Here is a 40,618-nt window from a genome sequence, read left to right as displayed (position 1 = left end):
CCAGGAACTTCTTGAGTTTTCTCTATCTCGTCAGTGCTCTCTTTTGGCTCAAATGAAAGATCAACACAACCTAGGACACCGCACCCACACCTAAAACGCTGGTCGCGTCAGTGTTGCGGAGCAATGTAACCCAGGCGCTCACCCTAACCTGAAACAACTAATATCCTGGCATCCGAATCCGAAGGAGAGCCGGAAAACCGAGTAGGACACGGATCCCTACCACTTGCCCTCAAAGCCCTAAAGGTGGCGAGAACCGGGCCTGCGCTATTGAGGTTATTGAGGATCTCGCCAAGCGCTGCGAAGCCTTGCCCAACACCTGAATTAGAGTCATCCCAATTTCAGTCAGACTTCTTTAGGGTTTCATTTCCAAATTTCTTCTATCCAATAGATTTTGCAACCACACCTGAATATCGCGCAGACTCTCCGGGGAAACTTCATGGCCCATCTCGTACTCGCGATAGGTGAAGTTCAGTGGCAGCGGGGCAAAATAATCCCTGATCTGGCGGCCAAAAGCAATCGGCAAAACAGCATCAGCAGTGCCATGAACCACCAGGATGGCCAGGTGTTTCATCCGCTCCGGCTCCACCGCCTCGGCCAGGATCTCTGGAGATAGGCGCCCACTCATTGCCACCACCCCCGCCAGCTTCTCCGGCTGGGTCAGAGCCAAGTACAGGCTCATGATCGCCCCCTGGCTAAACCCCAGCAAATACACCTGCCTGGGATCCAAGGCAATATCCGGGATCCCATTGGGCAGCGCCTGTTCCAGAAAGCGGCTCAGGAGCTTGAGGCTATTGCGCGCTTGCTGGGGATCCCCCACCAGCCCTTCTGGCGTCCAGGCCATTTCAAACCAGGCAAACCCGCCCACACTCCCGCCCACACTCCAAGGAATAGGGGCTCTCAAGCTAATCACCGCCAACCGGGGATCCAGATAGGGGGCCAACTGGAACAAATCCCCCTCGTGGCTGCCGATCCCGTGCAGCATCACCAACACAGGTGCGGATCCCAAGCCGACCTGTCGAGGCGGCTGAAAGCGGTAGGTGAGGGGCAAAGAAGAAGGCACGCAGCGGATCCTCAAAGGCGGAGACAAGGTATGGCCGGCCTACGCCCAATCCTGGGGCTGGCGAAGCACCTGATGGAGCTTGGCTTCCCACGTGTCCGGTTGCGGCTCGTAGCCATATTCCCAGCGCACCAAGGGGGGCAAAGACATCAAGATCGATTCGGTGCGGCCTTGGGTCTGTAGCCCGAAGATCGTGCCCCGGTCGTAGACCAGGTTAAACTCCACGTAACGCCCGCGACGATAGAGCTGGAATTGCCGTTCTCGCTCTCCCCATTCCATCCCCTGCCGCCGCTCCACAATCGGCACATAGGCCGGCAAGAAGGCTTCGCCACAGGCTTGCACCAACTGGAAAAGATATTCCCAACTGCGGGATCCCACCCGCACCTGTAACGATGGTGGCTCAGAAGCCAGTTGTTCGGGATCCCCTTCCGCCTGGCCTTCAGGCCGATAGAGCAGCCCAGGGCGTTCATCCTGATAGTCGAAGAAAATGCCGCCAACGCCGCGCGCCTCGCCGCGATGAGGTAGGAAAAAGTAGCGATCGCACCAGATCTTGAAAACTGGGTAGTAGACGGGATCCAAGCGGTCACAGGCTGCCTTGAGGGTGCGGTGAAAATGGGCCGCATCCTCCTCAAACAGGTAATAGGGGGTGAGATCCATCCCGCCCCCAAACCACCAAACCGGCCCCGCCTCAAAATAGCGATAGTTCAGGTGTACCGTCGGCACATAGGGGTTGCGAGGATGCAACACCATAGAGGTGCCTGTGGCGTAGAAAGGATGCCCTGCCGCTTCTGGACGCTGTTTCAGAATCGAAGGGGGCAGATGGGATCCGAACACCTCGGAAAAATTGACTCCCCCCTGCTCAAACACGTCTCCCTGCTGAATGACCCGCGAGCGCCCGCCCCCTCCTCCAGGGCGTTCCCAACGGTCTTCCCGAAACTTGGCTTTTCCGTCCAGGGCCTCCAGACGGGCACAGATGTCATCTTGTAGGCGCTGCATGAATTGGCTCACCTGTTGACGGGCATCCACTGGCAGCGCTGTAGGGCTTGAGGCCAGCACCATAGTCTTCTAATCTCTCGAATCTAATCTCTCGAAACTCGCCAAAAACATCCCCCGCCCAGATAAACCCTCCCAGGCTGGGAGAACCGAACCAAAGAGTTCTAACCTGGCCGGGCAAGAAACTTTCTGTAAAATCCAGGCCGTTTTAGGATCTCACGTGGGAACCACCTCGTAGGGACGGAGCCGCGCCCACTTGTTCCGTTCCTCGCGAAAGCTCTGGCAGCCCACCACATCCCATTCCATCTCGGTGCCACCGTTGCGGATATTGACATTGATCTGGGGGCCTTGCGGCTCAAAATCCGGCGTCAACGTGAGATGAGGCTGCTGATGCTGCGCTTCCACGGCGTGGTAGGTGGTACAGCGGTCTACGTAGTAGCAGTGAATACAAATACACATGGCTGCTGCCTGCAAGAGACGGTTCCCAATCTCGAGGGTAGCATCCTGCCCCTTTCCAGACAGGGGATCCCCTCTTTCTCAGCCGATTCTTGAGATATTTCTTAGCAAAGAGAGGCATCTTCTCGTCTCTCGTCTAAAATCTCGACATATTTCTCAGGCTGAGGCTTGATCTGCCCTTAGGATCAAACCATCCAGGCTATCCAGAGGAACTGCCATGAACACTCACACCCGCTACCGCTTCACCTGTACCCTCTCCTTTGGAGATATCTACGGCCAGATCATCATTTGGCTGATTGTCATCTTTGCCAGCTTGGCCGCTGCCCTCTCCCTGATGAATAGCCCCCTCTACGCTTTTCTCACCATTGCCCTGATTTTGGTGATTTCTCTGCCTTTCCTGCTCTTCGCCTTCGTGACCACCCTGCTCAACCACATCGAGTTTGCCGTTGTCCCCCCTGAGGAAGAGGAAAATCGCGCTGCTGCTGCGGCTAAGTCGCCCGTGGCCGTCAGCTAGAAGCAACTGGCAGTCGGTTGGCGCTTGTCGGATGGATCCCTTGCCCCAAAGACACCCGTGCTGACTTGAAAAAAACCGCGGCTCTCTTGGTCTAGCGCTTGGGTTGGCTCCTGCAAGGCAAGCAGGTGGATGACTTTTTATTTGCAATTGTTTTACGATTGTTAATGTTAGGACTGTAAGGCACAGCTTTTTCCAGCCTTGTCCAGGTCTGCGGCTGAGCTACAGGCACCCTGTTGTGGGCAAAAGGGAGCTACGGCTCGGCTGTGGCGAGGCAGGGACTGGCTTCCTGCTCAGCAAGTTTTGGGAAAAGCGTTGAGTCGGCTTAGAAGAGGACTGGGTGTTTTGGGGCAGATGAAAAGTAGCTTGGTGCAGCTCGATTATCGAGTTTATAAGTTGGCGCGGCTGTTGAGCGAATATCTGGAGTTGGGGGAATGGGTTGCCCTGTCTGCTGGTTCGCTGGGTGAAGAGCCTTCCGGTAACGAACATCAGGCTTGGCTTGGCAGATTTTCAGCTTACCTGTCAGAGTCGGAGCAGGGTTCTTGCCCTGGCGTCGGTGAACGGGATCCCGTAGGCTAGGTAGGCCCTCCCCCACTGCACCCAACATGCGGATCCCTTCTTGGTGGCCGAAGCTCAGTTTTCAGGTTTGGCTAATCTTTGTCGGTCGGCTGCTTTCCCAAACCGGAACCGGCTTTACCCTGTTTTATGCCACCCTCTTTTTTGTCAATCAGGTAGGGCTGACCGCCACCCAAGTGGGCTTGGGGCTGGGCATTATGGCTTTTGCCGGGGTGTTTGGCCGCATCCTGGGCGGCTCGATGGCCGATGGAGCTTGGGGGCGCCGCTCCACTTTGATCCTCTCCCTGGCCATTTCCAGCTTGGGGTCGTTTGGGTTTGCGCTCTCCCATAACTTCTGGAGTTTTGCTCTGGCCAATGTGGCTGCAGGTTTGGGGCAGGGGTTGTACTGGCCGCCTGCAGAAGCGATTGTAGCGGATCTAACCACCCGCGAGCAGCGCAACGAAGCCTACGCCCTCAACCGTCTGGGGGACAACTTGGGCCTCAGCCTTGGGGTGGCTATGGCCAGCACGCTGGTGGCTCTGACGGGGGCCTATCGGCTCTTGTTTGTGATCGATGGTGTCACTTTTCTGATCTTTCTGGCGGTGCTTTGGTTTTTTATCCGGGAAACTCGGGCGACTTGTCCGGCAGCAGAGCCGGTGTTGGCAGGTTGGAAAACCGCTCTCAGGGATCGCTCCCTCTTGGTGTTTGGCCTGTCGAATATCCTGTTCACCACCTATGTCGCTCAGCTCAGCAGCAGCATGCCCCTCTACTTCCGCAATGGGGTAGGGATCCCAGAGGTGCAAATCGGCATTTTGTTTGCCTTACATGGGGCCTTGGTTGCTCTGCTGCAGATGCCGGTGGCCCGTTGGCTGAATCGCCGGACGCGCATTCAAGGGTTGCAGGGATCCGCCCTGATGTGGGGGGTAGGATTTCTCTTGGTTTGGCTTAGCGGTCTGGCGGCGGGATTGGGGTCGGTGGTGGCAGTCTTGGCGCTGGCGGTGCTCTCTTTGGCGTTGGTGAGCTACAACCCCTCTGCCTCTGCTTTGGTGGCGGATTTGGCACCGGATCACTTGCGGGGAGTGTATCTGTCGGTCAACTCTCTTTGTTGGTCGGCGGGGTTTGCCCTTGGCCCGATGATTGGGGGGATGGCCTTGGACTTGCCGCAACCGTGGGCAAGCGGGCTGTGGATCTTTTGGGTGATCACCGTCAGTTGGGTTTGGGGGATCCTCGGCTTTCTAAACCGCATTCTGCCCTGCAAGGTGAATAGAACCGCAGCGCCTCTGGTGATGGAGCCCGCTCCCCTCGGTGATGCGGAACGCTAGAGCCTAGAAAGGAGACAGATCTCGGGATCCCAATCTTGGCCAACAGTTTGCCAGGGTATGGATGATGACTTTTAGATGGAATAGATAGAACGCCAGGGATCCCTGGCTAGCGCTGAAATTGCAGGGCCTTTCCCCGCACCGAGGGATCCACACGGCCATTTTGAAAGGCGATCTGCCCGCCCACGAGGGTTAGCAGTGGCCAGCCTACCAGCTCCCACCCTTCAAAGGGGCTCCAGCGGCATTTGGTCAACAGTTCTTCTCGCCGCACCGGCTTGGGGGTATGGCGATCCACCAACACCAAGTCAGCATCGTAGCCCACTTGCAGTCGTCCTTTGTTAGGGATCCCGTAGAGGCGGGCCGGCGCCTCACACATCCACCGCACCACCTGCGCCAGCGTACAACGCCCCTGCTGGGCTGCCGTCAACATCAGAGGCAAAGCGGTTTCCACGCCGGGCATACCGGAAGGGGAGTGGGGATAGGGCTGAGCCTTTTCTTCCAAAGTATGAGGGGCATGGTCGGTGGCAATGCAATCCAGGATCCCGTCGTGCAGCCCCTGCCACAGTTGGGCCAGGTTAGCGGGATCCCGCAGGGGGGGGTTCATCTGGGCCAGGGATCCCAGACGAGCGTAATCGGCGGTGCTGAGCAGTAGGTGTTGGGGGGTCACCTCTGCCGTCACCCAAGCTGGCTTGTGCTGGCGCAGCAGCTCGACCTCTAGACCGGTGGAAAGGTGCAAAATGTGTAGGCGATGGCGGTAGCGGGTGGCCAAGTCCAAAGCCCGCCGTGAGGCGATCAGGGCCGATTCCTCGTCCTGAATTTGCGAGTGAACAGCTACGTCTGTGCGTCCGGCAAACAGGGCCTTACGAGCTGTGATGCGAGACAAATCTTCGGCATGGACGGCAATTAAAAAGTTGGGATCCGTTTCCCCGAAAATCCGTTCTAGCGCCGCCTGATCATCCACCAAGAGGGGGCCATGCATGGATCCCATGAAGATTTTGATGCCACAGGCTCCCTGCACCGTTTGCAGCTCTTTTAGGTTATCGGCAGTGGCCCCGATAAAAAAGCCGTAATTGACTACACACTTGCTGGCCGCACGGGCCAGCTTGTCATCCAGCGTCGCTTGGTCAATCGTCAGGGGGTCGGTGTTGGGCATCTCCAAAAAGCTGGTCACCCCGCCCCGGGCACAGGCCCAGGATCCCGTCTGCAGGTCTTCTTTGTGCTCGCGGCCAGGCTCGCGAAAGTGAACTTGGGGATCGATAACCCCCGGCATCAGGGTATGGCCCTCAGCGTCAATGATCCTTGCCACCCCTTCTGGCGAGAGGTTTGGGCCGATTTGGGCAATGCGCCCCTCCCGCACCAGCACATCTCCCCGCCAGGGATCCCCTTCCGGCACCAGCAGCTCAGCATTTCGGATCAGCAAATCGCCAGACAAAGCTCCGCCCTCCCTCAAAGGCGCTCTCAGAATAACACCAACCCCAGTCGGAGCGCGTTAAGAATTGGCTGAGCACCACTTCATCTGCAAAAGGGCTGTAATCTGGGATGGGGGCTAAGATCGGTAGGATGTCCGACAAGGGGCTGTAGCTCAGATGGATAGAGCAAGCGCCTCCTAAGCGCTAGGTCGGCGGTTCAAGTCCGCCCAGTCCCGTCTCCTCAAGCCACCAAATCTCGCCCAGGCAAGTCAATGATAAAGGTTGCAGGAGTTGTGCAGGTCGTAGCCAGAGACCAGAACCTCTTGCTGGCGATCCCCGAGGCCAATGTCACAGCGCAGGGGATCCCCACCAGCAGTTGTGTAGGTGTAAGACTCAGTCATCCAACGAATGCCGCTTGGGCCAGGTGTGGGAGGAACAACTTCGGGGAGACGATAGTTGGGGGCTTGCCAGGGATCTTGCAGATAACGATCCCCGTGGATCCCTCCGAATTGAATATCGGCGTAGCTGGAAGGATAAACCGTAAAATCCATGCGGAAGATTTCTGAAGCGCGGCCAATGGTCGCCAAAGCTGTTTGGGCTTCAGCAACTCTGGAGCGGCGAATGTGGTTGAGCAGGTTGGGAATGGCCACCGCGCAGAGAGTACCGACAATCACGATGACCACCAGCAACTCGATCAATGTCATGCCACGAGGAGCCGCAGTGGCCAGACGGAAAAGGATTCTCCTGAGATAGACTTCATGAAGGGAAAACCGATTCATGACAGCCTCAGCCCCACTTTGGGAGAAATCAGGCACCCGGCTAAACCCGAAGGATCTTGCCCTGGTATTCAAGCCTTTTCTTGGTCTCAGGTTACCCTTCGCAGACCCAAAACTTTCCCTGTCAAATCACGCGAACTCCTGAATCCAAAACCTCACTGGCTATCAACTGTGGGTAAGTTTTTTATAAACTGGCCTCAAGTTTTAAGCTCAGATAAAGCTGGGTTCACTGTGAACTATTTTCGCGGTTGTCTGTGGGGTGGCACTTGCTGCCGCCGCGGACTCTCATGGGTCATTCGTTTTTGGGAGCTCAGCAGATGAATTTATCCTCTCTCATTTGGTCAGGGAGGTCAGGCTTACTCTCGGAGCAAGATTGCCAGACAGCGGCGAATCAATACCTCGCTCATGCGTTGGCGGTAAAGGGCGCTGGCCCGAAAATCCGCGATCCAGCCGTGGGCTTGCTCTGCCAAAAGTTGGGGAAGATGTTCTGGATCGGGCCGGGATCCCATCTGGATCAGTTGTGGGGGCGAAAGGGCGGCATTGAGCCCGAAGCGATAGTTGCCTGAGTCGGGATCGCGCGATCCGGCAACGATCACCAGGGCGGGATCCGTTTGGGTGATGCCGAGCCGCTGAAAGGTGCTGGGGCCGCGCAGCCGTTGGGCCGGGATCCAGATGGATCGCAAGGCTTCGCCCGGCTGCAGCAGAGTTTGTTGGGGGCCGATTTGAAAGTCCTGAGCGGGGATGTGGCGCAGGGATCCCTGCAGATCGATCAGCGTGTAGGTGGCCTCAAGGGCGATCAACACGGGCGCTACGACACCGACACTCAGGGCCAGGCAGAGATTTCCCCCTATCGTTGCCAAGTGGGCCACCTTAAAAGAGGCCAAAGACGCCATTCCCTCGCACAGGGCGCGGATCCCTGGCCAATGGGGTGGCCAAGGGTATTGCAGCAGTTGCTGGAAGGTACAGGTTGCCCCCAGTTTTAGCCCTTCTGCGCTGATTTCCAGCTCGTTCCAGTCCAGAGGATGCAAATCGACCAGTCCCCGCAGGTGGGGTTGCGGCTGTGAGAAGAGCCAAGTCCCCCCGGCCAGCCAGTTCCAGCCGGGATCCCATGCGGTCAAGTCCTCAAGCTGTCGGGGACGAATGTAAGTGTGCAGATGGTGCAGATCCATGGGTTCTCTCAGGCAGGGATCCAGACTGCAGGCTTCAGGGGGCTAGAGAGCTTCCTGAAAGCATTGGGCGAGGGCCTGGCATAGCTCAGGGACAACATCAGCAGGCCAAAAACCTTCTCCGCGCCGGCCTTGATGCAATTGCACGTAGAGGCCCCAGGCAGTGGCGCTGCCGCTGGCTATCAGGGTCAAAGCAGGGAAAGTCTGCTCCAGCGTAATGCTCTCCTCCGCCATCAGTTGGGAGGCGATGGCCTCCATATCCTGCTGCAGGCGCTGCACCCCCTGCACAAACGCTTGCCACTCCTCCTGAGTGAGCTCCAGCGCCCAGGTTTCTCCCCCCACCAGCGCAACAAAAGGGGAACGGGTGGGATCCCAGCCCAGCCGCCAGCCGGATCCCTTGTGCAAAGAGGGGCGGCGTCCCGCCGTGGCGATTGGGAACCCGTCGTCGGGAACAGACATGCGAGGAAAAGCATCCATGGTGCTCCGCACCGCTAACGCGACCACTGCAGGTGGGCCAGAAAAGATGCGGGTAAAATCGACAGGGTGTGTTTTAGGATAAAGCGGCCATGGCCAGTTGTCAGCCTCCCACTGCCAAACCTCGCCGGTTTTCAAGGACTTCGTCCTGCAAGCAGAGCACCCTCATTTCCGGCTTGGGCCTGTTGCTGACGGCCTTGGCGCTCCATGCCGCCGACGCGACCGGCGTTGGCGAAGAGACCTTTGCCACGGCGGCCACCCCCGAAAACCCAATCCTGCACATAGGCATTGTGCAACGCTTTGGCCGTTCTGAGACGGATCAGGTGGAGCTGGCAGCGCCGACGGGATCCCTTCTCACCCTGGAATTTGCCCAAGCAGACGGCAGCACCCAAACGCAGCGAACGCCTCGGGTCAGCATTGGCATTGTCAATCGCGCCCTGACCTCCCCGGAAACCGTATATCGTCTAATTCTCAGCAGCCACAAAAGCTTTGAGAGTGCCGAGGCCAATGCCAACCATTGGCAGTCTCTGGGCATCAGCACCGAGATCGCCCAGCCGCAAGAATGGCAGGTGTGGGCCAGCCGCGCCTACACCCCGCAACAACTGGCCCAGATTCAGCAGTATGCCCAGAAAGAAGGGATCCCCCATGTGCGGCTCGAGGTGCAGGAGCGGCGAGAACGGGCGGAGCTGAGCTGGATCCATGAACACTTTCGCTACCACCGCACCCGCCTCAGGGTGACCTCTGATGCCGGCTATCTACGGGTGAACGACCACTACTATGCCGGATCCATCACCTTTCAGCCCAATGCCTACGGCAGCTACACTGTGGTCAATGCCGTGCCTCTGGAAACCTATTTGCGGGGGGTAGTTCCCCACGAGGTGGGGCCAGGGGCCCCTTTTGCCGCGATGGCCGCCCAGGCGATTTTGGCGCGCACCTACGCCCTCAAGAACCTCCACCGCTTTCAGGTTGACGATTATCAGCTCTGCGCCAATACCCATTGCCAGGTTTACAAGGGGTTGACCGGAACTCACCCACGGGCAGACGAAGCCATTCGCCAAACCAGTGGCCTGGTGCTCACCTACAATGGCGAGCTGGTGGATGCTGTCTATTCCTCTACCAATGGCGGCATCTCGGCGGCCTTTGAAGATGTTTGGGACGGGGATCCGCGCCCCTACCTGCGCCGGCAAGCGGATATTGCCCATCAACCGGGTAAGCCCTTGGATTTGCGGCAGGAGAGCAGCTTCCAGGCGTTTTTGGCCCAACGAGAGGGCTTCAACGAAGCAGGGGTATCCCGCCTATTCCGCTGGGAGTTCTCCCTATCTCTGGAGGAGCTGAACACCCAGTTGCGCGCCGGCCAAGACTACCTGGGGATCCCCATGCCCACTTGGAGCAGCATCGCGGGAATGCAGATCCTGGAGCGCTCCGCCAGTGGCCGGGTGCAGGCGATGCAATTGGACTTGCAGACGGCAGAAGGGATCCACTCCATTCTTTTGCGCAAAGATCAGGTGCGCTTGGCTTTTCCCCGCCTGTACAGCACCCTGTTTCGGATAGAGCCTCTCAAACAAGGGGAGCGATTGGCGGGCTATCGCTTTATCGGCGGCGGCTTCGGCCATGGGGTGGGCTTGAGCCAGTACGGCTCCTATACCCTGGCTCGGCAGGGGTTTAACGCGGCGCAAATCCTCGCTTTTTACTACCCCGGCACCACCTTGGCCCCGCTGGGATCCCTCTCCCTGCAGTTGCCTGCCGTCTCAGCAGCCTACTCCGTCCGCTAGAGATTCAGCTAGAAGCCACAGGAGCCCTGCCCTCTGCCCACAGGGCGAGGGTCGGGAGGAATGCAAGGTTGTGTTGATCTTTATATTTGAGCCAAAAGAGAGCACTGACGAGATAGAGAAAACTCAAGAAGTTTCTTGCCAATTTGTCAAAACGAGAAAATAGATGTCGGTACTGCTTTAAGATCAACACGACCTAGCTTAGGGCAACGCTGAAGAACTCCACCGCTTCTGCCAACACGTCCAAAAAGCGATCCACCTCCGCCAAGGTGTTGTACAGGTAAACACTGGCTCGGGCAGTGGACTGTACTCCCAAATAGCAATGGAGAGGCTGAGTGCAGTGGTGCCCTGCTCGAACGGCAATGCCCTGCTCATCCAGCAAGGTAGACAGGTCGTGAGGATGGACGGCCTCCACCGAAAAGCTGACCAGCCCTGCCCGTCGCGCCGGATCCTTGGGGCCATAAACCCTAATACCCGCTATGCGCTGGATCCCGTCCAACAGGTGGGCAATCAACCTTTGTTCGTGGGCATGAACCCGCTCCAGACCGATCTGGCTCAAGTAATCTACGGCTGCCCCTAACCCCACCGCCTGGGCAATCGCCGGCGTACCGGCTTCAAATTTGTGGGGGATATCCGCATAGGTGGCGTGATCCCAGTACACATCGGCGATCATCTCTCCCCCGCCCAAAAAGGGAGGCATCGCTCGCAGCAGCTCCCGCCTGCCGTAGAGGACGCCGATCCCCGTCGGGCCACACATCTTGTGCCCCGAAAAGGCCAGCCAATCGCAATTCAGCGCCTGGACATCCACAGGCATGTGGGGCACGCTCTGGCAAGCATCCAGCAGAACCTTGGCCCCGTAGCGATGGGCCAGCTCAGTCATCTCCTGGACGGGATTGATGGATCCCAGCATGTTGGAGACCTGGGTTACCGCCACCAAGCGGGTGCGGTCGCTGAGCAAAGACCGGTAGTGCTCCAGATCCAGCTCTCCCTCTGGCGTGATCTGGATGAACTTGAGGTGGGCTCCCGTCCTTTGGGCCACCCATTGCCACGGGATCAGGTTGCTGTGATGCTCCATCACCGAGAGGACGATCTCATCCCCCCGCTCCAGATGGCTCAAGCCCCAACTGTAGGCCACCAGATTGATGGCTTCGCTGGCATTGCGGGTGTAAATGATCTCCTGAGGAGAAGGCGCGTTCACAAAACGAGCGATCTTTTCCCGCGCCCCCTCATAGGCATCTGTGGCTTCGTTGCTCAGCGTATGCACCCCGCGATGCACGTTGGCATTGCAGTGTCGATAGTAATGATCCATCGCCTGCAGGACTGCCAGTGGCTTTTGAGAAGTGGCAGCGTTGTCAAAGTAGATCAGCGGGTGGCCGTTGATCTGGCGCTGCAAAATCGGAAAATCTGACCGCACCTGGGCAGCCAGGTCGAAAGAATGATCAAGCTTGAAAGAAGAAAGGGGGGATACCGCCATAGTCTGCGCAAAAGGCCTGCTTCCCTCAGTATGACATTGCTTCCGGCCAGCCCTCGGCCAACCCCTCTGCCCAAACCGTTGCAACGGCCAGGGATCCCTTCCGCCCTGACCTGAAAGCGAAACTTGTCACAAAATGTAACCTGATGTTAAGATTAGTTACAGCAATCGATATGAGGTATTGACAATGCAATCTTCTCCCAGGATCCCTTCTCGCTTGGACTCCGCTTCTGTTGCCCAGTACTACGACACCACCAACGACTGGATTCCGGGCTGGACGGAGCAAGCAGAGCGTTGGAATGGACGCTTGGCCATGTTGGGCTTGGTGATCAGCATCGCTACGGAAGCGGCGTTGGGCCACAGTGTTTTTGCCAGCACTCTCGCCCAGTGGCTAGGTCTGCAATAACCTGCAATAATCTGTCAAAGAACTTTTCGGTAGAGCCACATCGGGCATCTCACAGACTTTCTCTTCGGCTTTGAGATGTTACAGCTCTACCCTTTTTGGGAGCTTTTTCATCCTTCAATCCCTATCTTGACAATCCAATGATGCTTGACAATCCCTTCCTCCCCTACATTGCCGTAATGGTGGCCGGGTTGGTGGCTGCTGTTGTGATTGGTTCGATGGCTTTCTTCAACTCCAAGCGCCCTGCCGGTTGGGAGAGTGCCAGTCGCCCGCGGTATGTGCCGCAGTACGGTCAAGATGGCGATACCCCGCCGGAGTGGGAGATTGGCTGGACGGAGAAGGCGGAGCGATGGAACGGACGGCTGGCCATGCTGGGGTTTGCCATCAGTGTTGTGGTAGAGGCCATAGTGGGCCACAGCGTGTTTGCCTCTGCACTGGGGATCCGCTGATCCCAGTTGAAAGCTGTCTGATGGCTGGAAGAATTGGAAAATGGCAGCCGGAGAGCTCCGCCTCTCTTCTTCTGGCTTTGACTAAGCCTTTGCCAGTACCCCAAGCTGGAGCTGGCCGCAGATGCAAGTCACTGCTGGCCTTCAGCCTTTACCACTGGATAATCTTTTTCTGAACAGCTGTCATGCACATGGCAACGCGGGCGTTGATCTCATCCTCAGAGCCGAAAATATCTAGCTTTTCTTTGAGCCTTTGGATACAGTTTTGTACGGTCTTCTTGCTGGTGTGAATGCGATCGGCAATGGCTTGGTCGGTGAGGGCTTCTTTGCAGAGCAAATTCAAGACCTCAATTTCTCGTTCCGTCAGCTTCGTAAGACCGCGCAACTCCCGCGGCATGCGCAATTCTCCATTCAGGGCGCTTTTGGCCCCCTCCAGAAACACGGTGCGCCGTTCCATTTTGTTGACCGCGGCAAACCCACCCTGGTGTTTGCTGATCAGGCCCACCAATGGAGTTAGCAGCAGCGGCTCGCTGGAATAGGCCATCACATTTAGGGTGGGGTAGTTCTCAAAGATATGACGCAGGAACTCTAGGCCAGGCTCGGCAGACTGCTCCCCGCTGGTTTGACCGTAGAGCAGATCGGCTACAACCAAGTCCGGTTGTTCCCGCTGCAAGCGCAGGATGGCGTCCATAGGGTTGGTGACCGTAATGCACTGAGCATCGGCTGCAATCCGTTGCAGCCACTCACAGTTGTTCTGGGCCACCTCTGGATGATCTTCGACGATCAAAAACTTGAGCGGGGCAGTGGCGCTTTCAACCTCGGGCATCAATCCACTCCTCTAAATCCTTATCTTGTAGTCCATTCTCTGCCGAGCGAGCTTGGCCGAGATGCGTTCGTCGGTAAGGGATCCGTCTGCAAGCATAGCTCCCAGCCGACTACCCCAGTGTAGCCTCAGGTAGGGGCTTAGAGGTGAGCCTGGGGGGTGGGAAAGGACAGGTTAGGCTAGAGGGTGACGTCGACTGGATCTTAACTGTGGTACCCCTGCAAGATCGCAACCCAACCACCCGCACAGCCTATGTCACTTATGCCCTGGTGATCGTTAACATCTTAATTTTTCTGTACCAGCTAACCCTGTCGCCACAAGAGCTGGCAGCTTTTTTCCGGGAGTGGGCAGTGGTACCGATAGAGTTGACGGCCAGTTTTCGAGGGGAGATCACCTCTTCGTCGCGTCCAGAATGGGTAACCCTATTCACCTCACAATTTCTGCATGGGGGTTTTCTCCACATTGGCGGGAACATGCTTTTTTTGTGGGTTTTCGGCAACAACGTTGAGGATCGCTTGGGCCATGTGCGCTACCTCATCTTCTACCTGACTTGCGGAGCTTTGGCTGCATTAACGCAGTGGTTTTTCGATATGGGATCCCCCATTCCTTCACTGGGGGCAAGCGGCGCTATTGCTGGCGTATTGGGAGCCTATATTTTGCGTTTTCCACGGGCCGAGATTCTGACCCTGGTGCCCTTGGGTATTTTCATCACAACCCTCTACGTTCCGGCTTGGGTGTTCCTAGGCTTTTGGTTCATCCAGCAAGCTTTCTACGGCATTGCCAGCCTACAGACGCCTACCAATATCGGTATGCAGGGTGGGGGAATTGCTTACTGGGCCCATGCGGGCGGTTTTGTGTTTGGGGCCATTTTGGGGCCGCTGATGGGGTTGTTTTCCGGCAAAAGCCCTTATGACCGCCAAATGACTTGGCAACAACGTGACAGGGATCTGTTTTGATTTGATCAGCTTTGATACTTTCTCAGTCTATTGTTAATCGGATAGCAGCGTGATGGGAGAAAGCCATGGTCAGTCTATCTGCCAAGCCTCTAACTCTGGAAGACTTTCTCCAACAGCCGGAAACTCAGCCCGCCAGCGAGTTCATCAAAGGAGAAATTATCCAGAAGCCCATGCCACAGGGAAAACATAGCCGTCTCCAACTAAAACTGGGTAGCTTCATTAACGAGATGTTGGAGCCTTCTCAACTGGGAATGGCATTTCCAGAGCTGCGCTGCACCTTCGCCGGATATGCGATTGTACCGGATATTTCTGTAATCGCCTGGGATCGGATCCCTGTGGATGAAGATGGCACCATTCAAAATCTCATCCCCTTTTGCCCTGATTGGATGATCGAGATTCTCTCTCCCAATCAAAATCAAATGAAGCTGGTCAAAAAAATCCTGATCGGTTTGGCCCACGGCTGCCAAATGGGATGGGTGGTGGATCCCGAAGAAAGGGTTGTTTTCGCCTACCCTGCCGGGCAGCAGCCGACGGTGCATGAGGATCCCCAAGAGGTGATCCCCACTCCTGCGTTTGCCCAAGGGATCCAACTGACAATCGCAACTTTGTTCGGCTGGATGCAAGTTCAAGCTGGCGAGAGCCACAAGTCCAATGCGGGATAGAAAAAGAGTGGATCTCCTTCCATCCCTCAATTCTCAATTCAAATTCAACATTCAGTTGTTGTAGAGGGCAGGAGCTTGGGCAACCGTCTCACCAGTTTGAGGTAGCTCCTGCCGCAGCAGCGCCACCAAGGCGTTGGTGGATTGGTCGTAGAGGCTGGTCACCAGCTTGGGGTAGAGCCCAATGCCGATGATGGGGATCAACAGGCAGGCGATGATGAACACCTCGCGTGGCTCAGCATCTACCAATTCTTCGTGTTCGGTGAGCTCTTTGTTCTCTGGGCCAAAGAAAATCTGCCGCAACATCGACAGCAGGTAGATGGGGGTCAGGATCACCCCAACTGCTGCCAGGAAAACCACCACCAACCGGAAGGGGAGAGAGTAGGCATCGGTGGTGGCCATGCCGATAAACACCATGATCTCGGCCACAAAGCCGCTCATGCCGGGTAGGGCTAGCGAAGCCAGGGAGCAGGCGGTGAACATGGAGAAGATCTTGGGCATCTTCAGGCCAACGCCGCCCATTTCCTCCAGCTCCAGCGTATGGGTGCGGTCGTAGGTGGCCCCCACCAAAAAGAACAGGCTGGCCCCGATCAGCCCGTGGGAGATCATCTGCAGCATGGCGCCGCTCATGCCGATCTCCGTCAGGGATCCGATACCGATGAGCACGAAGCCCATGTGGCTGATGGAAGAGTAGGCGATCTTCCGTTTCAGGTTGCGCTGGGCAAAAGAGGTGAGGGCGGCAAAGATGATGTTCACCACCCCCAGCACGATCAGCACCGGCGCAAAGTAAAGATGAGCATCCGGCAGCATACCCGCATTCATGCGCATCAGGGCATAGCCCCCCATCTTGAGCAGGATCCCGGCCAGCAACATGTGCACCGGCGCAGTGGCCTCGCCGTGGGCATCGGGCAGCCAAGTGTGCAAGGGGAAAATGGGCAGCTTCACCCCATAGGCAATGAGGAAGGCCCCATACATCAGCAGTTGGAAGGTGAGCGGATAGGTCTTGTGGGCCAGATCCGTCATGTCAAAGCTGATGGGATCCCCGTAGAAGGCCATAGCCAGACCTGCCACCAAGATAAACAGGGAGCTGAGGGCCGTGTAGAGGATGAACTTGGTGGCCGCATAGAGGCGGTTTGCCCCACCCCAAATGGAGAGGAGCAAGTACACCGGGATCAGCTCCAATTCCCACATCAGGAAAAACAGCAACATGTCCTGCACGGCAAACACCCCGATCTGCCCGCCATACATGGCCAGCATCAAAAAGTAGAAGAGGCGAGGTTTGAGGGTGACCGGCCAAGCGGCCAAGATAGCTAGGGTAGTGATAAACGCCGTGAGCAGGATCAGGGGCATGGAGAGGCCATCAGCCCCCACCGACCAACTCAAGCCCACTTGGGGTACCCAGGTGTAGCGCTCCAGCAGTTGCAAACCTGTCTGGCCGGGATCGTAGCCGACATAGAAGCCGGCCAGCAGAATCAGCAGATCCGTGACCGCAATGAACAAAGCAAACCAGCGGATCCGCTCGGCCAACTTTTGTGCGTAGGCGCGGGTACTGGGATCCCCAGCCGGTGCTGGGATCAGGGGAATAAATAGGGCGGCCAACACAGGGTAAGCGATGACCGTGGTCAGCCAAGGAAACTCGTGCAAGCTGGGCAGCGCCATGGATGTAACCTCGCTTGTGCCATACCATCAGGGGGATCCCTGCCGGCTGCAATCCGACAGCCCTTTACCAGAATCGCCCTTGAGTATCTATGCTTAGCAAATCTACAGGATTATCTTAAGGCTCCCTCTCCCTTTGCGTTGGGATCCCTGGGATGGAGCAGATGCATGGGTGGATGTTGTACCCGAAAATCAAAATATAGTCTTCCACTGTTCTCACAAGGTAACCGATCTCATCATGCCTCAGCCCAAACTGATCATCCACGGCGGAGCCGGCAGCGCCCTGGAAGGGGAAAGCAGCCTGGAAAAAGTGAGGGGATCCCTGCAGCAGGTGGTGGAGAGCACCTACGAGCTGCTGTTGGCTGGGCAGAGTGCCGAGGCGGCAGTGATGCATGCCTGCCAGTTGCTGGAGGATGATCCGCTCTACAATGCCGGGACGGGGTCGGTCTTGCAATCGGATGGGCAAATCCGCATGAGCGCCGCTCTCATGAACGGGGCCACCCAGTCTTTTAGCGGGGTGATCAACGTCAGCCGAGTTCAGCATCCCATCCTCATGGCCCAGGCTCTGCAATCAAGCCCGGATCGCGTGGTGGCCGAACAAGGGGCAGCAGAGCTGGCGCGGGAGCTGCAGTTGCCGGTCTATGACCCGGCCACTCTCAAGCGGGTTCAAGAGTGGGTGCAGTTGCGCCAAACCCATCCCCCAACTAGGGTTCTCACTGCTCTGGCCATGGGCACGGTGGGGGCGGTGGCGCTGGATCAACAGGGGCAAATCTGTGCCGGCACCTCCACCGGCGGGCGGGGGTTTGAACGGGTGGGGCGAGTAAGCGATTCGGCCACTCCAGCGGGAACCTATGCCAGTGCGGCGGCGGGGGTCAGTTGTACTGGTGTCGGGGAAGATATTTTGGATGAGAGCTTGGCGGCGCGGATTGTGATTCGAGTGGAAGATGGCCTCAGCCTGAAGGCTGCCATGGCCAAGTCTTTTCAAGAGGCCCGCCAACGTCGCCGCTCCTTTGGGGCCATCGCTCTATCCTGCTCGGGGGAGATTGCCTGGGATACCACCACCGACCTACTGCTGGCCGCCTATCACGATGGGCAGGGGATCGGCTTGACGATCTAAACTTCTAGCCGGGCTTGCGGGATTAGACCTGGACAAGCCTGAGGCGGTTGGATAAGAGTAGGATAAGAGTAGAAATAGTACTTAAACAAACCAAGTCTGCCCCCTGGCGGGCCACTGTAGAGCGTTTATGGCACTTCACGCGGAGTTGCACCGTCATTTGGGCGGTTCGGTTGTCCCCCGAATTCTGTGGCGCTATTTTCACCGCCAGGGATCCCCTTTGGCAGAGCGCTTTCCCACCTATGCCGAGTTTGAGGAGTTCTACACCCGCCCGCGCAACACCCTCGAGGATTACCTGGAGCTGCACACGCTGGTGGAACAGGTGCAGACCCTGGAAACCCTGCCCTATTTTATCTACCGCCTGCTGCGGGGAGCCTACATCTTTGAGGATCTGGCCTACCTAGAGATTCGCTACACCCCCTACCTGCGCACGGATCCCAGCCTGGATGAGGCGGAGCGCCTCAAGCAGATGCGCCAGGTAATCGAGACGGTAGGACAAGCCAGTCAACAGCGAGAGTATCCCATCGTCACCACCCAGATCGTCTGTTTGCACTCGCGCTTGCCCAGCCACATCAACCGAGCCATGGTGGAAGCTGCCGCCGAGTCGGAGTATGTGTGTGCCATCGACCTGGCCGGAGGAGACAAGCCCTACGGTGAACGGATGGACGAGTGGATTGAGCTGTTCAAGTATGCGCTGGCCCGGGGCCTGAAAACCACTGCCCACCTGTACGAAACTTTGGATGGCTGCTACCCGCAGTTACTGCCCTATGTCTCGCGGATCGGCCACGGCATTCAGATCCCTCTCCACTATCCAGAATTGCTGCCGGAGCTGGCGCGGCGAGGCCAATGCCTAGAAGTTTGTCCCACCACCTATCTAAAAACGGGAACCCTGCCCAGTTTGGAGCCCCTCAAGATTGTCTTTGACCGCTGCTTTGAGGCGGGGGTGGATATCGCCATCTGCACCGACAACGCCGGCTTGCACAATGTGCGGCTGCCGTTTGAGTACGAAAACCTGCTAACCCACGACATCATCGATTTCGAGCAGCTCAAACACTGCCAGGAAGCAGCCTTTCGTCACGCTTTTGCCTGGCCCTACAAGGGGCGTCCGGCCTCATTGTTGTCGGAGTTACAGCAGGGGGTATCTGCTTCTTTGGTGGCTCTCTGATCCCCTCAGCGGGACGGAGTCTTTATTCTTCATCCGAGCTTCTTGAGAATAGGGAAGGGATCCGTAACAGAGACAGGGGCAGCTTTCGCAAGGGAAATAACCGCTTGGATCCCTTGCCCAGAGCGATGCTGAGGGGCATCCGAGGGTGGATGAAGCCCAACAGAATCCAATGCTGAGTCTACTGAGCCAAGCATGAAGGTCTATATCAGTGCCGATATTGAAGGGATTGCCGGCATCAGCCATTGGGATGAGGCCACCATCGGCCAGCCGGGTTACGAGGCATTCCGAGAGCAGATGACCCGAGCAGTGATCGCGGCTTGTGAGGGATCCCTGGCTGCCGGAGCCACGCAGATCACGGTCAAAGATGCCCATGACTCAGGGCGAAACCTCATCCCCGAACGGTTGCCGGAGCCGGTGCAACTCATCCGCGGCTGGAGCGGCCACCCCTACTGTATGGTGCAAGAGTTGGATCGCAGTTACGATGCCCTGCTCCTAATCGGCTATCATGCCCGCGCCGGATCTGCTGCCAACCCCCTCGCCCACACCTACACCACCGAAGTTAGCCAAATCCGGCTGAACGGCCAGGCCATCGCCGAGTTTCACCTGGTCAGCCTCACGGCTGCCTATGAGGGAGTCCCAGTTGTGTTTGTAGCCGGAGATGCGGAGGTGTGTGCCGCAGCGAAAGCTTATGACGCCCACATCGAGACGGTGGTCACCCACAAAGGAATGGGCCAGTCGGTCATTGCGCCACATCCGCAGCAAGTTTTGCGGGCCATCCGCCAAGGTGTAGAGGGATCCCTGAGGCGGCTGTCGGCCTACCGTCCTCGCCCACTGCCGGATCACTTTCAATTGGAAGTGGACTACAAGGATCCCGCTCGGGCCTACCGCAAGTCTTTTTATCCTGGCTGCCGGTGGATTGCCGATTCCACGGTTCGGCTGGAAGTTTCCGAGTGGTTTGAGGTGTTGCGGGCTTTGGAGTTTATCGTGCTCACCTAGCCAGGGATCCAAGCGGCATCTGGATGAGGCGAGCAGCAGCTTCCCTGAGGCTGGTCTCGGAAAGGTCAGACAGCTCAATCCGGGCCCGAAGGCGATTGAAGTTTTGCTGCAGCCCGTGTCGATAGGTGGGGTCGTAGTGCTGCTCCAGCAACTCCTGCACAAACTGCGGCCAGTCTTGGGCGTCGATCAGCTCAAACCAACGCTGCAGGCGGGCCTGGCCAAGACGGGACTTCAGAGGCAGCAATTTCCCCTTTAGCGCTTGGGGGTGAGCAATCCAGTGGGGATAGTGGGCGATTAACCCCTTCACCCGCTCCTCTAGAGGCAACTGCACTTCGACACAGTCGGCTTGGGTAAGGGCTTGCCAAAGGGCAGGCGGCAGATGGAGCTGGCCCACTTTGGCACTCTCAGCTTCTACCCAGACTGGCTTGGCGGGATCCCACTGGAGAAAAACCTGCACCAGTTGACTTTCAAAGCTCTTCTGACTGGGCTGTGGCACCCCCCACTCGGCCCCCAGGAGGGATCCCCGGTGACAGGCCAGCTTTTCCAGATCGAGAACTTGGGATCCCTGTTGGCGCAGATAGTCAAGCAACTGGGTTTTGCCGCTCCCTGTTGGTCCGCAGAGCACTCGGTAGGTAAATTCCTGGGGCAAGATCTGCAGTTGCCGGCGCACCCAGGCCCGGTAGGTTTTGTAGCCACCTTGCAAAACCGTAACCTGCCAGCCCACCTGGGACAACACCAATGCCAAGCTGGCAGAGCGCTGCCCTCCCCGCCAGCAGTAGATTAGGGGCCGGTAATCGCGATCTTTATCGGCAAAATGGGTTTGCAAGTGGCGACTGATGTTCTGGGCCACCAAGCTTGCCCCTCGTTTGCGGGCTGTAAAGGGATCCACCTGCTTGTAGAGCGTGCCCACCTCCGCCCGTTCTGTATCGTAGAGTACAGGCAAGTTGATGGCTCCCGGCCAATGATCCTCTGCGAACTCTGCCGGAGAGCGCACATCGATAATTTCGCTGTAGGTGTGCAGCCAGGGCTCTGCAGTGAAGTGAATCGGAGGAGACACAAACCTGTGGATAGAAATGGCAAGCTGTGTTCTATCTTGGCAGGGTTCTGGCCAAGGCTCACCGCCCCAGCTTTAACTTGGGAGAGCCGAGGTCAAGCGCAGGGTGACCCGAAGGCTTGGGTTGGATATCCCTCTTGATTGGGCTTTTGCTCTTTCTTTGCTCTTTATTGAATTGATTTGCCAGAGGTGCTATGGGATCCTATATTGCGGCAGAACCTTACCCCTATCCCTACAACGGTGACTTACGGCCTGAGAACACCGCCCTGATCGTCATCGATATGCAGACCGATTTCTGCGGGGTAGGTGGCTATGTAGACAAAATGGGCTACGACATTTCCCTCACCCGTGCCCCCATAGAGCCGATCCGACGGGTTTTGGCGGCAATGCGAGCCCTGGGTTTTTTCATCGTGCATACCCGCGAAGGCCATCGCCCCGATCTATCGGATTTGCCGGAAAACAAGCGCTGGCGCAGTCAACGCATTGGGGCAGGCATTGGGGATCCCGGTCCCTGTGGGCGCATCCTGGTGCGAGGGGAACCCGGCTGGGAAATTATCCCGGAACTGGCTCCTCTGCCGGGGGAGGTGATCATCGACAAGCCGGGCAAAGGCGCTTTCTATGCCACCGATCTGGACTTAATCCTGAGGCGCAAAGGCATCCAAAACCTGATCTTGACGGGCATCACCACCGATGTATGCGTCCACACCACCATGCGAGAAGCCAACGACCGGGGCTATGAATGTTTGTTGCTGTCCGATTGCACAGGTGCCACAGACTACGGAAATTATCTCGCCGCTCTGAAGATGATCCAGATGCAAGGCGGGGTTTTCGGGGCAGTTGCCGATTCAGGTGCCTTGATAGCAGTACTTCAGGAACTCAAAACCGACTAGACCTCGATTTCTTTACGTGAGACACCCAAACCAGGAGATCTTGACCAACCATGACTACCACTGCCCAAACTGAAATCTCAACAGCACGGAAAGCCCCCCCGGAACTGGAGGTCGTCAACCTCACCAAGCGATTTGGATCCCTGTTGGCCCTAGACCACGTCTCGATGAAACTCAAGCCGGGATCCCTTCATGCCTTACTTGGGGAAAACGGAGCCGGGAAAAGCACCCTCGTTAAGTGCGTGATGGGCTTTTATCATGCTGACTCTGGCGATGTTTGTATTGACAAGCGAGCTCGTGCCATCCACAGCCCACGGGATGCCTATCACTACGGCATTGGCATGGTGTACCAACATTTCACCTCTGTACCCGCCATGACTGTGGCGGAAAACTTGGTCTTGGCCCGCCCAGATTTGCCTTTGGTGATTGACTGGAAAGAAGAGGAAAAAAAGCTGGCAGATTTTATGGAAACAGCCCCTTTCCAAGTCAACTTGCGGGCTTTTGTTTCCGAACTATCGGCAGGAGAAAAGCAGAAGGTCGAGATCCTCAAGCAGCTTTATTTGAACACCAAGATCCTGATCTTGGACGAGCCTACTTCTGTGCTCACGCCAGAGGAAGCCGACGAAGTCTTGGGCCTTGTGCGTCGTTCGGTGGAAGCTGGCGACCTGAGTGTATTGCTCATTACCCACAAGTTTCGCGAGGTGAATGCCTTTGCCGATGAGGTGACGGTGTTGCGACGTGGGAAGCTGGCCGGCCATGGACAAGTGAAAGATTTATCCACAGCAGAAATGGCCGAAATGATGCTGGGCCGGCAACAGGTGCAGATCCAGTTGGAGAAAGCCTTGGTCAAAGGGGGATCCCCTCTGCTGGAAATTGAAGGGATCCAGGCTGACAAGGACAATGGCTTGCCCGCTGTGCGGGGGGCGACCCTGACTGTTCATGGAGGTGAGATTGTGGGAATTGCCGGCGTTTCCGGCAACGGCCAGCGGGAGTTGATGGAAGTCTTGGCCGGGCAGCGGATGGCTACAGCCGGGCAGATCAAGATCAACGGGCAACTGTACAGGGCCACCCGCGCAGAAATGGTGCGCCACCGGGTTTGCTGTTTGCCGGAGGAACCTCTGAGAAATGCCTCGATCCCCAACATGAGCGTTGGCGAAAACTTGGCCCTGCGTCGTTATGACCGGGATCCTATGGCCAAAGGTTGGATGTTGATCTGGCAAGAGATTTGGCGCTCTGCCCGCGCGTTAATCGAGCAATTTAAGGTGAAAACGCCTGCAGCCCAAACTCCCATCAGCCACCTGTCGGGGGGTAATGTCCAGCGAGCCATTTTGGCACGGGAACTCGCCGGAGATCCACAAATTTTGATCGCCGCCAATCCTTGTTTTGGTCTGGACTTTGCGGCAGTAGATTACATTCACTCGCAGATTGTGGATGCTCGTAACCGAGGAGTTGCCGTCTTGCTGATCAGCGAAGATCTGGACGAGCTTCTCAAGCTCTCCGATCGTTTGCTGGTGATGGCGGGCGGTCGGATCGTCTATGAAAGTCCTATCAGCAGCGTGGATCTCAAAGAAGTTGGCCACAAGATGGGCGGACATTAAGCATTAAGTGATTTGGTAAGTAATCAGCAGTGAATATGACATGGCTTCCCCTCAAATGGAGAGGTGAGCCCGAACTTTTTCTTCATCCATCTGGTTGGTCGGCCCCTCCATGATAAGGGATCCATTCTCCATGAGATAAAAATAATCGGCTAGGCTTTGGGCAAACTCAAAATACTGCTCCACCAGCAACACCGAAACGCCCCGCTCCTTTTGAATGCGGCTGATGGCTTCTTCGATCTCGATAATGATAGAGGGCTGGATCCCTTCTGTGGGCTCATCCAGGAGCAAAAGTTTGGGCTCCGCCACCAAAGCTCTGGCGATGGCCAGTTGCTGCTGCTGCCCACCGCTCAAATCCCCACCCAGCCGTTTAAGAAAAGAACGCAGAATTGGGAATAGGTCATAGACAAACTCAGGTATGATCCGTTCTCTGTCCGGTGCCGCTTCTAGCCCCACCAGCAGGTTTTCCTCAACCGTTAGGCGGGGAAATATCTCTCGACCTTGGGGTACATAGCCGATACCGGCGCGGGCTCGCCAATTGGGAGGGTAATGGTTGATAGGACGGCCCTCAAAAGCAATTTTGCCTGTGCAGTCTTTCAGAAGTCCCATCAGGGCTTTAAGTGTGGTGGTTTTGCCCATACCATTGCGGCCCAGAAGGCAAACCGCTTGGCCGGGAAAGATCTTAAAAGAGAGATCCTTCACAATTAAACTCTGACCATAGTAAACCCTCAAGTTGGAGACCTCCAGGAGAGGCCCGGATCCATCTCGGGATAAGTTTTGTGTTGCGGTCGCGTTTTCCGTATTCATAGGCCTGCGCATGAGTCGATTAGATACAGAACTATAGCCTCTTTGCTTAGTTTTTCCCCTTGTGGGATCCGAGATAGACCTCAATCACTCGCGGGTCGTTTTTCACATCCTCAAAGGTACCTTCGCACAGCACCGAGCCTTGGTGTAAAACGGTAACCTTGCGGGCAATTTGTCGGACAAATACCATGTCATGTTCAATCACCAAAATGGTGTGGCTTTGGGCTAAGGATTGAATCAACTCCCCTGTAGCTTCTGTTTCTTTATCTGTCATCCCGGCTACGCATTCATCGAGCAGCAGCAAATCCGGATCTTGAGCGATCACCATGCCAATCTCCAGCCATTGCTTTTCTCCGTGGGAAAGCAGCCCTGCCGGAACCCGATCCTTACGGCTGAGGCCAATGGTTTCCAAAAGAGCATCCGTTTCTTGTCGCAGATGCTTTTTGCCAAGTAGGGTGGAAAAAACCCTTTTGTCAGGGTTGAGGGATAGCTCCAAGTTTTCTCGCACGCTCAAGTTTTGATAGACCCGCGGCGTCTGAAACTTGCGCCCAACACCCAAAATCGAGATCTCGTGTTCCTTGAGCTTGGCCAGATCTTTTCCTTTAAACAGCACCCGGCCTCGAGTAGGCTTAACCTTGCCCGTCAGCACATCGAGAAACGTAGTCTTGCCTGCCCCATTGGGGCCGATGACCACCCGCAGCTCCCCTTCCTCCAGAGAGAAGTTCAGCCTGTCCAAAGCCTTGAAGCCATCAAAGCTGACGGTGAGATCCTGAGTTTGTAAAATTTGTCGGGTAGCGGTGGGAGCTGCAGTGAGCATAGGGATCACATCCAAGAACGGAAAGGCCAAAGGTCAAACCGGATTCTCAACCCATCAAATAAACCCATCAAATAGGAGAGGAAACTTGGCATCGCTGGCTCACCCATGGGATCCTCTTACCTTAAACTTATATCTTGCACATAACTGACATCCTCAAGAGAAAGCCAGATTTAGGCTGGAGAAGTATTTGCCAAACGCCTGCGCCAAAGCTGGACAGTGACCCAAAGCTGCCTGCCTTGGGTGCGCACCCAACCCACCAGTCCATCCGGCAACACCAGCACCACCAGCAGGAACAATCCCCCTTGGAAAAACAACCAAATTTCGGGAAAATTTTCGCTCAGCAAGCTCTTGGCAAAGTTGACCAACAGAGCCCCCAGCACTGCCCCCACCAAACTGGCCCGACCGCCCACCGCCACCCAGATTACCATCTCAATGGAAAAGGGAACGGCCATCGCATTGGGAGAGATGATCCCAGTTTGCAAGGTAAACAAAGCTCCGGCAACACCCGCCAGGGCAGCAGACACGGCAAACACCAGAACTTTAAAGCCGGTGGGATCGTAGCCGGAAAAACGAACCCGTGGCTCGTCATCTCGAATGGCTACCAGGATCCGACCGAATAGGCCGCTGGTCAGCCAACGACAGAGAAGGTAAGCCAAAACCACCGCCAGAACTGTAGTGACATAGACAGCGAAGCGCATCTCGGACGAGTTGACATCCAGGCCAAACAAAGTCTGGAAGTTGGTCAGGCCGTTGGTGCCATTAATTAAGCGCTGTTGGCCGTTGAAGAAGTTAAAGAAAATGATCGTGGTGGCCTGAGTTAGAATGGAGAAATAAACCCCTCGAATGCGATTTCTCACCACCAAATATCCCAGGGCTGCTGCCACCAAAGCCGGGATCAAGACAACAGCAACAACCGTGAACGGAAAAGAATAAAAGGGGTACCAAAACCAGGGCAATTCCGTTACCCCATAGAGGCTGAAAAACTCCGGTATCTGACCTTCCGGCAATTGCAATTTCAGGTGCATCCCCAGAGCGTAGCCCCCCAAGGCAAAGAACACCCCATGCCCCAGGCTGAGCATGCCGGTATAGCCCCAGATGAGGTCGATCCCCAAAGCTACAATGCTGAGGGCCAGAAACCGCCCCAACAAGTTGAGCCGAAAGCCAGACAGCACAGTTGGGGCCACAAAGATCAAGGCCAGCACCAAAACGATGAGGATCCCGGCCTCCCACAGAAGCTTGCGAGAAGAATTGGGATCCCCACCCGCGGCGGGAGCAGCCACTTCATGATCAGCACGGGGGGAATGAACCAGTTTCATGGGCTTTGTGAGGGAGTAGAAGATGGAGAGTCTGGTCCTAGAGTTTTCGCCAAGCGAGATCATTCCCTAGGCATCCACCATACGACCTTTTTCGGGGAAAAGGCCCCGAGGTCGCACCTGCAAAAAGGCCACGATCAAAGCAAAGACCATCACCTTGGCCATGCTCGTGGTGGCAAAAAAGTTGAGGGTATCGGTCAGGATGGGCACGTTGGGAAAAATCAAAGCCAGCGTCCCGGAACCGATGACAAAGTTGGCAATCCCGATCCCAAGCGCTGCCACAATACTGCCTAAGAGCTTACCAACACCCCCCACGACGACCACCATAAAGGTATCCACGATGTAGTTCTGGCCGGTGTTCGGCCCCACGGATCCCAGCAGGCTGACCGCCACGCCGGCTACTCCCGCCAGACCCGAACCGATGGCAAAGGTAAGGGCATCCACCTTTTGCGTAGGGATCCCTACACAGGCACTCATGGCCCGATTCTGGGTAACCGCCCGGATGCGCAGCCCCCAGCGGGTGCGCTGCAAGAAGAAGTACAGCCCTAGGATGCAGAAGACAGTGAGGGCGATGATAAACAGGCGGGTATTGGGCAAAAACAGGCTGCCCACCGGGATCCCACCCCCCAGCCAACGGGGAGCGGTCACATCTTTGTTCTGGGCTCCAAACCAGGGTTGAGTGACTGCTAAAGCATAGGTTTGCGCCAGCACCCGCCCCCCCACCGCTGCAATTGCCGTGGAAAGCACCAGTAGCAGCGCCAGCGTCCACCCTTTGAGGCGCGGCCAATCCGTTCGCCTGGACAAAAGCCACCAGCCGCCGAAAAAGAGCACCGCGAAGGCCCCCAAGCGGAAAGCCAGCACCCAATTGACGCTGCGCACAAACTGCTGCAGGATCAGGCTCACACCCCAAGTGGCCAGAAGGGTTTCCAGCGGTCGGCCATACAAAAAGCGAATCACCCCCCGCTCCAGGGCTAGTCCCACCAGAGCCGTGACGGCAAAGGCAGCTACCAAAGCTGGAAAGATGTACAGATCCCGCCAGGGATCCCCTAGGGGACGAAAGGCATTTTGAACCACAAAAGTGGTGTAGGCCCCCAACATCATCAGCTCCCCATGGGCCATGTTGATGACCCCCATGAGGCCGAAAACAATGGCCAAGCCCAAGGCGGCTATCAGCAAGACGGTGCCGATGCTAAGGCCGTTAAACAAGCTATCCAAGAGCAAGGTCATTGGCAGGGGATCCTCCTTCCAACTAAACTAGGGAGGCTAACCGAGCATCTAGGCGGGATCCCCGACCCTATCCAAACGGCAAGGGATCCCAGCCCTGGCCAGGACTAGCTGACTTTGTAGCGACCGCCCTTGGCCGGATCTGACCAATCGCAGGCAAAGCCCTTGGTCTCTGCCACAAACTGGTTCCAGGGCTGCGGCTCCACGGCATCCGTAGAAAAGATGACATCAAACAAACCGTCAGAGCGCACCTGGCCGATCCGCACATACTTGGTCAGGTGGTGATTGGTGTTCATGGTTACCAAGCCTTCTGGGGCATCAAAGGTCTGGCCATAGGCTGCCTGCCGCACGGCGTCGATTTCCACTGTTCCCGCTTTTTCCACTGCCTGCTTCCAGATGTAAACCATGATGTAGGCGGCTTCCATCGGGTCGTTGGTGACGCGGTTTTGGCCGTATTCTGCCTTGAAAGCTTCCACAAACTTCTTGTTGGCAGGCGTATCCACCGTCATAAAGTAGTTCCAGGCGGCGAAGTGCCCTTCCAAGAATTCGGGGCCGATGGCCTGTACCTCTTCTTCAGCAATGCTGACGGACATGGAAGGATAGCGATCTGGCCCCAGCCCTGCCCCTTTCAACTGTTTGAAAAAGGCCACGTTGCTGTCGCCATTCAAGCTGTTGTAGATCACACCGCCATTGGGAAGAGCGGCCCGGATCTTGCTGATGATGGGAGTAACTTCTGTGTTGCCCAAAGGCAGATAGTCTTCACCCACCACCTTGCCCCCCAGGGCTTCCAACTGGGCCTTGATGATGGTGTTGGCCGTGCGGGGGAACACGTAGTCGGATCCCACCAGGAAGAACTCTTTGCCCTTGTTCTTGAGCAGCCATTCCACCGAAGGCTCGATCTGCTGGTTGGGGGCAGCGCCGGTGTAGAAGATGTTTTTGGAGCACTCTTGTCCTTCGTACTGCACGGGATACCAGAGCAGGTGCTGCTTGGATTCAAACACCGGCAACACGGCTTTGCGACTGGCCGAAGTCCAGCAGCCGAATACCGTTGCCACCTTGTCCACATCGATCAATTTGGTGGCTTTCTCGGCAAAGGTTGGCCAATCGGAAGCCCCATCCTCGATAATCGGCTCGATCTGCTTGCCCAAAACCCCACCGGCGGCATTGATCTCTTTGATAGCCAGCTTTTCGGCATCCACCACGCTGGTTTCTGAAATGGCCATGGTGCCGCTGAGGGAGTGCAAAATGCCAACGCGAATGGTCTCTCCCTGGGCGTAGGCGGGCACAGACCGCTTCACCCAGATCTGCGGCCCCAGCGCCGCCCCGGCTCCAGCCAGAGCGCCCATTTTCAGCACTTGACGACGATTAAAAGATTGAGCCATCGGTGATCTCCGAAACGAAGTGAGTGCAAAGGGTGTTAAGAAGTACAGTTGCAGCAGCCCGGCCAACGGGGGGAAGCACCTAGCTCATCACCTCGCCCATGTGTTGAACCTGCCCAACTGCGCTCAGCTGAGGCTTTCACCGAATGCCTTCCCAACGTCAACAGGGGAAAGGCTAATCCTGCAGTCGAGAAAGCGTCGTGCGTCCCTGTTGCCTTAACGTGTTCCATCAAACCCATTCAGCCCGGAGAGAATTGTATCGCGGGATACCTTTTCCCAGAATCCGAGCCCTTTCCCCACAGGCTGTAGGCAAAGGCAGGGATCCCTTGCTGCCGGCATAATAGGGGTTCTGGGGTCGAGAATTAGTTGAGAGTTAACAGCTTATGGTGCAACAGGCTGGCTATGGATCTTGGCGATCCCCGATTACCGCTGACCTGGTGGTGACGGGATCCCTGCGCTTGGGACAGATGGTTTGGGATCAGGGGGATCTCTACTGGACGGAGGGCCGCCCGCAAGAAAAAGGGCGCAACGTGTTGATGCGGCGCTCTGCCGACGGGATCCTGGTGGAGCTGACACCGGCACCTTTCAATGTGCGGACACGGGTGCATGAGTATGGGGGTGGAGCTTATTGGGTGTCGGCAGGGGTAGTGTATTTTTGCAACTTCGCTGACCAACGGCTCTACCGCCTGCTGCCGGGTTCAGATCCCCAGCCCCTGACGGAAGCAGGCCCCTATCGCTACGCCGACGGGGTGGTGGATCGGGCGCGTGGACGCATCCTCTGTGTGCGGGAGGATCACAGCCGCCAGGGAGAGCCGGAAAACAGCCTTGTCTCGATTGACTTAGCAAGTGGATCCCAGCAGATTTTGGCTTCTGGGCACGACTTCTACGCCAGCCCGCGCCTCAGTCCAGACGGCCAGACCTTGGTATGGCTGACCTGGGATCACCCCCAAATGCCCTGGGACGGCACAGAGCTGTGGCGGTCTGAGGTGAACCCTGACGGCAGCTTGGGAGAACCTCAAAAGCTGGCCGGTGGCCCTGCCGAGTCGATCTTCCAGCCCCAGTGGTCACCGGAGGGGGATCTCTACTTTGTTTCCGATTGCAGCGGCTGGTGGAACCTCTATCGCTGGGATCCCCAGGGCCCCATTCCCCTCTGCCCTATGGAAGCGGAGTTTGGAGAGCCGCAGTGGGTGTTTGGCCTGAGCACCTACGGCTTCTGTGGCGATGGGCGCATCCTGGCCTGTTATGAACAAGACGGGCTGTCTCATCTGGCTTATCTGGATCCCCATTCAGGACAGTTGGCAGGGATCCCCTTGCCCTACACCCAGATCAGCGGTTTGCAGGTGAGTGGGGAAAAAGCCGCTTTCCTGGCCGGATCCCCGACGGAAGCCACTGCCTTGGTCTGCCTAGACTTACCCTCCAGCCAAGTGGAGGTGGTGGCCCGTTCCAGCAGCGTGGCGGTGGATCCCGACTATCTGTCGATCCCAGAGCCCATTGTTTTTCCCACCGGTGGCGGCAAGGAAGTGGCCTACGCCTTCTTCTATCCCCCCAAAAACCGAGACTTTGTTGCCCCTGCTGGCGAAAAGCCACCCCTGCTGGTGAAAAGCCACGGCGGGCCCACCGGGGCGACGGCAGCCGTGCTCAACCTGGGGATCCAATACTGGACCAGTCGGGGGATTGCCGTTTTGGATGTGAACTACCGGGGCAGCAGCGGCTACGGACGGGCCTATCGGGATGCTCTCAAAGGCCGGTGGGGCCTGGTAGATGTGGAAGATTGCATCGCCGGATCCCAATTTTTGGCAGAACAGGGCAAGGTGGATGGGGAACGGCTGCTCATTCAAGGGGGCAGCGCTGGCGGCTATACCACGTTGGCGGCCTTGACCTTCCACGCCGTCTTCCGAGCAGGTGCCAGCTACTACGGGGTGAGCGATCTAGAAGCCCTGGCCCAGGAGACCCACAAGTTCGAGTCTCGCTACTTGGACAGCCTCATTGGCCCCTACCCAGAGCGGCGGGATCTCTACCGGGAGCGTTCCCCCATTCATCACCTGGAGGGCCTCAATTGTCCGGTTATCTTCTTCCAAGGGTTGGAAGACGCCATCGTGCCCCCCAATCAGGCGGAGAGGATGGTGGCAGCGCTGCGGGCCAAAGGGATCCCAGTGGCCTATGTGCCTTTCGAGGGAGAGCAACATGGCTTTCGCCAGGCGGCCAACATCAAACGGGCTTTGGAGGCAGAGCTTTACTTTTATGCCCAGGTGTTGGGGTTTCCGCTGGCAGAACCTCTTGAGCCGGTTCGGATCGAGAACTTGGACACCTGATGATGACTGCTCAATGGGTCGAATAGAAAGGGATCCCGTCCCATCTATGGCCCATTGTTGCTCCACAACGCTGTCGCGACAGAGCAGCCCCTCTATGATGGACTTACCAGCCAACCCGGATGGAGTCATCGATATTGCTCCGCAACACTGTCGCGACTGCTGGTAAGAGAGCTGGTCATGAGCGTCAGTAGCCCTTCCTTCCGTGAACTGCCCATCTTAGAAAGCGGCGATCGTCTCACCCGCGATGAGTTTGAACGGCGCTATCAAGCCATGCCTCAGCTCAAAAAAGCCGAGCTGATTGAGGGAATTGTTTACGTGGCATCTCCCCTCAGATATCGCCGACATGGCAGACCACACAGCCACATCATGGCCTGGCTGGGAGTTTATGAAGCAGCAACGCCGGGGGTTGAGTCGGCGGGCAATCCAACCGTTCGCCTGGACTTGGACAATGAGCCGCAGCCAGATGCCATATTGCGGATGCACGAATCTTGTGGGGGACAGTCCCGCATTAGCGAGGATGACTACATTGAGGGTGCACCGGAGCTGATTGTGGAGATTGCCGCCAGCACAGCTTCCTACGACCTGCATGATAAGCTGCGGGCCTACCGGCGCAACGGCGTGCGGGAATATCTGGTCTGGCTAACCCAAGAGCAAGCCTTTCGCTGGTATGTCTTCCAGAATGGAGAGTACGTGCAGCAACAGCCCAATGAGTTGGGCGTTTTGTACAGTCGGGTGTTTCCGGGGTTGTGGTTAGCCGTGGACGCGCTGCTGACGGGCAACATGCAGCAGGTGTTGGGTGTGCTGCAAAGGGGAATTGAGTCGGAGGAACACCGAGAGTTTGCAGCGCGGTTGGCAACCCGAGAAGCAGAGGCTGGAGCCTAGGCCATGAGTCGGAGGGACGGGTTTGCGCTCGCAAAGGCTCAGGTTAATGGCTGTGGGCCAACAGGTTGGGCTCGAAGACCTCCATCTCCAACCGAAACGGGATCCCCATGTGGGCCAGCCAGTCCTGCAGCGGATCATCGGCCAGCGCCAGGATCTGCCCTTGGGGGGAAACGTGGGCCGGACGGTGCCAGTTGCCCAGTTGATGAATCACTTGGCCCATCTGGATGGGGTTTTCAGGTTGAATCAAGAGCACCGGTTCGGGTTGGGCTCTGACCCGAATGTGTCGCTGCGCATCCGCATAGAGCAGATCCCCATCGTGAAGATGGGTGCCGCGGGGCAGCATCAGCTGGATCTCGGTGCCCCAGTCGCTCACCAGCCGTTGCCGGGATCGCTGGCGGTCGTGCCAAGTGAGGGCAACCACTTCCAAGTGGCCGGGGATCCCCTCTGACGGCTCGTCCAGCAGTTGCGTCACCGTAATGGCCGCGGGATCCTCTCCTGCAGCATGGGCATCTTCGCTCATGTTAGGGACTCCAGATACTGGCTGAGGTCTTCTTGAAGGCGAGAGAACTCCACCTCAGTGGAAAAGCGCAGCCCTTCCGTTTTCATAGTAACCAAGACCTTGGCTGCGTGGGGGCCAGCCCAGATGTTGGGGTTGCAGAACATCTCCAAGCTGAAATCTTCAGTAGGGTAACGAAACTCAACCGGCTCCTGAGGCTGCTGTCGGGAACGGATCTTGAGTCGCTCCAAGAGGATTTGCAGAGCCTTGTGCCATTGTTGTGCCACCTCTGGCGAAAGGGAGAAACTGGCCGAGCCGGTTGCGAAGTTGAGGGCAAACTGAGGAAAATGGGTAGTCATGGAGGCCCGTACCGTTCGCGAAGCGTCCTTTGGAGGGCAGCATTGGACAACAACAGTATCTTACGTCAGCTCTTGCTAATGGGCGTGGGCACAACCACTCTGCTGGCAGAACAGTTGAGAAAGGCTGCCGACGACTTGGTGCAGAAGGGGCAGCTCAACCCAGAAGAGGCATCCAATGTCATCAACAACCTGCTCAACCAGGTGAAAGCCGAGCAGAGCAACTTTGAATCCTATGTTCAGCGGCAGGTGCGCAACGTCCTGCAGGATCTGGGCGTGCCCCGCCAATCGGAAATGGACGAGCTGCGCGGGCGGCTGGATCGGCTGGAGCGGCAGGTGCGCAATTTGGAAAATCAGGTTTACCGCCGGTAGCCGAGCTGAGCCTTCCCCTTTTGCCGGCTTTCCTTTGCCGTTGGGCAGGGTTTTGCCGAGCATTCCAGTCCCCCGAAGCCGATCTCCAGATCAAGTCCAAAGATCGAGTTCAGAAGTTCATCGAAGTTCCCATGTCAAGCGAAGTTTTGACCGTCACAGGCCGAGGGATCCCCCTGCTGGGCAACGACATCGACACCGACCGAATTATTCCGGCCCGCTTTTTGAAGTGCGTCACTTTTGACGGCTTGGGCCAGCACGTGTTTGCCGACGACCGCGCCCAGGATCCCGGCCAACACCCCTTCGATCAACCCCAGTACCAGGGATCCCAGATCCTTGTGGTCAATGCCAATTTTGGCTGTGGCTCCAGCCGGGAGCATGCCCCCCAAGCGCTGGCCAAATGGGGGATCCGCGCCCTCATTGGCGAAAGCTTTGCCGAGATCTTCTTCGGCAACTGCTTGGCTCTAGGGATCCCTTGTGTTACGGCACCCCCGGCTGTGATTCAAGCCCTGCAGAAGGCGGTGGCGGAAAATCCCCAGCTCCAGTTGACGCTGGATCTGCCCAACAAACAGGTGCGCTGGGAGGCAAATACCGCTGCTGTGGAGATCCCCCAGGGAGCCTGGCAAATGCTGGTGCAGGGCACCTGGGACGCCACAGGACAACTGCTGGCCGCCCAAGCCCAGATTCACCAAGTAGCCGCTTCTTTACCCTACGTGCGTTGGCAGCGAGCCCGTTGAGCAATCCTCTCCCCCCTGATACCCATACATGGCTGGGCAGTGCCGACCCGGATTTTCTGGATTTGGCGATCCGGGAGATAGAAGCTGCGGATCCAGAGGCTGCCGTGCAGCGGCTAAAGGAAGCACCTGGCTTGGTATGGGTGTGCAGCCAACGCTCATTTGCTGACCTGGCTGAGGCTTGGCAAGCTGACCCGCCCATTTTTTTACGCCACATCTGCCCCATTCACCAAGAACGGCGGCTGGCCGAGGGATCCTTAGTTGAATTGCGCCTTGATGGGGAAATGTTGGCAGCCATTGACCCCGCCCTCAGCTTTTCGGTTCAGACGCGCCTGTTTGGAGAGCCGGCTCTCAAGCCCTTCCAGGTCAATGAAACCTTGGCAGAACAGGTGATGGCAGCGGTGGGATCCCCCCTGCAGGTCAAAGACCCACAGCAGGTGATCTCGGTGGTGATCCTGGCTCAACCGATGGGCATTCGCGCTTGGCTGGGCCTATCCTTGGCTGCCCAGAACCTCTCCAACTGGGCCGGTGGGATCCATCGCTTTCGGCGGGATCCAGAGCAAATCAGCCGCTCCGAGTTTAAGCTGCTGGAGGCCATCCAGGTGTTTCAGATTCCCTTGGTGCCGGGGGGACAGGCTCTGGATCTGGGGGCAGCACCGGGGGGATGGTCGCGCATTTTGCGTCTATATGGCCAGCAGGTCACGGCAGTGGATCCGGCGGACTTGGACGAGCGCCTCAGCCAAGATTCGGGGATCCGCCACCATCGCCTCAGCGCCCAAGCCTACTTGGCCCGTGGCCCAGGCCGGTTTCACCTCATCCTCAACGACATGCGCATGGATGGCCCGGCTTCCGCCCGCCTGATGGTGGCTTTTGCCCCCCATCTGCAGCCACAGGGGAGAGCTGTGATGACCCTGAAGCTACCCCACCAACACCGCCTGCGGGTGCTGCGGCAAAGTTTGGAGATCTTGGGTAGTGCCTTCCCCCTGGTGAGAGCCCGCCACCTGTTTCACAACCGCAGCGAAGTCACCCTCTACTTGGGGATCCCTGCCCCTTAATCTGCCGTTTCCACCACCTGAATCTCCCGGCGGAGCACCATTTCGCGAATGGACTCCAGCAAGCCCATCTCCTCAGGGGAGATTTTGCCGTCGGCCCGGATGGCGCTGACGATTTGATCCACCTCTGTGCGGGTGAGCTTTTTGTCTTCCAGCGCTCGATCCACCAGCGCTTGCAATTGCGAAAACTCCATAAGGCTCCTCTTGCTTGAACAGGTCTTGTCGCCTCATCTCCTCATCCAAGCTACCCGCCCTGACCCAAATCTCCTGCAAGCGCAAGATTCTCTTCAGGTATCCTAAAGAAAACGTGAAACCCACCGAGAGGAAGACATCATGGCTGGCCCGGATCCCAGGAGCACCGCGCACGATTGCGCCACCCTCTGTCGAGATGGCTGTGTCTTGGGAGAGGACTGCCCCCACCGAGAGGCAGCTCGCCAAGCCGTGGCCTTTGTCATGAGCACCGACTGGGAGACCTTGATGCGGATCGCCGAATCCAAGAACCTACCCAAAAGCTCCCCTCAGGAAGAGATGGATCCCCTGCAGTTTTTGGAGAACTACCGCTTGGGCGGGTAGGCCCCAACTGAGTCTTCTCAAGGGATCCCCGCTAAGGATCCAGGGGTTTTGAGCCATACTGAATTTGGTGGGATCCCTGGATTCTATGGTTTGGCCTTGGATCGTCATCGGGTTAGTCCTCATTTCTGCCGAATTGTTTTTGCCAGAATTGGTTGCCGGCTCGGTGGGGCTGGCGGCGCTCTTGGCGGGGCTTTTGGCTTATTTGGGGCTGCCGATCTGGGTACAATTTGCCAGCTGGATTGGGGCATCGGTGGTGTTGATTATCCTCAGCCGCCGTCTGGTGCCCCATGGATCGGTTCAGGTAGAGGAATCTCGCGAGGCGCGGGCAATCACCCCCATTCCCCCAGGCGAACGGGGGCGGGTTTCTTATCTGGGTTCCACCTGGAACGCCAAGTGCAGCATTCCCAACCTGGAAATCCAAGCCGGGCAGGAGCTCTACGTGGTGGAGCGACAGGGGAATACCCTCATTGTCATGCCGGCCAAGATGCTCAAGTCCTGACCTGGACAAATGTTTGTTTCCCTTGTTGCCTTGAGCGAGGGATCCCTGCTTGGGTGTGCATCAGAGGCGGGGATCTGGCATAATCACAAAAGCTAAGCCGGGATGTAGCGCAGCTTGGTAGCGCATCTGCTTTGGGAGCAGAGGGCCGCAGGTTCAAATCCTGTCATCCCGATCCTGACTGCACCAAGAACAGAGCCATTCGCGTTCTTGGCCGATAGCTTCGCGCTTATCCAGGGCCCCAAAATCTTCCCATTGATGTTGCTAACTGCTAAAGCGGGCGTCTATTGGTGGAGGCGCAGTCTTTGTCTTGAAGGCGCGAGAAGCAAACTCTTCGATGCCATCGAATGGGTGGGTCAGGCAGCCAAGCGGGATCCCTCGTAGCCAGGCCAAGGAGAAGCAAGCACAAAAAAGGCAGGGTTAACTTGCCCCTGCCGAGAAGATCGAGAGTTGAGAGCTTGCTCTCGTTGTCGTAATCGTTGCATCAAGGCGCGGTTCCGTTTGTCCAGTTGGCGCTTGCGTGCCGATCCCCCACGACCGCGACGGTTTCTGCCCTGATGGCGAGGAGATTCATGAGATTTCAACAGCATGGGATTCCCCTGATAAACTAAACAGTCCTGCCTGATTCTAAACGAAACCTCAGCAACTGGCCACAAGACTGGCGGCGCAAGCTGCGGCATTTGCGGCTGGGGATAGGCCGTCTTTGTCAATTTATTCGCATCATTCGGCATGGAGGACTCCTTGGGACAGCCAGTCTTTTAGGCGGTGGGTAGCCCGGCAGTCATCCTCGTTGTAGATAAGCGAGTGCTCCAAATATCTGCGCTCCCGAGTTTCCAGCCATTGGCTATACCAATAAATGGACTGGGCGCCATTGGCATCCGGCAGACGCCACTGAAACCCCAACCAGCGGGCGATGTTTTTCAGGGAATAGCTCTCGATCGGCAGCACCACCGAGCGTTGCACCCAGGCCTGTAAATCCACAAAGCGCTGCAACAACTGCCGCAGCTGTCGGGGATCCGTGCGGTATTGCTCCCCCAGCCGTCGGCAGGTCTGCACCTCAAAGCCGTGAAAGTGATAGATGGGAGCGTCGGGATAGCGTTGTGCCAGTTGCAAGAATTGCTCCCAAGCTTGCCTTTCTTCCCGCGGCTCGGCGGCCAGGCAACTGTGATAGCTCGCAACCTTTTTCCCCTCGGCTTGCTCCACCACCAGCAGGCCCAGCAGATAGGCGACGTTGTGGCGGGGATCCGCCTCGATATCGAAGTACAGCTCTACGGGTGTGGTGGGCAGGGTTTCCGGGGGGGATTGAATCCAGAGAGGCTGCCGGCTGAGGGTGGCACGGGCTTGCAGCTGCAGTTGCAGGGCCACGCCGGATCCCAACTTGGGAATGGCTTGCAACCTATCCAACTGAGCGTTGGCCAGGGCTTCAATCGAGTGGATCCCCGCCTCTTGCAAAAGGGGATAGCGGGATCCCGTTACGCCCGGCAGCAGGCTGAGGGGTTGAGCGGCGGCGTTCAACTGGCGACAATGCTCCCGCCAGTGGCAAAGATGGCAGCGGCTGCGGGCCATGAACACCTGCGGTGGTTCCGGCTGGTTGAGGGAGTGCAGGTACTCCTGCAGCAATTGCCGCACCTGTGCTCGTCGGCGGCTCAGGTGGACGGGGTGCCACTTCCCATCTTTCAGGATCAAAATGCCCCGCTTGGGAACGTTTCCCTGCAGGGATCCGAGCAACTCTGCCTGCAAAGCCAGCAACAATTCGTATTCCGGTTTGGGGCGTTTGCCGATACGAATATGAACCGGCAGATAGGAAGATTGGGCGGCGTGGCGACTTCTGCCAACGAGAGTGGGATCCCGAATCAGCAGATCCAGGGAGCTGCTCACCCAAACTGAACGTCTCTCTGGAACAGCTTCAGGCGGCAACGCAAGAGCGGGCACCATCTCGCAGTCTTCTGGGGCAGGGATGGGATCCCTTGGAGAGGAGGAGTGAGGGACAGGTTCAGAAGCAAGCTGCAACAGCTCTGCCTCAGCAGTACAGTTGAGATCTTCCTGCGGTTGCCAAAACAGCTCTGCGGCAATCCGTCCGCCGTAGATCCGCTCCGCCCCGTCGGCCATGGCTGCCAAGAGAGCTTCATTGCCCGGCGCAACCCGTTCTCCGGGGAATCGCTCAAACACAGCGGCTGCCAGGGTTTGGCGATCCCGCCGCCATTGCTCCAGCAGGTTGTCCGGCGGCAGCTTGGCCTCTTGAGGGCCAAAGCGATCCAGGTAAGGCAAACGTCGGCAGCGAAAAAAAGCAAGCAGCTCCTCAGCCTCAACAGAACCCTGTCCTGCTGCTGCAACCTGGCACTCCAACGGTGGAAAACCTCAGCTCTGCTGCCATTGTGGCACGCCCCCAGGTTGCCCTCTGATCCTTCAAGACTTGGGATCCTGAGTGGGCAGGAGATGGGCAATAATGCGCTCAATCGTCTCAGATTGGCGACGAGCTGTATCGGCTTGCTGTTGACATATTGCCTTTAACTCTCCCAGCCAAGTGCTCTGCTCCTGGGATATCAGCACCTGTTGTTGAACAATGGCTTTCAGATGGGTCAGGTCATCCTTGACGAAGCTGACGGCCTCGGCCAGGGTCAACACAGCCCCAACCAGGCGATCCAGCCGGAAGTCAATTTGGTCGAACCGGTCTTTGCTCTGCATTTTGCTCAGATCAGATTCAGATTGGTTAGTAGAGGGTATCGGTGGGCGCTGAGGGAGGTCGCTTCACTGAGAAGAAAGCCCCAGTCTGACAGCCAGACCGCTCAAGCTTGTGTCTTTATTGTTACCCATAGGTACAAATACAGCACTAGCCATTTAGCACAACTTCCCCTATCTGCTGTACGCTCATGCCCTGCCCTGCGGACGCAACTCACTCTTCAGGTGCAATGTATGCTATTTGCAGAGCTTAGAGAAAAACCACAGGGAACGAGATCACAGCCACGGAAGACTTGAAGGGATAGCATAAACTACTGCCAAGGGCAGGGATCCCTGATAGAACCTGCAGCTTGCTGACACGGCTGGCGTATGCTGGAGAATAAAGATTTCTTTACACTTTACCGGAGCGGACTGTGACAGCTCTTTCGACGGCCCCAACCTTGCCCCAAACCAAGACGGTGGCGGTGGAAATGCAGGGGGTGTGGAAGCGCTTTGGGCAGCAGGTTGCCGTTCAAGATTTGAGCCTGCAGATCCCCCAGGGGGAAGTGTTTGCCCTGTTGGGGCCCAACGGCGCCGGCAAATCCACCACCATCCGCATGCTTACTAGCCTTACCCGACCCAGCCAGGGATCCATCCGGGTGGGGGGGTATGACGTGGTGCGGGATCCGGTGGCGGTGCGGCAGCAAATTGGCGTAGTTCTGCAGCCTATCACCCTAGAGGCAGAGCTGACCGTTTGGGAAAACCTGGAGTTCCACGGGCGTATGCACCACATCCCCAACCCAGAGCGGCAACGGCGCATCGATGAATGGCTGGAGTATGTGCGGCTGGCGGATCGCCGGCAAGACAAAGTGAAAACCCTCTCAGGGGGAATGAAACGACGCTTGCAGGTGGCCAGGGCGTTACTGCATCGCCCCCAGATTTTGTTTTTGGACGAGCCCACCGTCGGGTTGGATCCCCAGGCGCGGCGGCTGTTGTGGGAGATCTTGCGGGATCTCAATCGGCAGGGCATGACCTTGCTGATTACCACCCACTACATGGAGGAGGCAGAAGAGCTGTGCGACCGCATCGGCATCATGGATGGGGGAAGGTTAATCGAGTTGGGCAGCACCGAGCAACTGCGGGCCAAGTATGGAGAGGCCCTGCTGGTGCGATCCTGTCCTGGCCGGGAGGTGGAGTACACCTTTTTCCCCAGCTTGGCGGAAGCTCAGCGGCAGTTGGAAGCTGAACCTGACAAAACCGGCCTCATGGTGCGCCCGGCCAACTTAGAAGACATTTTTGTGCGTTTGACAGGCCGCCGCTTGGATTAACGGGCCCTCACCCCTGGCCCCTCTCCCAACGTGAAGAGGGGAGCATGACTCTAGTCAATAATAAGCTCAACTATACTGAAAATAATGTATAATATGTTCAGTACGGATTACTACC

At 57.2% G+C, this 40,618-nt stretch carries 43 protein-coding genes, 2 tRNA genes and 1 pseudogene; 23 read left to right on the top strand and 23 right to left on the bottom strand.

Annotated elements, in window-relative coordinates; genetic code table 11:
* Positions 1 to 352: 352 nt before the first annotated feature.
* The 3 genes from NW842_RS07545 to NW842_RS07535 form a co-directional block, all read right to left on the bottom strand.
* A complete protein-coding gene (locus tag NW842_RS07545; RefSeq protein ID WP_414374686.1) occupies positions 353 to 1,060 on the bottom strand; it encodes an alpha/beta hydrolase in 708 nt (235 codons plus the stop codon).
* Positions 1,061 to 1,099: 39 nt separating this feature from the next.
* Positions 1,100 to 2,116 (bottom strand): oxygen-dependent coproporphyrinogen oxidase, encoded by a 1,017-nt coding sequence (hemF, locus tag NW842_RS07540; protein WP_414417787.1) that lies wholly within the window; start codon positions 2,114 to 2,116, stop codon positions 1,100 to 1,102.
* Positions 2,117 to 2,266: 150 nt separating this feature from the next.
* The gene (locus NW842_RS07535) at positions 2,267 to 2,509 is read right to left on the bottom strand and encodes a Ycf34 family protein (RefSeq protein ID WP_414358294.1); all 243 of its coding nucleotides are present in this window, start codon (positions 2,507 to 2,509) and stop codon (positions 2,267 to 2,269) included.
* Between the two features lie 214 nt (positions 2,510 to 2,723).
* Between NW842_RS07535 and NW842_RS07530 the strand changes: the two genes are divergently transcribed.
* The 3 genes from NW842_RS07530 to NW842_RS07520 all read left to right on the top strand — a co-directional run bounded on the left by NW842_RS07530 (position 2,724) and on the right by NW842_RS07520 (position 4,894).
* Positions 2,724 to 3,020, top strand: coding sequence for a hypothetical protein (locus tag NW842_RS07530; RefSeq protein ID WP_414348680.1), 297 nt, complete (start codon positions 2,724 to 2,726; stop codon positions 3,018 to 3,020).
* 351 nt (positions 3,021 to 3,371) lie between these two features.
* Positions 3,372 to 3,596: a hypothetical protein gene (locus NW842_RS07525; protein ID WP_414374684.1), complete on the top strand. Its 225-nt coding sequence runs from the start codon at positions 3,372 to 3,374 to the stop codon at positions 3,594 to 3,596.
* Positions 3,597 to 3,622: 26 nt separating this feature from the next.
* Positions 3,623 to 4,894, top strand: coding sequence for an MDR family MFS transporter (locus tag NW842_RS07520; protein ID WP_414358292.1), 1,272 nt, complete (start codon positions 3,623 to 3,625; stop codon positions 4,892 to 4,894).
* Between the two features lie 106 nt (positions 4,895 to 5,000).
* Here NW842_RS07520 and NW842_RS07515 read toward each other — a convergent pair whose 3' ends face one another.
* Positions 5,001 to 6,323, bottom strand: a complete 1,323-nt coding sequence (locus NW842_RS07515; protein WP_414374683.1) for a dihydroorotase — start codon at positions 6,321 to 6,323, stop codon at positions 5,001 to 5,003.
* A gap of 139 nt (positions 6,324 to 6,462) precedes the next feature.
* Between NW842_RS07515 and NW842_RS07510 the strand changes: the two genes are divergently transcribed.
* Positions 6,463 to 6,536, top strand: a tRNA-Arg gene (locus NW842_RS07510).
* A 33-nt stretch (positions 6,537 to 6,569) separates the two neighbouring features.
* On the opposite strand, the gene NW842_RS07505 is transcribed toward NW842_RS07510, so the two are convergent.
* From NW842_RS07505 to NW842_RS07495, 3 genes are all read right to left on the bottom strand, one after another.
* Positions 6,570 to 7,079: a type IV pilin protein gene (locus NW842_RS07505; protein WP_414417786.1), complete on the bottom strand. Its 510-nt coding sequence runs from the start codon at positions 7,077 to 7,079 to the stop codon at positions 6,570 to 6,572.
* Positions 7,080 to 7,432: 353 nt separating this feature from the next.
* Complete coding sequence (locus NW842_RS07500) at positions 7,433 to 8,245, bottom strand: FAD binding domain-containing protein (RefSeq protein ID WP_414374680.1); 813 nt, start codon at positions 8,243 to 8,245, stop codon at positions 7,433 to 7,435.
* 42 nt (positions 8,246 to 8,287) lie between these two features.
* Positions 8,288 to 8,719, bottom strand: coding sequence for a DUF1818 family protein (locus tag NW842_RS07495; protein WP_414374678.1), 432 nt, complete (start codon positions 8,717 to 8,719; stop codon positions 8,288 to 8,290).
* Between the two features lie 89 nt (positions 8,720 to 8,808).
* Between NW842_RS07495 and NW842_RS07490 the strand changes: the two genes are divergently transcribed.
* Entirely contained in the window at positions 8,809 to 10,488 is a 1,680-nt protein-coding gene (locus tag NW842_RS07490; protein WP_414374676.1) for a SpoIID/LytB domain-containing protein, read from the top strand.
* Between the two features lie 85 nt (positions 10,489 to 10,573).
* On the opposite strand, the pseudogene NW842_RS07485 reads toward NW842_RS07490, so the two are convergent.
* Both NW842_RS07485 and NW842_RS07480 read right to left on the bottom strand, forming a co-directional pair.
* A pseudogene (locus NW842_RS07485) lies at positions 10,574 to 10,669 on the bottom strand (IS5/IS1182 family transposase); the annotation flags it as partial.
* A 12-nt stretch (positions 10,670 to 10,681) separates the two neighbouring features.
* A complete protein-coding gene (locus NW842_RS07480) occupies positions 10,682 to 11,959 on the bottom strand; it encodes a cysteine desulfurase (RefSeq protein WP_414374674.1) in 1,278 nt (425 codons plus the stop codon).
* 184 nt (positions 11,960 to 12,143) lie between these two features.
* On the opposite strand from NW842_RS07480, the gene NW842_RS07475 reads away from it, so the two are divergent.
* Both NW842_RS07475 and psb35 read left to right on the top strand, forming a co-directional pair.
* A complete protein-coding gene (locus tag NW842_RS07475) occupies positions 12,144 to 12,362 on the top strand; it encodes a hypothetical protein (RefSeq protein WP_414374672.1) in 219 nt (72 codons plus the stop codon).
* A 137-nt stretch (positions 12,363 to 12,499) separates the two neighbouring features.
* Positions 12,500 to 12,808, top strand: coding sequence for a photosystem II assembly protein Psb35 (psb35, locus tag NW842_RS07470; RefSeq protein ID WP_414374670.1), 309 nt, complete (start codon positions 12,500 to 12,502; stop codon positions 12,806 to 12,808).
* A 148-nt stretch (positions 12,809 to 12,956) separates the two neighbouring features.
* On the opposite strand, the gene NW842_RS07465 is transcribed toward psb35, so the two are convergent.
* Positions 12,957 to 13,631: a response regulator transcription factor gene (locus NW842_RS07465; RefSeq protein WP_414342386.1), complete on the bottom strand. Its 675-nt coding sequence runs from the start codon at positions 13,629 to 13,631 to the stop codon at positions 12,957 to 12,959.
* A gap of 206 nt (positions 13,632 to 13,837) precedes the next feature.
* On the opposite strand from NW842_RS07465, the gene NW842_RS07460 reads away from it, so the two are divergent.
* Complete coding sequence (locus NW842_RS07460; RefSeq protein ID WP_414342387.1) at positions 13,838 to 14,584, top strand: rhomboid family intramembrane serine protease; 747 nt, start codon at positions 13,838 to 13,840, stop codon at positions 14,582 to 14,584.
* Positions 14,585 to 14,649: 65 nt separating this feature from the next.
* Positions 14,650 to 15,246, top strand: coding sequence for a Uma2 family endonuclease (locus tag NW842_RS07455; protein ID WP_414342389.1), 597 nt, complete (start codon positions 14,650 to 14,652; stop codon positions 15,244 to 15,246).
* Between the two features lie 51 nt (positions 15,247 to 15,297).
* On the opposite strand, the gene NW842_RS07450 is transcribed toward NW842_RS07455, so the two are convergent.
* Positions 15,298 to 16,902 (bottom strand): NAD(P)H-quinone oxidoreductase subunit 4, encoded by a 1,605-nt coding sequence (locus tag NW842_RS07450; RefSeq protein ID WP_414331642.1) that lies wholly within the window; start codon positions 16,900 to 16,902, stop codon positions 15,298 to 15,300.
* A 235-nt stretch (positions 16,903 to 17,137) separates the two neighbouring features.
* On the opposite strand from NW842_RS07450, the gene NW842_RS07445 reads away from it, so the two are divergent.
* The 3 genes from NW842_RS07445 to NW842_RS07435 all read left to right on the top strand — a co-directional run bounded on the left by NW842_RS07445 (position 17,138) and on the right by NW842_RS07435 (position 20,174).
* On the top strand, positions 17,138 to 18,016 hold the full coding sequence (locus NW842_RS07445; RefSeq protein ID WP_414357522.1) for an isoaspartyl peptidase/L-asparaginase: 879 nt from the start codon (positions 17,138 to 17,140) through the stop codon (positions 18,014 to 18,016).
* A 127-nt stretch (positions 18,017 to 18,143) separates the two neighbouring features.
* The gene (locus NW842_RS07440; RefSeq protein WP_414357521.1) at positions 18,144 to 19,178 is read left to right on the top strand and encodes an adenosine deaminase; all 1,035 of its coding nucleotides are present in this window, start codon (positions 18,144 to 18,146) and stop codon (positions 19,176 to 19,178) included.
* A 192-nt stretch (positions 19,179 to 19,370) separates the two neighbouring features.
* Entirely contained in the window at positions 19,371 to 20,174 is an 804-nt protein-coding gene (locus tag NW842_RS07435) for a M55 family metallopeptidase (protein ID WP_414357520.1), read from the top strand.
* Here the strand turns inward: NW842_RS07435 and mnmH are convergent.
* A complete protein-coding gene (gene mnmH / locus NW842_RS07430; protein WP_414374664.1) occupies positions 20,167 to 21,231 on the bottom strand; it encodes a tRNA 2-selenouridine(34) synthase MnmH in 1,065 nt (354 codons plus the stop codon). The genes NW842_RS07435 and mnmH overlap by 8 nt on opposite strands.
* Before the next feature lie 191 nt (positions 21,232 to 21,422).
* Between mnmH and NW842_RS07425 the strand changes: the two genes are divergently transcribed.
* Together NW842_RS07425 and NW842_RS07420 are read left to right on the top strand one after the other, a co-directional pair.
* Entirely contained in the window at positions 21,423 to 22,118 is a 696-nt protein-coding gene (locus tag NW842_RS07425; protein ID WP_011430738.1) for a cysteine hydrolase family protein, read from the top strand.
* Between the two features lie 50 nt (positions 22,119 to 22,168).
* On the top strand, positions 22,169 to 23,713 hold the full coding sequence (locus NW842_RS07420; protein WP_414374662.1) for an ABC transporter ATP-binding protein: 1,545 nt from the start codon (positions 22,169 to 22,171) through the stop codon (positions 23,711 to 23,713).
* A 51-nt stretch (positions 23,714 to 23,764) separates the two neighbouring features.
* On the opposite strand, the gene urtE is transcribed toward NW842_RS07420, so the two are convergent.
* The 5 genes from urtE to urtA all read right to left on the bottom strand — a co-directional run bounded on the left by urtE (position 23,765) and on the right by urtA (position 29,250).
* Complete coding sequence (urtE, locus tag NW842_RS07415; protein WP_414406555.1) at positions 23,765 to 24,517, bottom strand: urea ABC transporter ATP-binding subunit UrtE; 753 nt, start codon at positions 24,515 to 24,517, stop codon at positions 23,765 to 23,767.
* A 46-nt stretch (positions 24,518 to 24,563) separates the two neighbouring features.
* Complete coding sequence (gene urtD / locus NW842_RS07410) at positions 24,564 to 25,331, bottom strand: urea ABC transporter ATP-binding protein UrtD (RefSeq protein WP_414417785.1); 768 nt, start codon at positions 25,329 to 25,331, stop codon at positions 24,564 to 24,566.
* 170 nt (positions 25,332 to 25,501) lie between these two features.
* On the bottom strand, positions 25,502 to 26,710 hold the full coding sequence (gene urtC / locus NW842_RS07405) for an urea ABC transporter permease subunit UrtC (RefSeq protein ID WP_414417784.1): 1,209 nt from the start codon (positions 26,708 to 26,710) through the stop codon (positions 25,502 to 25,504).
* 3 nt (positions 26,711 to 26,713) lie between these two features.
* Positions 26,714 to 27,871: an urea ABC transporter permease subunit UrtB gene (urtB, locus tag NW842_RS07400; protein WP_414417783.1), complete on the bottom strand. Its 1,158-nt coding sequence runs from the start codon at positions 27,869 to 27,871 to the stop codon at positions 26,714 to 26,716.
* A 104-nt stretch (positions 27,872 to 27,975) separates the two neighbouring features.
* The gene (gene urtA, locus NW842_RS07395) at positions 27,976 to 29,250 is read right to left on the bottom strand and encodes an urea ABC transporter substrate-binding protein (protein ID WP_414342396.1); all 1,275 of its coding nucleotides are present in this window, start codon (positions 29,248 to 29,250) and stop codon (positions 27,976 to 27,978) included.
* 380 nt (positions 29,251 to 29,630) lie between these two features.
* Here urtA and NW842_RS07390 point away from each other — a divergent pair, with 380 nt between their 5' ends.
* Positions 29,631 to 31,559, top strand: coding sequence for a S9 family peptidase (locus NW842_RS07390; protein WP_414417782.1), 1,929 nt, complete (start codon positions 29,631 to 29,633; stop codon positions 31,557 to 31,559).
* A 177-nt stretch (positions 31,560 to 31,736) separates the two neighbouring features.
* Positions 31,737 to 32,441, top strand: a complete 705-nt coding sequence (locus NW842_RS07385) for a Uma2 family endonuclease (protein WP_041436634.1) — start codon at positions 31,737 to 31,739, stop codon at positions 32,439 to 32,441.
* Positions 32,442 to 32,484: 43 nt separating this feature from the next.
* Here the strand turns inward: NW842_RS07385 and NW842_RS07380 are convergent, their stop codons facing one another.
* Both NW842_RS07380 and NW842_RS07375 read right to left on the bottom strand, forming a co-directional pair.
* Entirely contained in the window at positions 32,485 to 32,961 is a 477-nt protein-coding gene (locus NW842_RS07380) for an urease accessory protein UreE (protein WP_414417781.1), read from the bottom strand.
* A complete protein-coding gene (locus NW842_RS07375) occupies positions 32,958 to 33,296 on the bottom strand; it encodes a hypothetical protein (protein WP_414417780.1) in 339 nt (112 codons plus the stop codon). Before NW842_RS07375 ends, NW842_RS07380 begins: the two co-directional genes overlap by 4 nt.
* Before the next feature lie 42 nt (positions 33,297 to 33,338).
* Here NW842_RS07375 and NW842_RS07370 point away from each other — a divergent pair, with 42 nt between their 5' ends.
* The 3 genes from NW842_RS07370 to NW842_RS07360 all read left to right on the top strand — a co-directional run bounded on the left by NW842_RS07370 (position 33,339) and on the right by NW842_RS07360 (position 35,451).
* Complete coding sequence (locus tag NW842_RS07370) at positions 33,339 to 33,665, top strand: phasin family protein (RefSeq protein ID WP_011433607.1); 327 nt, start codon at positions 33,339 to 33,341, stop codon at positions 33,663 to 33,665.
* 131 nt (positions 33,666 to 33,796) lie between these two features.
* Positions 33,797 to 34,399, top strand: a complete 603-nt coding sequence (gene leuD, locus NW842_RS07365) for a 3-isopropylmalate dehydratase small subunit (RefSeq protein WP_414417779.1) — start codon at positions 33,797 to 33,799, stop codon at positions 34,397 to 34,399.
* On the top strand, positions 34,396 to 35,451 hold the full coding sequence (locus NW842_RS07360) for an SAM-dependent methyltransferase (protein WP_414417778.1): 1,056 nt from the start codon (positions 34,396 to 34,398) through the stop codon (positions 35,449 to 35,451). The genes leuD and NW842_RS07360 overlap by 4 nt, the downstream gene beginning before the upstream one ends.
* On the opposite strand, the gene NW842_RS07355 is transcribed toward NW842_RS07360, so the two are convergent.
* A complete protein-coding gene (locus NW842_RS07355) occupies positions 35,448 to 35,642 on the bottom strand; it encodes a hypothetical protein (RefSeq protein WP_414342406.1) in 195 nt (64 codons plus the stop codon). The two genes, NW842_RS07360 and NW842_RS07355, sit on opposite strands and share 4 nt — an antisense overlap.
* A gap of 139 nt (positions 35,643 to 35,781) precedes the next feature.
* Here NW842_RS07355 and NW842_RS07350 point away from each other — a divergent pair, with 139 nt between their 5' ends.
* The 3 genes from NW842_RS07350 (at position 35,782) to NW842_RS07340 (ending at position 36,692) form a co-directional block, all read left to right on the top strand.
* Positions 35,782 to 36,021, top strand: a complete 240-nt coding sequence (locus NW842_RS07350) for a hypothetical protein (protein ID WP_011433611.1) — start codon at positions 35,782 to 35,784, stop codon at positions 36,019 to 36,021.
* Positions 36,022 to 36,106: 85 nt separating this feature from the next.
* Complete coding sequence (locus tag NW842_RS07345) at positions 36,107 to 36,520, top strand: NfeD family protein (protein ID WP_414329493.1); 414 nt, start codon at positions 36,107 to 36,109, stop codon at positions 36,518 to 36,520.
* 98 nt (positions 36,521 to 36,618) lie between these two features.
* Positions 36,619 to 36,692, top strand: a tRNA-Pro gene (locus NW842_RS07340).
* Between the two features lie 181 nt (positions 36,693 to 36,873).
* Here the strand turns inward: NW842_RS07340 and NW842_RS07335 are convergent.
* The 3 genes from NW842_RS07335 to NW842_RS07325 all read right to left on the bottom strand — a co-directional run bounded on the left by NW842_RS07335 (position 36,874) and on the right by NW842_RS07325 (position 39,202).
* Positions 36,874 to 37,107: a hypothetical protein gene (locus NW842_RS07335; protein ID WP_041436636.1), complete on the bottom strand. Its 234-nt coding sequence runs from the start codon at positions 37,105 to 37,107 to the stop codon at positions 36,874 to 36,876.
* Between the two features lie 130 nt (positions 37,108 to 37,237).
* A complete protein-coding gene (locus tag NW842_RS07330; protein WP_414417777.1) occupies positions 37,238 to 38,863 on the bottom strand; it encodes a TM0106 family RecB-like putative nuclease in 1,626 nt (541 codons plus the stop codon).
* A 60-nt stretch (positions 38,864 to 38,923) separates the two neighbouring features.
* On the bottom strand, positions 38,924 to 39,202 hold the full coding sequence (locus tag NW842_RS07325; RefSeq protein WP_414417776.1) for a hypothetical protein: 279 nt from the start codon (positions 39,200 to 39,202) through the stop codon (positions 38,924 to 38,926).
* 452 nt (positions 39,203 to 39,654) lie between these two features.
* Here NW842_RS07325 and NW842_RS07320 point away from each other — a divergent pair, with 452 nt between their 5' ends.
* Positions 39,655 to 40,503, top strand: coding sequence for an ABC transporter ATP-binding protein (locus tag NW842_RS07320; protein ID WP_011433616.1), 849 nt, complete (start codon positions 39,655 to 39,657; stop codon positions 40,501 to 40,503).
* Positions 40,504 to 40,618: the final 115 nt, after the last annotated feature.

The organism is Synechococcus sp. R55.4 (assembly GCF_047461935.1).
Lineage (GTDB): Bacteria > Cyanobacteriota > Cyanobacteriia > Thermostichales > Thermostichaceae > Thermostichus.
This window is presented reverse-complemented; position numbering and strand designations above follow the sequence as displayed.

What these genes read in the sequence shown, in the direction of transcription:
- NW842_RS07375 (WP_414417780.1), bottom strand. Translation starts at nt 33,296, where the DNA reads ATGACTACCCATTTTCCTCAGTTTGCCCTCAACTTCGCAACCGGCTCG.
- NW842_RS07380 (WP_414417781.1), bottom strand. Translation starts at nt 32,961, where the DNA reads ATGAGCGAAGATGCCCATGCTGCAGGAGAGGATCCCGCGGCCATTACG.
- NW842_RS07480 (WP_414374674.1), bottom strand. Translation starts at nt 11,959, where the DNA reads ATGGCGGTATCCCCCCTTTCTTCTTTCAAGCTTGATCATTCTTTCGAC.
- NW842_RS07505 (WP_414417786.1), bottom strand. Translation starts at nt 7,079, where the DNA reads ATGAATCGGTTTTCCCTTCATGAAGTCTATCTCAGGAGAATCCTTTTC.
- NW842_RS07325 (WP_414417776.1), bottom strand. Translation starts at nt 39,202, where the DNA reads ATGCAGAGCAAAGACCGGTTCGACCAAATTGACTTCCGGCTGGATCGC.
- NW842_RS07445 (WP_414357522.1), top strand. Translation starts at nt 17,138, where the DNA reads ATGCCTCAGCCCAAACTGATCATCCACGGCGGAGCCGGCAGCGCCCTG.
- NW842_RS07500 (WP_414374680.1), bottom strand. Translation starts at nt 8,245, where the DNA reads ATGGATCTGCACCATCTGCACACTTACATTCGTCCCCGACAGCTTGAG.
- NW842_RS07335 (WP_041436636.1), bottom strand. Translation starts at nt 37,107, where the DNA reads ATGCTGTTGAAATCTCATGAATCTCCTCGCCATCAGGGCAGAAACCGT.
- hemF (WP_414417787.1), bottom strand. Translation starts at nt 2,116, where the DNA reads ATGGTGCTGGCCTCAAGCCCTACAGCGCTGCCAGTGGATGCCCGTCAA.
- NW842_RS07455 (WP_414342389.1), top strand. Translation starts at nt 14,650, where the DNA reads ATGGTCAGTCTATCTGCCAAGCCTCTAACTCTGGAAGACTTTCTCCAA.
- urtD (WP_414417785.1), bottom strand. Translation starts at nt 25,331, where the DNA reads ATGCTCACTGCAGCTCCCACCGCTACCCGACAAATTTTACAAACTCAG.
- urtB (WP_414417783.1), bottom strand. Translation starts at nt 27,871, where the DNA reads ATGACCTTGCTCTTGGATAGCTTGTTTAACGGCCTTAGCATCGGCACC.
- NW842_RS07450 (WP_414331642.1), bottom strand. Translation starts at nt 16,902, where the DNA reads ATGGCGCTGCCCAGCTTGCACGAGTTTCCTTGGCTGACCACGGTCATC.
- urtE (WP_414406555.1), bottom strand. Translation starts at nt 24,517, where the DNA reads ATGAATACGGAAAACGCGACCGCAACACAAAACTTATCCCGAGATGGA.
- psb35 (WP_414374670.1), top strand. Translation starts at nt 12,500, where the DNA reads ATGATGCTTGACAATCCCTTCCTCCCCTACATTGCCGTAATGGTGGCC.
- NW842_RS07345 (WP_414329493.1), top strand. Translation starts at nt 36,107, where the DNA reads ATGGTTTGGCCTTGGATCGTCATCGGGTTAGTCCTCATTTCTGCCGAA.
- leuD (WP_414417779.1), top strand. Translation starts at nt 33,797, where the DNA reads ATGTCAAGCGAAGTTTTGACCGTCACAGGCCGAGGGATCCCCCTGCTG.
- urtC (WP_414417784.1), bottom strand. Translation starts at nt 26,710, where the DNA reads ATGATCTCGCTTGGCGAAAACTCTAGGACCAGACTCTCCATCTTCTAC.
- NW842_RS07435 (WP_414357520.1), top strand. Translation starts at nt 19,371, where the DNA reads ATGAAGGTCTATATCAGTGCCGATATTGAAGGGATTGCCGGCATCAGC.
- NW842_RS07390 (WP_414417782.1), top strand. Translation starts at nt 29,631, where the DNA reads ATGGTGCAACAGGCTGGCTATGGATCTTGGCGATCCCCGATTACCGCT.
- NW842_RS07440 (WP_414357521.1), top strand. Translation starts at nt 18,144, where the DNA reads ATGGCACTTCACGCGGAGTTGCACCGTCATTTGGGCGGTTCGGTTGTC.
- urtA (WP_414342396.1), bottom strand. Translation starts at nt 29,250, where the DNA reads ATGGCTCAATCTTTTAATCGTCGTCAAGTGCTGAAAATGGGCGCTCTG.
- NW842_RS07425 (WP_011430738.1), top strand. Translation starts at nt 21,423, where the DNA reads ATGGGATCCTATATTGCGGCAGAACCTTACCCCTATCCCTACAACGGT.
- NW842_RS07385 (WP_041436634.1), top strand. Translation starts at nt 31,737, where the DNA reads ATGAGCGTCAGTAGCCCTTCCTTCCGTGAACTGCCCATCTTAGAAAGC.
- NW842_RS07355 (WP_414342406.1), bottom strand. Translation starts at nt 35,642, where the DNA reads ATGGAGTTTTCGCAATTGCAAGCGCTGGTGGATCGAGCGCTGGAAGAC.
- NW842_RS07495 (WP_414374678.1), bottom strand. Translation starts at nt 8,719, where the DNA reads ATGGATGCTTTTCCTCGCATGTCTGTTCCCGACGACGGGTTCCCAATC.
- NW842_RS07530 (WP_414348680.1), top strand. Translation starts at nt 2,724, where the DNA reads ATGAACACTCACACCCGCTACCGCTTCACCTGTACCCTCTCCTTTGGA.
- NW842_RS07490 (WP_414374676.1), top strand. Translation starts at nt 8,809, where the DNA reads ATGGCCAGTTGTCAGCCTCCCACTGCCAAACCTCGCCGGTTTTCAAGG.
- NW842_RS07535 (WP_414358294.1), bottom strand. Translation starts at nt 2,509, where the DNA reads ATGTGTATTTGTATTCACTGCTACTACGTAGACCGCTGTACCACCTAC.
- NW842_RS07475 (WP_414374672.1), top strand. Translation starts at nt 12,144, where the DNA reads ATGCAATCTTCTCCCAGGATCCCTTCTCGCTTGGACTCCGCTTCTGTT.
- NW842_RS07420 (WP_414374662.1), top strand. Translation starts at nt 22,169, where the DNA reads ATGACTACCACTGCCCAAACTGAAATCTCAACAGCACGGAAAGCCCCC.
- NW842_RS07525 (WP_414374684.1), top strand. Translation starts at nt 3,372, where the DNA reads ATGAAAAGTAGCTTGGTGCAGCTCGATTATCGAGTTTATAAGTTGGCG.
- NW842_RS07350 (WP_011433611.1), top strand. Translation starts at nt 35,782, where the DNA reads ATGGCTGGCCCGGATCCCAGGAGCACCGCGCACGATTGCGCCACCCTC.
- NW842_RS07520 (WP_414358292.1), top strand. Translation starts at nt 3,623, where the DNA reads ATGCGGATCCCTTCTTGGTGGCCGAAGCTCAGTTTTCAGGTTTGGCTA.
- NW842_RS07465 (WP_414342386.1), bottom strand. Translation starts at nt 13,631, where the DNA reads ATGCCCGAGGTTGAAAGCGCCACTGCCCCGCTCAAGTTTTTGATCGTC.